General features: G+C 70.5%; 55 protein-coding genes and 4 pseudogenes (1 of these 59 only partly in view). 30 read left to right on the top strand and 29 right to left on the bottom strand.

Annotated elements, in window-relative coordinates; genetic code table 11:
• From ACWPOB_RS21290 to ACWPOB_RS21265, 6 genes are all read right to left on the bottom strand, one after another.
• A protein-coding gene (locus ACWPOB_RS21290; protein ID WP_455402046.1) for a hypothetical protein crosses the window boundary here: on the bottom strand, positions 1 to 57 show its beginning. It extends 249 nt beyond the left edge of the window; the window shows 57 of its 306 coding nt (coding positions 1–57); the start codon lies at positions 55 to 57; its stop codon lies off the left edge, out of view.
• Between the two features lie 110 nt (positions 58 to 167).
• Complete coding sequence (locus tag ACWPOB_RS21285; RefSeq protein WP_100058697.1) at positions 168 to 956, bottom strand: LytR/AlgR family response regulator transcription factor; 789 nt, start codon at positions 954 to 956, stop codon at positions 168 to 170.
• An 88-nt stretch (positions 957 to 1044) separates the two neighbouring features.
• Positions 1045 to 2262, bottom strand: a complete 1218-nt coding sequence (locus ACWPOB_RS21280; protein ID WP_455402013.1) for a sensor histidine kinase — start codon at positions 2260 to 2262, stop codon at positions 1045 to 1047.
• Entirely contained in the window at positions 2259 to 2651 is a 393-nt protein-coding gene (locus ACWPOB_RS21275) for an MmcQ/YjbR family DNA-binding protein (RefSeq protein ID WP_006946363.1), read from the bottom strand. Before ACWPOB_RS21275 ends, ACWPOB_RS21280 begins: the two co-directional genes overlap by 4 nt.
• Before the next feature lie 133 nt (positions 2652 to 2784).
• Positions 2785 to 4422 (bottom strand): Na+/H+ antiporter, encoded by a 1638-nt coding sequence (locus ACWPOB_RS21270; protein WP_455402012.1) that lies wholly within the window; start codon positions 4420 to 4422, stop codon positions 2785 to 2787.
• An 81-nt stretch (positions 4423 to 4503) separates the two neighbouring features.
• Positions 4504 to 5178 carry a universal stress protein gene (locus ACWPOB_RS21265; protein WP_455402011.1) on the bottom strand — a complete coding sequence of 225 codons (675 nt, stop codon included), beginning with the start codon at positions 5176 to 5178 and terminating at the stop codon, positions 4504 to 4506.
• A 119-nt stretch (positions 5179 to 5297) separates the two neighbouring features.
• On the opposite strand from ACWPOB_RS21265, the gene ACWPOB_RS21260 reads away from it, so the two are divergent.
• The 3 genes from ACWPOB_RS21260 to ACWPOB_RS21250 all read left to right on the top strand — a co-directional run bounded on the left by ACWPOB_RS21260 (position 5298) and on the right by ACWPOB_RS21250 (position 10560).
• A complete protein-coding gene (locus ACWPOB_RS21260) occupies positions 5298 to 7496 on the top strand; it encodes an acyltransferase family protein (RefSeq protein ID WP_455402010.1) in 2199 nt (732 codons plus the stop codon).
• 190 nt (positions 7497 to 7686) lie between these two features.
• The gene (locus ACWPOB_RS21255) at positions 7687 to 8838 is read left to right on the top strand and encodes an acyl-CoA dehydrogenase family protein (RefSeq protein WP_100057773.1); all 1152 of its coding nucleotides are present in this window, start codon (positions 7687 to 7689) and stop codon (positions 8836 to 8838) included.
• 357 nt (positions 8839 to 9195) lie between these two features.
• Positions 9196 to 10560 (top strand): MFS transporter, encoded by a 1365-nt coding sequence (locus ACWPOB_RS21250; protein ID WP_100057774.1) that lies wholly within the window; start codon positions 9196 to 9198, stop codon positions 10558 to 10560.
• 76 nt (positions 10561 to 10636) lie between these two features.
• On the opposite strand, the gene ACWPOB_RS21245 is transcribed toward ACWPOB_RS21250, so the two are convergent.
• Together ACWPOB_RS21245 and ACWPOB_RS21240 are read right to left on the bottom strand one after the other, a co-directional pair.
• Positions 10637 to 11485, bottom strand: a complete 849-nt coding sequence (locus tag ACWPOB_RS21245; protein WP_455402009.1) for a 3-hydroxyacyl-CoA dehydrogenase family protein — start codon at positions 11483 to 11485, stop codon at positions 10637 to 10639.
• Positions 11486 to 11584: 99 nt separating this feature from the next.
• Positions 11585 to 12763 carry a thiolase family protein gene (locus ACWPOB_RS21240; protein WP_455402008.1) on the bottom strand — a complete coding sequence of 393 codons (1179 nt, stop codon included), beginning with the start codon at positions 12761 to 12763 and terminating at the stop codon, positions 11585 to 11587.
• 147 nt (positions 12764 to 12910) lie between these two features.
• Between ACWPOB_RS21240 and ACWPOB_RS21235 the strand changes: the two genes are divergently transcribed.
• The 8 genes from ACWPOB_RS21235 to ACWPOB_RS21200 all read left to right on the top strand — a co-directional run bounded on the left by ACWPOB_RS21235 (position 12911) and on the right by ACWPOB_RS21200 (position 20745).
• Positions 12911 to 13705: an enoyl-CoA hydratase-related protein gene (locus tag ACWPOB_RS21235; RefSeq protein ID WP_006941059.1), complete on the top strand. Its 795-nt coding sequence runs from the start codon at positions 12911 to 12913 to the stop codon at positions 13703 to 13705.
• A gap of 36 nt (positions 13706 to 13741) precedes the next feature.
• Positions 13742 to 14473, top strand: a complete 732-nt coding sequence (locus tag ACWPOB_RS21230; RefSeq protein ID WP_006941061.1) for an SDR family NAD(P)-dependent oxidoreductase — start codon at positions 13742 to 13744, stop codon at positions 14471 to 14473.
• 29 nt (positions 14474 to 14502) lie between these two features.
• Entirely contained in the window at positions 14503 to 16173 is a 1671-nt protein-coding gene (locus tag ACWPOB_RS21225) for a class I adenylate-forming enzyme family protein (protein WP_455402007.1), read from the top strand.
• A complete protein-coding gene (locus ACWPOB_RS21220) occupies positions 16170 to 17360 on the top strand; it encodes an acyl-CoA dehydrogenase family protein (protein WP_043797761.1) in 1191 nt (396 codons plus the stop codon). Before ACWPOB_RS21225 ends, ACWPOB_RS21220 begins: the two co-directional genes overlap by 4 nt.
• A 13-nt stretch (positions 17361 to 17373) precedes the next feature.
• Positions 17374 to 18522, top strand: coding sequence for an acyl-CoA dehydrogenase family protein (locus tag ACWPOB_RS21215; protein WP_100056961.1), 1149 nt, complete (start codon positions 17374 to 17376; stop codon positions 18520 to 18522).
• Positions 18523 to 18553: 31 nt separating this feature from the next.
• Positions 18554 to 19216, top strand: a complete 663-nt coding sequence (locus tag ACWPOB_RS21210) for a TetR/AcrR family transcriptional regulator (RefSeq protein WP_100056962.1) — start codon at positions 18554 to 18556, stop codon at positions 19214 to 19216.
• Between the two features lie 3 nt (positions 19217 to 19219).
• Positions 19220 to 19972, top strand: a complete 753-nt coding sequence (locus ACWPOB_RS21205) for an enoyl-CoA hydratase/isomerase family protein (RefSeq protein ID WP_455402006.1) — start codon at positions 19220 to 19222, stop codon at positions 19970 to 19972.
• A gap of 110 nt (positions 19973 to 20082) precedes the next feature.
• Positions 20083 to 20745, top strand: a complete 663-nt coding sequence (locus ACWPOB_RS21200) for a TetR/AcrR family transcriptional regulator (RefSeq protein WP_455402005.1) — start codon at positions 20083 to 20085, stop codon at positions 20743 to 20745.
• On the opposite strand, the gene ACWPOB_RS21195 is transcribed toward ACWPOB_RS21200, so the two are convergent.
• The 6 genes from ACWPOB_RS21195 to ACWPOB_RS21170 form a co-directional block, all read right to left on the bottom strand.
• The gene (locus ACWPOB_RS21195; protein WP_455402004.1) at positions 20738 to 21406 is read right to left on the bottom strand and encodes a ScbR family autoregulator-binding transcription factor; all 669 of its coding nucleotides are present in this window, start codon (positions 21404 to 21406) and stop codon (positions 20738 to 20740) included. The genes ACWPOB_RS21200 and ACWPOB_RS21195 overlap by 8 nt on opposite strands.
• Positions 21407 to 21693: 287 nt before the next feature.
• Positions 21694 to 21882, bottom strand: coding sequence for an antitoxin (locus ACWPOB_RS21190; protein ID WP_006941081.1), 189 nt, complete (start codon positions 21880 to 21882; stop codon positions 21694 to 21696).
• An 86-nt stretch (positions 21883 to 21968) separates the two neighbouring features.
• Entirely contained in the window at positions 21969 to 22214 is a 246-nt protein-coding gene (locus ACWPOB_RS21185) for an antitoxin (protein ID WP_100056966.1), read from the bottom strand.
• A gap of 106 nt (positions 22215 to 22320) precedes the next feature.
• A complete protein-coding gene (locus ACWPOB_RS21180; protein ID WP_100056965.1) occupies positions 22321 to 22605 on the bottom strand; it encodes an antitoxin in 285 nt (94 codons plus the stop codon).
• Between the two features lie 95 nt (positions 22606 to 22700).
• Positions 22701 to 25178: an HAD-IC family P-type ATPase gene (locus tag ACWPOB_RS21175; protein WP_455402003.1), complete on the bottom strand. Its 2478-nt coding sequence runs from the start codon at positions 25176 to 25178 to the stop codon at positions 22701 to 22703.
• Between the two features lie 62 nt (positions 25179 to 25240).
• Positions 25241 to 25606, bottom strand: a complete 366-nt coding sequence (locus tag ACWPOB_RS21170; protein ID WP_455402002.1) for a YybH family protein — start codon at positions 25604 to 25606, stop codon at positions 25241 to 25243.
• Positions 25607 to 25706: 100 nt separating this feature from the next.
• Here ACWPOB_RS21170 and ACWPOB_RS21165 point away from each other — a divergent pair, with 100 nt between their 5' ends.
• Both ACWPOB_RS21165 and ACWPOB_RS21160 read left to right on the top strand, forming a co-directional pair.
• Entirely contained in the window at positions 25707 to 26594 is an 888-nt protein-coding gene (locus ACWPOB_RS21165; protein ID WP_100058260.1) for a LysR family transcriptional regulator, read from the top strand.
• Positions 26595 to 26680: 86 nt separating this feature from the next.
• On the top strand, positions 26681 to 27025 hold the full coding sequence (locus ACWPOB_RS21160) for a sporulation protein (protein ID WP_100058261.1): 345 nt from the start codon (positions 26681 to 26683) through the stop codon (positions 27023 to 27025).
• A 6-nt stretch (positions 27026 to 27031) separates the two neighbouring features.
• Here the strand turns inward: ACWPOB_RS21160 and ACWPOB_RS21155 are convergent, their stop codons facing one another.
• The 5 genes from ACWPOB_RS21155 to ACWPOB_RS21135 all read right to left on the bottom strand — a co-directional run bounded on the left by ACWPOB_RS21155 (position 27032) and on the right by ACWPOB_RS21135 (position 30940).
• Complete coding sequence (locus ACWPOB_RS21155) at positions 27032 to 27796, bottom strand: ZIP family transporter (protein WP_100058262.1); 765 nt, start codon at positions 27794 to 27796, stop codon at positions 27032 to 27034.
• Between the two features lie 93 nt (positions 27797 to 27889).
• Positions 27890 to 29005: an MBL fold metallo-hydrolase gene (locus tag ACWPOB_RS21150; RefSeq protein WP_455402001.1), complete on the bottom strand. Its 1116-nt coding sequence runs from the start codon at positions 29003 to 29005 to the stop codon at positions 27890 to 27892.
• A 29-nt stretch (positions 29006 to 29034) separates the two neighbouring features.
• Complete coding sequence (locus ACWPOB_RS21145) at positions 29035 to 29766, bottom strand: enoyl-CoA hydratase (RefSeq protein WP_100056920.1); 732 nt, start codon at positions 29764 to 29766, stop codon at positions 29035 to 29037.
• Between the two features lie 70 nt (positions 29767 to 29836).
• Entirely contained in the window at positions 29837 to 30037 is a 201-nt protein-coding gene (locus tag ACWPOB_RS21140) for a hypothetical protein (protein ID WP_029541885.1), read from the bottom strand.
• Between the two features lie 15 nt (positions 30038 to 30052).
• The gene (locus tag ACWPOB_RS21135; protein ID WP_455402045.1) at positions 30053 to 30940 is read right to left on the bottom strand and encodes an SPFH domain-containing protein; all 888 of its coding nucleotides are present in this window, start codon (positions 30938 to 30940) and stop codon (positions 30053 to 30055) included.
• Between the two features lie 241 nt (positions 30941 to 31181).
• On the opposite strand from ACWPOB_RS21135, the gene ACWPOB_RS21130 reads away from it, so the two are divergent.
• Together ACWPOB_RS21130 and ACWPOB_RS21125 are read left to right on the top strand one after the other, a co-directional pair.
• The gene (locus tag ACWPOB_RS21130) at positions 31182 to 32282 is read left to right on the top strand and encodes an NAD(P)-binding domain-containing protein (protein ID WP_100056919.1); all 1101 of its coding nucleotides are present in this window, start codon (positions 31182 to 31184) and stop codon (positions 32280 to 32282) included.
• Complete coding sequence (locus tag ACWPOB_RS21125; RefSeq protein WP_100056918.1) at positions 32279 to 33343, top strand: S1C family serine protease; 1065 nt, start codon at positions 32279 to 32281, stop codon at positions 33341 to 33343. Before ACWPOB_RS21130 ends, ACWPOB_RS21125 begins: the two co-directional genes overlap by 4 nt.
• A gap of 96 nt (positions 33344 to 33439) precedes the next feature.
• On the opposite strand, the gene ACWPOB_RS21120 is transcribed toward ACWPOB_RS21125, so the two are convergent.
• Both ACWPOB_RS21120 and ACWPOB_RS21115 read right to left on the bottom strand, forming a co-directional pair.
• Positions 33440 to 33946, bottom strand: a complete 507-nt coding sequence (locus ACWPOB_RS21120) for a pyridoxamine 5'-phosphate oxidase family protein (protein WP_455402000.1) — start codon at positions 33944 to 33946, stop codon at positions 33440 to 33442.
• A gap of 145 nt (positions 33947 to 34091) precedes the next feature.
• Positions 34092 to 34916 (bottom strand): aldo/keto reductase, encoded by an 825-nt coding sequence (locus ACWPOB_RS21115; protein WP_455401999.1) that lies wholly within the window; start codon positions 34914 to 34916, stop codon positions 34092 to 34094.
• An 86-nt stretch (positions 34917 to 35002) separates the two neighbouring features.
• Here ACWPOB_RS21115 and ACWPOB_RS21110 point away from each other — a divergent pair, with 86 nt between their 5' ends.
• From ACWPOB_RS21110 to ACWPOB_RS21075, 8 genes are all read left to right on the top strand, one after another.
• Positions 35003 to 36640 carry an ABC-F family ATP-binding cassette domain-containing protein gene (locus ACWPOB_RS21110; protein ID WP_455401998.1) on the top strand — a complete coding sequence of 546 codons (1638 nt, stop codon included), beginning with the start codon at positions 35003 to 35005 and terminating at the stop codon, positions 36638 to 36640.
• A complete protein-coding gene (locus ACWPOB_RS21105; RefSeq protein WP_100056915.1) occupies positions 36637 to 37011 on the top strand; it encodes an RNA-binding S4 domain-containing protein in 375 nt (124 codons plus the stop codon). Before ACWPOB_RS21110 ends, ACWPOB_RS21105 begins: the two co-directional genes overlap by 4 nt.
• 100 nt (positions 37012 to 37111) lie before the next feature.
• On the top strand, positions 37112 to 37402 hold the full coding sequence (locus ACWPOB_RS21100) for a helix-turn-helix transcriptional regulator (protein ID WP_100056914.1): 291 nt from the start codon (positions 37112 to 37114) through the stop codon (positions 37400 to 37402).
• Positions 37399 to 37944, top strand: coding sequence for a hypothetical protein (locus ACWPOB_RS21095; RefSeq protein ID WP_100056913.1), 546 nt, complete (start codon positions 37399 to 37401; stop codon positions 37942 to 37944). Before ACWPOB_RS21100 ends, ACWPOB_RS21095 begins: the two co-directional genes overlap by 4 nt.
• 33 nt (positions 37945 to 37977) lie before the next feature.
• Entirely contained in the window at positions 37978 to 38868 is an 891-nt protein-coding gene (locus ACWPOB_RS21090) for an ABC transporter ATP-binding protein (RefSeq protein WP_455401997.1), read from the top strand.
• Complete coding sequence (locus ACWPOB_RS21085) at positions 38865 to 40055, top strand: ABC transporter permease (protein ID WP_455401996.1); 1191 nt, start codon at positions 38865 to 38867, stop codon at positions 40053 to 40055. Before ACWPOB_RS21090 ends, ACWPOB_RS21085 begins: the two co-directional genes overlap by 4 nt.
• 61 nt (positions 40056 to 40116) lie before the next feature.
• On the top strand, positions 40117 to 41619 hold the full coding sequence (locus tag ACWPOB_RS21080; protein WP_455401995.1) for a carboxyl transferase domain-containing protein: 1503 nt from the start codon (positions 40117 to 40119) through the stop codon (positions 41617 to 41619).
• Between the two features lie 127 nt (positions 41620 to 41746).
• Entirely contained in the window at positions 41747 to 43639 is a 1893-nt protein-coding gene (locus ACWPOB_RS21075) for a propionyl-CoA synthetase (protein WP_455401994.1), read from the top strand.
• Positions 43640 to 43730: 91 nt separating this feature from the next.
• Here ACWPOB_RS21075 and ACWPOB_RS21070 read toward each other — a convergent pair whose 3' ends face one another.
• Complete coding sequence (locus ACWPOB_RS21070; protein ID WP_100058038.1) at positions 43731 to 44036, bottom strand: DUF3618 domain-containing protein; 306 nt, start codon at positions 44034 to 44036, stop codon at positions 43731 to 43733.
• Positions 44033 to 45586 (bottom strand): YhjD/YihY/BrkB family envelope integrity protein, encoded by a 1554-nt coding sequence (locus tag ACWPOB_RS21065; protein WP_455401993.1) that lies wholly within the window; start codon positions 45584 to 45586, stop codon positions 44033 to 44035. The genes ACWPOB_RS21070 and ACWPOB_RS21065 overlap by 4 nt, the downstream gene beginning before the upstream one ends.
• Before the next feature lie 92 nt (positions 45587 to 45678).
• Between ACWPOB_RS21065 and ACWPOB_RS21060 the strand changes: the two genes are divergently transcribed.
• Both ACWPOB_RS21060 and ACWPOB_RS21055 read left to right on the top strand, forming a co-directional pair.
• The gene (locus ACWPOB_RS21060; protein WP_455401992.1) at positions 45679 to 46173 is read left to right on the top strand and encodes a flavin reductase family protein; all 495 of its coding nucleotides are present in this window, start codon (positions 45679 to 45681) and stop codon (positions 46171 to 46173) included.
• Between the two features lie 37 nt (positions 46174 to 46210).
• The gene (locus ACWPOB_RS21055; RefSeq protein WP_455401991.1) at positions 46211 to 46966 is read left to right on the top strand and encodes a pyrimidine reductase family protein; all 756 of its coding nucleotides are present in this window, start codon (positions 46211 to 46213) and stop codon (positions 46964 to 46966) included.
• Here the strand turns inward: ACWPOB_RS21055 and ACWPOB_RS21050 are convergent.
• On the bottom strand, positions 46938 to 47993 hold the full coding sequence (locus ACWPOB_RS21050) for a carboxylate-amine ligase (protein ID WP_455401990.1): 1056 nt from the start codon (positions 47991 to 47993) through the stop codon (positions 46938 to 46940). The genes ACWPOB_RS21055 and ACWPOB_RS21050 overlap by 29 nt on opposite strands.
• Before the next feature lie 80 nt (positions 47994 to 48073).
• Here ACWPOB_RS21050 and ACWPOB_RS21045 point away from each other — a divergent pair, with 80 nt between their 5' ends.
• Positions 48074 to 48562: a CinA family protein gene (locus ACWPOB_RS21045; RefSeq protein ID WP_455401989.1), complete on the top strand. Its 489-nt coding sequence runs from the start codon at positions 48074 to 48076 to the stop codon at positions 48560 to 48562.
• On the opposite strand, the gene ACWPOB_RS21040 is transcribed toward ACWPOB_RS21045, so the two are convergent.
• On the bottom strand, positions 48531 to 49145 hold the full coding sequence (locus ACWPOB_RS21040; RefSeq protein ID WP_100056529.1) for a TetR/AcrR family transcriptional regulator: 615 nt from the start codon (positions 49143 to 49145) through the stop codon (positions 48531 to 48533). The two genes, ACWPOB_RS21045 and ACWPOB_RS21040, sit on opposite strands and share 32 nt — an antisense overlap.
• 82 nt (positions 49146 to 49227) lie before the next feature.
• Here ACWPOB_RS21040 and ACWPOB_RS21035 point away from each other — a divergent pair, with 82 nt between their 5' ends.
• The gene (locus ACWPOB_RS21035; protein ID WP_455401988.1) at positions 49228 to 49815 is read left to right on the top strand and encodes a dihydrofolate reductase family protein; all 588 of its coding nucleotides are present in this window, start codon (positions 49228 to 49230) and stop codon (positions 49813 to 49815) included.
• Positions 49816 to 49825: 10 nt separating this feature from the next.
• On the opposite strand, the pseudogene ACWPOB_RS21030 reads toward ACWPOB_RS21035, so the two are convergent.
• A pseudogene (locus ACWPOB_RS21030) lies at positions 49826 to 50272 on the bottom strand (IS30 family transposase); the annotation flags it as partial.
• A 115-nt stretch (positions 50273 to 50387) separates the two neighbouring features.
• Positions 50388 to 50972 carry a group II intron maturase-specific domain-containing protein gene (locus tag ACWPOB_RS21025; RefSeq protein ID WP_455401987.1) on the bottom strand — a complete coding sequence of 195 codons (585 nt, stop codon included), beginning with the start codon at positions 50970 to 50972 and terminating at the stop codon, positions 50388 to 50390.
• Positions 50973 to 51246: 274 nt separating this feature from the next.
• Here ACWPOB_RS21025 and ACWPOB_RS21020 point away from each other — a divergent pair, with 274 nt between their 5' ends.
• Both ACWPOB_RS21020 and ACWPOB_RS21015 read left to right on the top strand, forming a co-directional pair.
• Positions 51247 to 51594: a ribbon-helix-helix protein, CopG family gene (locus ACWPOB_RS21020; RefSeq protein WP_455401986.1), complete on the top strand. Its 348-nt coding sequence runs from the start codon at positions 51247 to 51249 to the stop codon at positions 51592 to 51594.
• A gap of 132 nt (positions 51595 to 51726) precedes the next feature.
• A pseudogene (locus ACWPOB_RS21015) lies at positions 51727 to 52845 on the top strand (recombinase family protein); the annotation flags it as partial.
• Between the two features lie 237 nt (positions 52846 to 53082).
• Here the strand turns inward: ACWPOB_RS21015 and ACWPOB_RS21010 are convergent.
• Together ACWPOB_RS21010 and ACWPOB_RS21005 are read right to left on the bottom strand one after the other, a co-directional pair.
• Positions 53083 to 53886, bottom strand: a pseudogene (locus ACWPOB_RS21010) (reverse transcriptase domain-containing protein); the annotation flags it as partial.
• 805 nt (positions 53887 to 54691) lie between these two features.
• Positions 54692 to 55207, bottom strand: a pseudogene (locus tag ACWPOB_RS21005) (IS30 family transposase); the annotation flags it as partial.
• A 274-nt stretch (positions 55208 to 55481) separates the two neighbouring features.
• Between ACWPOB_RS21005 and ACWPOB_RS21000 the strand changes: the two are divergent.
• Positions 55482 to 55931, top strand: coding sequence for a transposase (locus ACWPOB_RS21000; protein WP_455402044.1), 450 nt, complete (start codon positions 55482 to 55484; stop codon positions 55929 to 55931).
• Positions 55932 to 56070 lie beyond the last annotated feature (139 nt).

Raw genomic sequence — 56070 nt, 5'->3', positions numbered from 1 at the left:
CACCATGGCCTCCCCGACCTCGGTCTGTTCCTGGACCTCCACGCGGGTGCGCACCATGCGGGCGCCGCGGCGCTGGGCGAGCACCACCCGTTCACGCGGCGGCGGGCCGCCCGAACTGCGCGGCGGCGGGCCGCCCGAACTGCGCGGCGGCGGGTTGCCGGACGGACTCATCTGGTCGTCCAGGTCTGCATCGGTCCGCGGATCAGGCGGTCCTTGAGCTCGCGGGTGTGGCGACGGCTCACCGGCAGTTCGACGGGCGGCTTGCCCTCCTCGGCCCGCAGGCACACGACGAGGCCGGAGCCGACGCTGCGAATGCCGGTCACCAGGGGCAGCGACACGAGGTAGGAGCGGTGCACCCGCAGGAACCCGGCGTCGGCCCAGCGGCTCTCGAGGGTGGAGATGGGGATGCGCACCAGGTGGGAGCCGGTACCGGTGTGCAGGCGTGCGTAGTCGCCGTCGGCCTCGACCCACTGCACCGACGACCGCGGCACCAGCGTGGTCACGCCGCCGAGTTCGACGGGGATCACCTCGTCCGACGCGGCCGCGCCCGCGGCGGCGGATTCGGTTTCGCGGGTGCGGCGGCGCTCGGCGATACGGCGCACCGCCTCGGCGAGACGCTCCTCGCGCAGGGGTTTGAGCAGGTAGTCGACCGCGCCGAGGTCGAACGCCGCGACCGCACGGTCGTCGTGCGCGGTCACGAACACGACGGCGGGCGGGTTCGCGAAGTTGCGCAGGATGCCGGCGAGCTCGAGGCCGTCGAGGCCGGGCATGTTGATGTCGAGGAACACCGCGTCGATCCCGCCGTCGCGCAGCAGCCGCAGGGCGGTGGTCGCCTCGCCCGCGGTGTGGACGTGGCCGATCTCCTCGCGTCGCCGCAGCAGGTACGCGAGCTCGTCGAGGGCCGGCGGTTCGTCGTCGACGGCCAGCACGGTGAGGGTGTCGGTGGTGTCGTTCACAGCCGGTCCATCGTGCCATGCCGGACCGTCCGAGCGGAGCGGACCGGTCCACTCGCGCGGAGCGGGGTCGGGTGGTGGAAGGGTCGCGTCATGCCCGGATCCCGGGCCGGAACTTCGGCACCCGCATGCTGACCTTCGTTCCGGCCCCCGGCGCCGTCTCGACGACGAGGCCGTAGTCGTTGCCGAACGCTGCGCGCAGGCGGTCGTCGACGTTGGCCAGTCCCACGTGCGCCGCCTCCTTGGCGCTGGTGCGCCCCTGTCCCTCGGCGACGGCGTCGAGGTCGCCGGAGCGCAGGAGTTCGGGGTCCATGCCAACGCCGTCGTCCTCGACGCTGATGACGCAGTCCGTGCCCTCGTCCGCGGCGACGATGCTGATGGTGCCGGTGCGGGTGCTCTTGCCGGCGATGCCGTGCCGCACGGCGTTCTCGACAAGGGGCTGCAGGGCGAGGAACGGCAGCACCACGTTGAGCACCTCCGGCGCGACCTGCAGCCGCACCTCGAGGGCGTTGCCGAAGCGGGCCCGCTCGAGCGTGAGATACCGGTCGATGTTGCGCAGTTCGTCGGCGAGCAGCGTGTACTCCCCGGCCGCGCGGAACGAGTACCGGGTGAAGTCGGCGAATTCGAGGAGCAGTTCGCGGGCGCGTTCGGGGTCGGTGCGCACGAAGGACGCGACAGTGCCCAGGGCGTTGTAGATGAAGTGCGGGCTGATCTGAGCGCGCAGCGCCAGCACCTCGGCGCGGTCGAGGCGGGCGCGGGAGGCGTCGAGTTCGGCGAGTTCGATCTGGCTGCAGGCGTAGCGGGCGACCTCGGTGAGCACGCCGAGCAGGGCTGGGCCGGGTTCGGTGGTGGTCACGACGCCGAGCGCGCCGACGACCCCGACGTTGTCGATGACGAGCGGCTGCACGATCACGGCGCGCGCGGCCTGCTCGTCCGGACCGCGCTGGAGGTCGCCGTGCCCGACGAGGACGCGCCGGTCGTCGGCGATCGCGCGCTTCGCGGCGGCGAGCAACTGGGCGGACAGCCCTTCGAAGGGGCCGCTCCACGCCAGGCGGGTGCCGTCCGCGTCGACGAGCGCGACGGACGACGTGCCGGTGAGCGAGCGCAGGTGCGGGGCGGCCTCCTGCGCGGACGTCGCGTCGAGGCCCCGGCGCAGCGGCCGCGCGGCCAGCGACGCGGTGTGCAGGGTGGCGTGCACGGCGCGTTCGGCCGGTGTGGTCAGGCCGCGCCGGGTGCGCAGCCACAGCACGGTGACGCCGGCGACGACGAGCAACGCGACGGCCAGGAGCGCGGCGAGGGTTCCGCTCACCGCGGGTCCGGTCCCGGCTCGGCGTCGAGCCGCGCGACGAGGGTCTTCGGCGCGACGGTGCGGTACGCGTCTTCGACGATGTCCGCGACGTCGTCCCAGAAGGCGTCGCCGGTCGCGCCGGGGCCGTCGAGGCGGACCCCGATCCAGCCACGGGTGCCGACGTACGGCGGCCGGAAGAAGCGATCCGGGTCCCGCTCGATCCAATCCTGTTGTGCACCAGCGGGTGCGGCCGCCCAGAACGCGACACGGTCGTCGTGGTGGTGGTCGGCGAAGGTGGCGAACTGCGGGGAGCGGCGGACGAACCAGGCCGGCTCGCCGTGGCTGACGCGTTCGGTGACGTCCGGAAGCGCGGTGCACAGCGCACGCAGGCGGTCGAGCGGACTCATCATGGGTTCACGCTAGGCCACCGCGGCGACGCTGTTGCGGGGTACACGGTGGCCGGGTCGACGGCCATAAGGAATCCTAAAATCGTCCTTTCCCGCCCCGGCGGGAAAACGCGGATGTCGGCAGTTCGGCGCCCGGTCAGTACCGGGTGCGCCGGTTGAGCCGTTCCTCCGCGGCCGCCTCCTCGACGTCGAGTCCCTCGAGCACCGTGCGGAGCGTCTCGTCGTCGAGGTCGCCGTTGTCGCGTGCCGCGATCAGGGCCTGCCGCTGGGCGCGCAGCACGGAGCGCCGGAGCTTCTCGAACAGGGTGCCCGAGTCGGGCACGGCCGGTTCGTGCTCGCCAGCCTCCTCGGCCTGCTGCGCTTCGAGGCGGGCCTTCATGGACCGGTTCACCCGGGCGAGGATGCGTTGCAGCGCCTCGGCGTCGACGCCGTCGGGCGGGTTCCTCGCGAGCAGCGCGAGGTGCTGTTCGGCGGCGGTGCCGGAGATGGTCCGCGCACGTTCCATCTGCTCCTGGGCATACAGCTGTTCGTAGGGATCGGCGACGTTCAGCACCCGGATGAGGGCCGGCATCGTCGCCCCCTGGATCAGCAGGGTGCCGACCGCGACCACGAAGGCGATCACCTGGATGGTCTCGCGACCGGGGAACGGCTCGCCGGAGGCGAGGACGAGCGGCACGCCCCCGGCGGCCGCGAGGGTCACCACACCGCGCATCCCGGCCCAGGAGATCACCAGGTACTCACGGCCGGTGAACTGGTCGCGCCCCAGCCGGTCGAGCCCGACCTCCCGCGTGAGGCGGCGACGCGCCCAGTGCAGCAGCACCCACAGCGGCCGCACCGCGATCACCACGCCGAGCACCGCGAACGCGTAGAGGAGCGCGCGGTGCACGTCGAGACCGCTCTCGCGGACCTCGTCGATCACGAACTTCAGCTGCAGCCCCATGTAGGCGAAGACGAACATCTCGAGCAGCACGTCGAGGCTCTCCCACACCGCCCGTTCCTGGATGCGCGTCGCCACGGACGCGTCGGTGGCCCGGTGCCCCATGTACAGGCCGGCCGCAACCACGGCCAGCACACCGGACGCCTCGATCTCCTCGGCGGCCAGGTAGGCGGTGAACGGGAGCACCAGTCCCAGCACCGTTTCCAGCGGCGAGTCGTACATGCGGCCGCGCACCCGGTGCACCACGACGGCGAGCAGCAATCCGATCGCCACGCCGCCGGCCACCTCGTACCCGAAGAACACCACAGGCGAGTCCACCAGCACCCGGGTGCCGGCGACGGCGGAGACCGCGACGGTGAACAGGGTCAGCGCGGTCGCGTCGTTGACCAGACCCTCACCGGTGAGGACCGCGATGACGCGTTTGGGCAGTCCGAGTCTCTGTCCGACGGCGACGGCGCTGACCGCGTCGGTCGGCGCGACCACGGCCCCGAGCACGAGTGCGGCGCCGAGGGTCAGATCCGGTACCAGCGCAGAGGCGGAGAACGCGACGGCGAAGGCCGTGACCAGGACGGTGAAGATGCCCAGCCGCAGGATCGGGGCGAGGTGCCGGCGGAAGGTCGCCACGGAGAAGCGCAGCGCCGCCGAGTACAGCAGCGGCGGCAGCACCACCCCGAGGATGATGTCCGGATGCAGCTCGAGCCGCGGCATGCCGGGCAGGAACGAGGCGATCGAGCCGATGGTGACGAGGACCAGCGGGGCCTGGAGGTTTCCGCGGTTCGCGAGTCCGGTGACGGCGACGGCCGCGATGACGACGAGGAGGATCCAGGTCCCGTTCACCCGTCGATTGTGACCCGGGCGCGCTGCCGACGCCGCCGTACGATCCGGGTGCCGGGCGTGGGCGTCGTCCGCGGATGCTCGTCAGGAGTGCGACGGAGCCTCTCGGCCGGGCCACACGGACGGCGACTCGGCTGCGTCCCGGCCCGGTTCGACGACCAGCACCGGCACCCGGGCATGCTCCACCAGATGGGCGGAGACGCTGCCCAGCAGTCGCCGAGACATCCCACGTCCGCGTCTGCCGACGACGATCACGTCCGCGTTCCCGTCGGCGGCGTACCAGCACAGTGTCTCCCCCGGCGGACCCGCCAGCACTTCGTGGCGAACCTCCACGCCGGTGATGTCCGCGGTCGCCGCCGCGAGCCGGCCGGACACCTGGTCCGTCGCCTCGGCGGAGTCCTCCTCCGCCGTGTCGAACGAGACCACCTCCGCCAGTATCAGCGTGCCGAGCCGGGAACCGAAGATCGCGCGGGCCTCCCGCAACGCCTGTTCCGCATGGGGAGATCCGTCGAAACCGATCAGCACCCGGAGGCCGTCTTCCCCCGGCCCCGGGGTCACCGGAGCCACCCGGGCCCCGGGACGGGCCGAGCGTGGCTGCCGCTCGACACGTTCGTATGCGATCGGCACGAACAGCGGACCCAGAGCGACTGCGATCAGGGTCCATCTCGGGTCGTGCCCGCGTCTGGCCATCCACAGACCGGTCGCCAGGCCGATCAGTAGCCAGACGACCAGGAAGGCTACGAGAACTGCCGGGTTCATCACCCCATGATCACATATCTCCCTGCCGAAATCCGACTTGGCGGACAAAACGGGCGGTACGCACGAGAACAGGCTTCGTTGATAGGTTGGTGAGGGCCGACGAGGCCACGGAACCCGATATGAATCCAGAGTCCCCCACGCCCCCACCCCTGTCCCGCTCCGCGGGTGGCCCCGCCGAACGCGGGCACCGCACCGCGCTGCGGGAAGAATCCACCCGGCGTCGCGGCGGAACCGCGCGCGCAGCGCAACACGAGAATCCCCCGGCCCGGGGATACCGGCACGATCTCGACGGTCTCCGCGGCCTGGCGATCGGACTCGTCGTCGTCTACCACCTCTGGTTCGGCCGTGTCTCGGGCGGCGTCGACATCTTCCTCGTGCTGTCGGGGTTCTTCTTCACGGGCGTGCTCCTGCGCCGGACCGGTGACACCGGCGGACCCCCGGTGGTGCAGACCGTCGCCCGCACCGCACGACGGCTGCTGCCGGCGCTGGTCGTCGTCCTGGCCGCGATCGCAGTGACGACCGCGATCCGGCGGCCCTTCACGCAATGGAGCGGTACCGTCGAGGAACTGCTCGCCTCACTGCTCTACGTCCAGAACTGGCATCTCGCCCTGACGGCCGCCGACTACCAGGCGGCGGACGCGTCGGTCAGCGCGATGCAGCACCTGTGGTCCATGTCGGTACAGGGCCAGTTCTACGTGCTCGCGCTGGCGGTGGTGGCGGCCGTCGCCTGGACGTGCCGCCGAAGCGGCCGCCCTCACGCCACGCGGCCGGTGCTCGCCGTCGTCCTCACCGCCGGCTTCGTGGGTTCGTTCCTCTACGCGACGATCACCTCCCGCACCGAACAGGCCTGGGCGTACTACGACACGGGTGCGCGGTTGTGGGAGCTGCTGGCGGGCTCGCTGCTGTACCTCGCGGTCGGGCGGGTGTCGCTGCCGCGTCCCTGGCGATCTCTTCTCGCGGCCGCCGGGCTGGCGCTGGTGCTGACGTGCGGGGTGTTCCTCGACGGCGCGAACGTGTTCCCGGGCCCGGCGGCCCTGGTGCCCGTGGGGGCGACCGCCGCGCTCGTTCTCGCCGGTGCGCACACCACTCGCGAGAACGACCCGACCGGTGCGAGCCGCGTCCTCGCCTCGCGGCCCCTTCTCGAGCTCGGACGGATCGCGTACGCGCTGTACCTGTGGCACTGGCCCGTGCTGATCTTCTACCTCTCGTGGCGGGAACGGCCGGCCGTGGGCCCCATCGGAGGACTGGCGGTCCTCAGCGTCTCGCTCGTCCTGGCGCGGCTCACGCACACCCGGATCGAGACGCCCCTGCGGAGGTCGCCACGCACCGCTGCCGCGGCGGCGGGGAGTTCACGTCCCACCGCGTCCCGAGTGGCAACGACCCTGGTTCTCACGGCCGGACTCACCGTCGTGACCTGCGCGGCGGCCTGGCAGTGGTATGTGACGCACAATCCGGAGACTGCAGCCCGGGTCGGCGACCTCGATCCCGCCCGCTATCCCGGTGCCGCGAGCCTGACCGACGGGGCGTTCACACCCCGGGCGGAGATGCGTCCCACGTTGCTCGAGGCGCCGAACGACCTTCCCTCCTCCACGTACGACGGCTGCATCTCCGACCTGAGCACGCGGGACGTGATCGTGTGCACCTACGGAGACCCGGCCGCGGACCGCACCGTCGCCCTGGTGGGTAGCTCCCATGCGGAGCACTGGCTCACGGCGCTGGACGAGATCGGGCAATCCCGCGGCGTGCGCATCGTCACCTATCTGAAGATGGGGTGCCCGCTCACCCTCTCCGACGAACCGATGCTCGGCGACCAGCCGTACCCCGACTGCCGGGACTGGTCCCGGGAGGTGCTCGACCGGCTCCGCGAGGACCCTCCGGACTGGGTGTTCTCCACCGCCACCCGCCCGCGACCGGACGGACCGGGCGACTACACCCCCGGCGACTACGTCGCGGTGTGGGAGCGGCTCGCCGACTACGGACTGCCGTTCCTGGGCATCCGTGACACGCCGTGGCTGCACCACGACGGGGTGCCCTACCGCGCCGTCGACTGCCTCGCCGAGGGCGGCAACGCGACGTCGTGCGGCATGCCACGCGACGCCGTGCTCGCCGCGGAGAACCCGGCGCTCGAGGCCGCCGAGGGGCTGCTCACGGTCCGTGCGCTCGATCTGTCCGACGCCGTTTGCGACACGACGATCTGCCGGGTGGCTGAGGGCAACATCCTCGTCTACCACGACTCCCACCACCTGGCCGCGACGTATGTGCGCAGCCTCACCCCGGAACTCGACCGGCAACTCGGTACTGCCACCGGCTGGTGGTGAACTGCGCCGGGCGCGCCATCCGAACCGGCACCGATACTCGCGTGCCCTGCACCGCACCCTTGACACCCCCCGAGAAACGAACGTATATTCATCTCAAGTGAATGAGCATTCATTTTGCTCGTGTGCTTTTCGAAATCCGACGCACCCCGCCCCGAAGGCCCCGGTGGTGCCCCCCCAGCAAGGAGTCGACATGGATCTGGCGTTGACGGAGGAGCAGCAGAGTTTCCGGCAACTCGCACGCGAGTTCCTCGACAAGGAGGTGGTCCCGCACCGGGCCGCATGGGACCGCGCCGAATCGGTCGATATCTCGATCGTGCCCAAGCTCGCCGAGATCGGGTTCTTCGGGCTGACCATCCCCGAGGAGTACGGCGGCCTCGGCGGCGACTACATCACCTACTGCCTCGGCATGGAGGAACTCGGCCGCGCCGACTCCGCCGTGCGCGGCATCGTGTCCGTCTCGATGGGCTTGGTAGGCAAGGTGATTCTGTCCCACGGCACCGAGGAGCAGAAGCACGAGTGGCTGCCACGCATCGCTTCGGGTGAGGCGCTCGCGTGCTTCGGCCTCACCGAACCCGACAACGGCTCCGACCCCGGACACCTGAAGACCCGCGCGGTGCGCGACGGCGACCACTACATCATCAACGGGTCGAAGATCTTCATCACCAACGGAACCTGGGCGAACCTGTGCCTGGTCTTCGCCCGCACCGGCGGTCCCGGCCCGAAGGGCGTGTCCGCCTTCCTCGTTCCCACCGACACCCCGGGCTTCGAAGCCCGGGAGATCCACGGCAAGCTCGGCCTGCGCGGCCAGGCCACCGCCGAGCTGTACTTCACCGACATGAAGGTGCCCGCGAGCGCGCTGCTCGGCGAGGAGGGCCAAGGCTTCTCGATCGCCATGCACTCGCTGGACAAGGGCCGGGTCTCGGTCGGCGCCGGCTGCGTCGGCATCATCCAGGGCTGCCTCGAGGCCGCCGTCGACTACGCGACGAACCGCAAGCAGTTCGACCGGCCCATCGCCTCGTACCAGCTGATCCAGGACATGATCGCGGACATGTCCGTCGACGCCGACGCCGGCCGCCTGCTGACCTGGCGGGCAGCCGACCTCATCGAGCGCGGAGAACCGTTCGGCACCGCCGCATCCAAGGCGAAGTACTTCTGCAGCGAGGCCGCGGTGCGAGCCGCCAACAACGCGATCCAGCTCTTCGGCGGCTACGGCTACGTCGACGAGTATCCCGTCGCCAAGTACATGCGCGACGCCCGCGTGATGACCCTGTACGAGGGCACCAGCCAGATCCAGAAGCTGCTCATCGGCCGCGCCGAGACCGGCATCAGCGCGTTCCTGTAGACCGTCCACGACACCGGGCCCGGGATCGACGGCGGAGCCGAGGGGTATCGACGGCGGAGCCGGGGGTCGTCGCAACACCGGCGGGTAGTCAGGCGGTAGTAGATCACGCACAACGCTCGGCTGGGGTCTCCCAGTCGAGCGTTGTGCGTGACCGGCCGTAGAGGCCCCGGGCCAGGAGCCCCGGGCACGGCCTCGCCGCGCACCCTTGACAGAGTGACGTGCACCACACTACCGTTCTGATCGAACGCGATGAATGAGCATTCATCCACTTCGAACTTTTGTTCACTCACTGTTGTCGCTTCGACGGGGCCGACCCGCCCCGGCGAAAACTCGCCCCCTGACACACACGGAGTTCTCATGCCCCCTGCCTCGGCCGACTGGACCAGTACGCAGCATCGACGCTCGGTGACGTGGATCGTCGCCCTCGCGACGGCAGCGCTCGTCTTCGACGGATACGACCTGGTCGTGTACGGAACCATCCTCCCGATCCTCATGAAGGATCCGACCCAGCTCGGTGCCGTCTCTGCCGAACAGGCCGGGGTGCTCGGCTCGTACGCCCTGATCGGGGTCCTGATCGGCGCCCTGCTCGCCGGCGCCTTCGGCGACCGGGTCGGCCGCCGAAAGCTGACACTGATCAGCATCACGTGGTTCTCCGTGGGCATGGCTGCCGCGGCGATGACCCACTCCGTCACGATGTTCGGCGCCATGCGACTGCTCACCGGTATCGGCGTGGGTGGACTCATCGCCACCACCGGCGCGGTGGTCGCCGAGTTCGCGCCGCCCAGCAAGAAGAACATGTACAACGCGATCGTCTACTGCGGCGTCCCCCTCGGCGGTGTCATGGCGTCGCTGCTCGCACTGCTGCTGCGTGACGCCATCGGCTGGCGCGGCCTGTTCTGGATCGGAGCGCTGCCCCTCGTGGTCCTGCTGCCGCTCGTGCTGCTGAGGCTTCCCGAGTCGCCCCGCTGGCTCGTCGCCCGTGGCCGGATCGACGAGGCCCACGCGATCACCGCACGCACCGGCATCCCGTCTCCGACAGCCGAAGAACTCACCGTCGAGCGGGCGGGCGCCCAGAAGGTCGGATTCGCCGCGCTGGCGACCCGCCGGTACGCGCTCGGCACCGCACTGCTCGGCCTGATGAGCTTCGGCGGCATCATGCTCACGTACGGGCTCAACACCTGGTTGCCGAAGATCATGGAGAACGCCGGGTTCGACGCGAAGAACTCGCTGGCGTTCCTGCTGGTGCTCAACGGCGGCGCGATCGCCGGCGTTGTGCTCGCCTCCCGGACGGCGGATCGCACCGGCCCGCAGCGGGTCATCGTCGCCACGTTCCTGCTCGCGGTGCTGTCGCTCATCGTGCTCACCCTCGACCTGCCGCTGGCGGTGCTGCTCGGCGCGGTCGCGGCGGCCGGTATCGGCGGGATCGGCACCCAGATCCTCATCTACGGCTTCGTCGCCAACTACTACTCGACCACGGCACGCGCCGCCGGCGTCGCGTGGTGCGCCGGATTCGGCCGTCTCGGCGGGATCTTCGGGCCGCTCGTCGGTGGGCTGATCCTCGGCGCCGGACTGAGCAGCAACATCGCCTTCTACATCTTCGCGGGCATTGCGTTGCTCGGCGCGGGCCTCACCGTGCTGGTGCCCACCCGTCACGAGACCCTCGCGACAAGCCCGAGCGGGACGCACCGGGCGGCCGAGCCCGCCATGGTGACCGTCGACTGACCGCACCCGAAACGGGGGCGGGTCCGTGGTTACGGACCCGCCCCCGTTCGTGCGTGGACGTCGGATCCTTGCTCGCTCAGCTCCAGTCGTAGAAGCCGCGGCCGGACTTGCGGCCGAGCTCGCCGCGGGCCACCTTGTCGCGCAGCAACTGCGGCGGCGCGAACCGCTCCCCCAGGGTGCCGTGCAGGTACTCCGCGACGGCCAGCCGGATGTCCAGGCCCACGAGATCCGTCGAGCGCAGTGGGCCCATCGGATGCTTGTACCCCAATTCCATTGCCCGGTCGATCGACTCGGCGTCGGCCACGCCCTCCTCGAGCATCCGGATCGCTTCCAGCCCGAGCAGCACGCCGAGGCGGCTGGTGGCGAAGCCCGGCGAATCGCGCACCACCACGGGCGTCTTGCCGAGCAGCTCCACCCAGCCCGCGACGTCGCGCACCAGCGCATCGGAGGTCGTCTCGGCGCGCACGATCTCCACCAGCTCCGACGCGGGCACCGGGTTGAAGAAGTGCATGCCCAGGAACCGGGACGGGTTCCTCAGGGCGGCACCCAGCTCCGTCGGCGACAGCGAGCTGGTGTTGGTGGCGATCACCGCGTCGTCGGGCACGACGCGCTCGGCGTCGGCGAGCACGCGCCTCTTCAGGCCGGGATCCTCGGGCACCGCCTCGACGAGCAGCCGGGTGTCGCCGGGCAGCTCGGCCACCGACGCGACGAACGCGACCCGGCCGGCCACCACGTCGAGCGGATCGACGAGCTTGCCTCGCTCGGCCGCGCGGGAGAGGCTGTCCGTCAGCCGCTTTCGCGCGGCATCCAGGTCGCCGGTCTCGGACACGGTCACGGTCGCGCCGAGCGTGGCGAAGGCATGGGCGATGCCGACGCCCATGCGGCCTCCGCCGATCACGGCAACACGGTCGGGAAGTCCTGTCATCTGCTGGTCCTCTTCTCCAGGAATCGGGTCATGCGTTTCTACCTGTCCGCGGCCTCGTACAGCACCGCTCGGGTCGGATCGTCGACGTGATGTGGTCGCTCACAGCGCCTCCACCGCCAGCGACACGCCCTGACCGACGCCGACGCACAGGGTGGCCAGGCCCCGCGCCGCACCCTCGCGTTCCATGCGGCCGAGCAGGGTGACCAGGATGCGCGCCCCGGAGGAGCCGAGCGGGTGACCGAGCGCGATGGCGCCGCCGTCCGCGTTGACGAGGTCCTCGTCCAGGCCGAGTTCGCGGATGACGCCGAGCGACTGGGCGGCGAAGGCCTCGTTGAGCTCGATCGCGCCGATGCCGTCGAGGGTCCAACCGGTGCGGTCGAGCAGCTTGCGGGTGGCGGGGACCGGGCCGAGGCCCATGATGTGCGGGGCGAGCGCCGCCGAGGCGCTGCCGACGATCCGGGCGCGCGGCGTCAGCCCGTGCCGGCGCACCGCGTCGGCGCCGGCGAGCACCAGCGCGGACGCGCCGTCGGACAGCGACGACGACGAGCCGGCGGTGACGATGCCGCCGGCCCGGAACACCGGCTTCAGGCGGGCGAGTTTCTCCTCGTCGGTCCCGCGCCGCGGGCCCTCGTCCACGTCGACGACGCCGTCGCGCACCGGCACCGGGACGATCTCCTTCTCGAACCGGCCGGCGTCGATGGCGGCGAGGGCGCGCCGGTGGCTGCGGACCGCGAACGCGTCGCTCTCCTCCCGGGTGATGCCGTGCAGGGCCGCGACCTCCTCGGCCGTCTCGCCCATCGACAGGGTGGTCGTGTCGTCGAAGCGCGGGTTGGTGAACCGCCAGCCGATGGCGGTATCGAAGACGGCGCCGGGCTTGGCCCAGGGCGTGCCGGGCTTGCTCATCACCCACGGCGCCCGGGTCATCGACTCGACCCCGCCGGCGACGACGACGTCGGCCTCCCCGGACCGGATGGCCTGGGCGCCGGAGGCGACAGCGGTGAGCCCGCTCGCACACAGGCGGTTGACGGTGTACCCGGGGACGGTCTGCGGCAGGCCGGCGAGCAGCACCGCCATGCGGGCGACGTTGCGGTTGTCCTCGCCGGCCTGGTTGGTGGCGCCGAGGATCACCTCGTCGATCGCGTCGGCCGGGACGCCGCTGCGCGCGACGGCCTCGCCGACGACGAGCGCGGCCAGGTCGTCGGGCCGCACCGGGGCGAGCGCGCCGCCGTAGCGGCCCTGCGGTGTGCGGACTCCGTCGACGACGTAGACGTCGATCATCCGTAGATCTCCCTTCCGAAACCGGGGGCCGTGTGACCCTTGACACCCTCCGGTAGTGAATGTACGTTCATGGTTAGTGAAGCACAATTCATCACTCATGAACAGAACTTCAATTCCTGACCCGACCTGCGCTGACGAGGAGTCATCATGACCGTGTTCGAGGACATCACCTACGAGATCGACGGCCCCGCGGCGATCATCACGATCGACCGGCCGCACCGCTACAACGCGTTCCGCGGCAAGACCGTCGAGGAGCTCATCAAGGCGTTCCGCGCCGCGTGGGCCGACAGCCGGGTCTCGGCGATCATCCTCACCGGCGCCGGCGAGAAGGCGTTCTGCACCGGCGGCGACGTCAAACAGCGCGCCGAGACCGGCGACTACGGCCCCACCGAGAGCGGCATGTTCGAGATCGGCTACCTGCACAAGCTGATTCGCGACATCCCGAAGCCGGTCATCGCCGCGGTCAACGGTGTCGCCGTCGGCGGGGGGCACGTGCTGCACGTGCTGTGCGACCTCACGATCGCCTCGGAGAACGCCAAGTTCGGCCAGGCCGGCCCGAAGGTCGGATCGTTCGACGCCGGTTTCGGCTCGGCCTTCCTCGCCCGCGTGGTCGGCGAGAAGCGCGCCCGCGAGATCTGGTACCTGTGCCGCCAGTACGACGCCGCCACCGCCGAGCGCTGGGGCCTGGTCAACTGGGTCGTGCCGCAGGACAAGCTGCTCGACGAGGCCAAGGCGATCGCCGCCGAGATCGCCGAGAAGAGCCCCACCGCCATCAAGTTCCTCAAGCAGTCGTTCAACGCGGACACCGACCACCAGGCCGGCCTGAGCAACCTCGCGATGTCGGCGCTCGACCTGTTCGGCAAGTCCGACGAGGGCCTCGAGGGCGCCAACGCGTTCGCCGAGAAGCGGCCCGCCGACTTCGCCAAGTTCGTCAAGGCCTGATCCCTCCCCATTTCGGATTCCCCGAGAGGACCCCTCATGAGCAACATCGCACTGGTCACCGGCGCCGGCTCCGGCATCGGCAAGGCCATCGCACTGGCCTTCGCCGCACAGGGCGACCGCGTGGTCGCCGCCGACCTCGACCTCGCCGCCGCCGAGGCCACCGCCAAGGAGTACCCCGAGCTGATCACCGCCCTGCCGGTGGACATCGCCGACCGCGCCCAGGTCGACGAGCTGCGCGAGCGCACCCACGCCGAGGTCGGCGTGCCGAACGTGCTCGTCAACGCCGCCGGCTGGGACCGCACCGACCAGTTCCTCAACGCCACACCCGAATTCGCGCAGAAGGTCGTGGCGATCAACTACCTCGGCCCGGTGCACGTGTGCAGCGCCTTCCTGCCCGGCATCATCGAAGCCGGCAACGGCGGCCGCGTGATCAACCTCGCCTCCGACGCCGGCCGCGTCGGCAGTTCCGGCGAGTCGATCTACGCCGGGGCGAAGGGCGGCGTCATCGCGCTGACCAAGTCCCTCGCCCGCGAGATGGCGCGGCACGGCATCAACGTCAACTGCGTGTGCCCCGGCCCCACCGACACCCCGCTGTTCCAGGCGCAGGACGAGAAGCTCAAGGCCGCACTGATCAAGGCCATCCCGTTCCGCAGGCTCGCCCGGCCCGACGAAGTCGCCGCCCCGGTGCTGTTCTTCGCGTCGGAGGCCGCGTCGTTCGTCACCGGTCAGGTGATCAGCGTCAGCGGCGGCCTCACGATGGCCGGCTGACCGCGGACACGCGAGGGAGGACGGACACCATGACCGCGTCGTACAACGCCCGGGCCTACCGGGAGTACTTCGAGAACGACTTCACGTACCTCAACGGATTCCGGCGCAACACCAAGCGTTACGCAAACCAGGTCGCCCTGAGCGACCCCGAGACCGGGCGGCAGTGGACCTACACGCAGCTCGGGGAGCGCGTCGACCGGATCGCGACGGGCCTGGCGGACGCGGGTGTGCAGGCCGGAGAGGTCGTCGCCTACCAGCTGTTCAACGGCGTCGAATTCGCCGAGCTCTACCTCGCCACGCAGGCCGTCGGGGCGGTCGGCTCGCCGGTGAACTTCCGCCTGGCGGCCGGCGAGACGGCGTTCGTCCTCGACAAGTGCACCCCTGCGGTATTCGTCTACGACACCGAACTCACCGACATGGTGCAGGAGGCGTTGCGGCTCGCCGCGCACACCCCGAGAGTGATCGTGGCCGTCGGCGACGGCGCCACCGTCGAAGTCGCCGGCGTCACGGTGATGCGGTACCGGCACCTGGCCGCCGACCGCATCGCGCTACCGCCGCTGCATCGCACGGTGTGGGACGAGACCACCCGTCTCTACACCTCCGGCACGACGGGCATGCCGAAGGGCGTGCCGCTCAACAGCATGATCGAAATCTTCAGCGCCCATGACGTGATCATGCACTTCCCGCTCGGCCCCGACGACAAGACGCTCAACATGACCCCGTGGTTCCACCGCGGCGGCCTGCACGCGGGCGGGCCCAACCCGACGTTCTACGTCGGTGGTGAAGTGGTGCCGCTGCGGTCGTTCGACGCCGACCGGGTCCTCGACCTCGTCGCCGAGTACGGACTGACCTTCCTCATCGGCGCACCGACCAATCTCGCCATGCTCGCCGCCGCCCAGGAGGCGCGCCCGCGCGACCTGTCCAGCCTGCGCGGCATCGTCACGATGGGCGCGCCGCTCGAGAAGGAGGCGGCGCTGCGCTACCAGAAGGTGCTCAACCCCCGGATCTTCAACGGCTACGGCACCACCGAGGCCTTCTGGAACACCTTCCTGCGGCCGGCCGACCTGCCCGACCGCGCCGGCAGCGCCGGCCGCGCCTGCACCGACGACGAGGTCCGCGTCGTCCACGTCTACCCCGACCGGCTCGCCGACCCCGACGACGTCGTCGCCCACGACGGCAACGACGTCGGTGAGGTCATCGTCCGCTCCCCCAAGTGCGCCAACGCCTACTTCGACACCCCCGACCAGGAGAAAGCCAAGTTCCACCAGGGTTGGCTGCACATCGGCGACCTCGCCACCTGGGACGCCGACGAGTTCGTCACCATCGTCGGACGCAAGGACGACATGCTCATCTCCGGCGGCGAGAACGTCCACCCGGTGCAGGTGGAAGAGGCACTCAACGCCCATGCGCAGGTGCAGGACTCGCTCGTCGTCGGCGTCCCGGACGAGAAATGGGGACGCATCGTCGTCGCCTACATCGTCGCCGAGGATCCCTCGCTGACGGCCGATCACCTCGACGCCCACTGCCGCTCCCACCCGATGCTCTCGTCGTTCAAGCGGCCGCGCGCCTACCGGTTCGTCGAGACGCTGCCCGTCTCCCCCACCGGCAAGAAGCTGCATTACAAGGCCACCGAAGCCGCCGCGGCCGAGTTCGCCGCCGGCCTCTTCTCCGCTCCCTCCGACTCGAGGATGACCCGATGAGCACCGCCACCACCCTCCCCAAGTTCGACGCCCTCGACCCGCTCGCCATCGACTCGCTCTACTCCGACGACGAGCTCGCCGTCCGCGACACCGTCCGCAAGTTCTGCGCCGAGCACGTCACTCCGCACATCGCGGAGTGGTTCGAGGCCGGCGACCTGCCCGGCGTGCGCGATCTCGCCCGCGAGTTCGGCAAGCTCGGCCTCCTCGGTATGCACCTCGAGGGCTACGGGTGCGGTGGCTCGTCGGCCGTGCACTACGGCCTCGCCTGCCTCGAGCTGGAAGCCGCCGACTCCGGCATCCGCTCCCTGGTCTCGGTGCAGGGCTCGCTCGCGATGTTCTCGATCTGGAACAACGGTTCCGAGGAGCAGAAGCAGCGCTGGCTCCCGGGCATGGCGGCGGGCGAGATCATCGGCTGCTTCGGCCTGACCGAACCCGACGTCGGCTCCGACCCGGGGGCGATGAAGACCCGCGCCCGCCGGGACGGGTCCGACTGGGTTCTCGACGGTCGCAAGATGTGGATCACCAACGGCTCCATCGCCGACGTCGCCGTGGTCTGGGCGAACACCGACGAGGGCGTCCGTGGTTTCGTCGTGCCCACCGACACCCCCGGTTTCAGCGCCCACACCATCAAGCACAAGCTGTCGCTGCGCGCCTCGGTCACCGGCGAACTCGTCCTGGACAACGTGCGCCTGCCCGCCGACGCGCTGCTGCCCGAGGCCAAGGGCGTCAAGGCGCCGCTGCAGAGCCTGTCCGAGGCGCGGTACGGCATCATCTGGGGCGCGATGGGCGCGGCGCGCTCGGCGTGGGAGGCCGCCCGCGACTACTCGATGCAGCGCACCCAGTTCGGCCGCCCCATCGGCGGATTCCAGCTCACCCAGGCCAAGCTCGCCGACATGGCCGTCGAACTGCACAAGGGCCAGTTGCTGTCGCTGCACCTCGGCCGGCTCAAGGACAGCGTCGGGCTGCGGCCCGAGCAGGTGAGCTTCGGCAAGCTCAACAACACCCGCGAGGCCATCGAGATCTGCCGCACCGCGCGAACCATTCTCGGCGGCAACGGCATCTCCCTCGAGTACCCCGTCATCCGGCACATGGTCAACCTCGAGTCCGTGCTCACCTACGAGGGCACCCCCGAGATGCACCAGCTGGTGCTCGGCCAGGCCTTCACCGGCGAAAACGCCTTCCGCTGACAGGAATCCCACCATGAACGCACGATTGATCCACGACTCCGAGCACCTGCAGTTCCGCGAGGTCGTCCGTGACTTCGTCCGGGACAAGATCACCCCGGTGCACGAGGACTGGGAACGGGCGAGCTGCCTCGACCGGTCCCTGTTCACCGAGGCCGGCAAGCTGGGCCTGCTCGGCTTCCCGGTCCCGGAGGAGTACGGCGGTCCCGGCGTCGACGACTTCCGCTACAACGCCATCCTGATCGAGGAGGTCAACCGGGCGGGCAACGCGGCCGCCGGCATCGCGTTCTCGCTGCAGAACGACGTCGTGCTGCCGTACCTGACCGACATGACCACCGACGAGCAGAAGGCCCGCTGGCTGCCCGGCGCCGTCACCGGCGAGACCGTCCTCGGCATCGCGATGACCGAACCAGGCACCGGCAGCGACCTGACCGGCATCCGCACCTCGGCGGTGCGCGACGGCGACCACTACGTGGTCAACGGCGCCAAGACGTTCATCTCCAACGGGCAGAACGGCGACCTGTTCGTCGTCGCCGCCCGCACCTCCGACGACCCGCACAAGGGCCTGACCCTGCTCGTCGTCGAGGCCGACACCACCGGCTTCTCCCGCGGGCGCAATCTGGAGAAGATCGGCCTGCACGCGCAGGACACCAGCGAGCTGGCCTTCACGGACATGCGGGTCCCGGTCGCGAATCGGCTCGGCGAGGAGGGACAGGGCTTCTACCAGCTCGTGCACAACCTGCCGCAGGAACGGTTGTCGCTCGCGATCGGCGCGGTCGCCGCGGCGGAGGGCGTGTTCGCCGAGACCCTCACCTACGTCAGGGAGCGCAAGGCATTCGGCAAGCCGGTCTCGAGCTTCCAGAACACCCAGTTCGTGCTGGCCGAACTGGCCACCGAGCTGGATCTGGCCCGCACGTTCCTCGACGACTGCATAGCCGAGCACGTTGCCGGCGAGCTCACTGCCGCCCGCGCGGCGCGGCTGAAGTGGTGGGCCACCGAACTGCAGGTGCGGGTCGCGGACCGGTGCCTGCAGTTGCACGGCGGCTACGGGTACATGCGCGAGTACGCGGTGGCACGCGCGTTCGTCGACGCCCGCATCCAGACCATCTACGGCGGCACCACCGAGATCATGAAGACGATCGTCGCCAAAGATCTCGGGATCTGAGCGACTGTCCCGAACGACGAGGAGGACGCCCATGTCGGCCGATCCGAGCGAGCTGCCGATCGACGAGGCCGTGCGCGCGGTCCGTGCGAACTCCCGGCGTAGGCAGATCCTGATCGCTGCTGCGAAGGTGATGCAGCGCACGGGGTTCCATCAGATGTCCATGCAGGCGCTGGCCGACGAGGCGAACGTCAGCGTGGGCCTGCTCTACAAGTACTTCGGCAACAAGGAGGAGATCCTTCTCGCCACCATCACCGCCATCCTGGACGCGTTCCGGGATCAGCTCGAGCCGGCGATGGCGGCGGCCGGCACGGACCCCGTGGAGCGCCTGGCCGCGGGGATCGGCCGGTTCGTCGAGATCGTCGACGAGAACCTCGACGGGGTGGCCCTGACCTACCGCGAGAGCCGCACGCTCGACCCGGCCGGGCGGGAGATGCTCAAGCGGCTCGAGATCGCCACCTCCGCCCCGCTGCGTGCGGTGCTGACCGAGGGCATCGACGCCGGCATCATGAACCCGGTCGACGTCGACCTGATGGTCTTCGACCTGGTGCTGCTCGCCCACGGCTGGGCGCTCAAGTACTGGCATTTCGGCCGGCTCTACAGCCTCGACGACTACATCCGGCTGCAGACCCGGTTCGTGCTCAACACCGTTCTGCCACAAGAACACCGAACCCGCTACCGACACCTGCTGGAGTAACCCATGAGCGTCGTCACCGTCCGCGTAGACCGCGTCGGGATCATCACCCTCGACCGTCCCCCCGCCAACGCCTTCGACGAGGCGCAGACGGAGGCCCTGGCCGAGGCCGTCACGGCGCTGGGTGACGACCCTGCGGTACGGGCCGTCCTGATCCGCAGTGCCCGGCGGATCTTCTGCGGGGGCGCGGACATCGCGATGATGGAGTCCTGGAGCACGAAGCCCGATCGGGGTGCACGCCTGCGCCGCTTCACCGCACGGCTCCAGGACGTGTTCGCCCGCATCGAGGCGCTGCCGAAGCCCTCGGTGGCCGCCCTCGCCGGTGCTGCCACGGGAGGCGGCCTCGAGCTGGCCCTCGCGTGCGACTTCCGCGTCGCGGGCGCCTCGGTGAAGCTCGGGCTTCCCGAGGTGGGAATCGGGCTCCTCCCCGGCGCGGGGGGCACGCAACGGCTCACCCGGCTGGCCGGTCCGTCGGTGGCGCACCGGCTCGTTCTCGGCGCCGAACTGGTCACCGGCCGTGAGGCCGAGCGGCTCGGAATCGTGCAGTGGGCCACCGACGCCGACGTCGAGACCGAGGCCCGAGCCTTGGCCGATCGACTCGCGCAGCTGCCGCCGGCCGCCTACGCGGCCGCCAAACGCTGCATCGTCGCAGCTCGGGGCGATGAGGGGTTCGCCCGAGAGCTCGACGAGATCAGCCGGTTGATCGAGACGCCGGACACCGTCCGTTTGCTGGAAGGATTCGTCGCGCGCGCCCGGTAGCCCGACGTGCGGACCGTCGCGGGATGTCCGCCGCCCGGGGCTGCGCCGGACGACCCGCCCGGATCACTCGGTACTGTGGATCCGACCCAGCGGCGACGAGGAGCACCACCATGACCACCGACCACGACGCGCTACCCGTGGACGAGGCCGTGCGAGCCGTGCGCACCAGCTCCCGCCGCAAACAGGTGCTCGACGCCGCGGTGACGGTCATGCAGCGGACCGGGTTCCACCAGATGTCCATGCAGGCGCTGGCCGACGAGGCCGGGGTGAGCGTGGGGCTGATCTACAAGTACTTCGGTGGCAAGGAGGACGTCCTCCTCGCGACCATCCTCGCGATCCTCGACGCCTTCCGCGACCAGCTCGAACCGGCCATGGACGCCGTCGGCGACGACCCCGTCGAGCGGCTCGTCGCCGGGATGCGGCGCTACATCGAGATCGTGGACGAGAACCTTCACGCCACGGTGCTCACCTACCGGGAGAGCCGCACCCTCGACGCCGCCGGCCGCGCCCGGATCAAGGAGCTCGAGGTGGAGTCGTCGGCGCCGCTGCGTGCCGCGCTCGACGCGGGGATCGAGGCGGGTGTGATGAACCCGGTCGACGTCGACCTGATGGTCTTCGACATCATGCTGCTGGCGCACGGTTGGGCGCTCAAGCACTGGCACTTCGGGGCGATCTACACGCTCGACGAGTACATCCGGCTCCAGACCCGCTTCGTGCTGAACACGCTCCTCCCGGCCGAGCGCCGCGACGACTACGCGCAGTTGCTCACGTAGCCGACACGGGAAGCAGGTCACCGCCGAGAGGTAGCGACCAGCGCGCCCCGCGGACCGTCTCGATCGCGTGGTGGCGGGAGGTCGGCATGATGCCGGGCAGCAGCAGCGTCCACATCTGGTCGATCCGCTCCTCGAGGTCGACGCGCCCGGCGAGGACGTCGGACAGGAGCTGCACGCCCGTGAACGCGGAGATCACGAAGTGCGCCAGCATCGACGGATCGAGGTGGGCATCTAGGTCGCCTTCCTCGACGGCACGACGGCCGAACGCCTCGCAGGCCGTGATCCAGTCCAGGTACGGCCCGGCGGGCTTGTCGAGACTGCCGAGTTCGAGGGTGAGCCGGATCCCGGCGCGCACGACGGGATCCTCGATCATCTGCCGGCCGATGCCGTGGCACAGCATCACGATCTGTTCGAGGGTCGACACCTCGGTGCCGGCGATCGCGTCGACGAGCGCGATCGAGCGGCGGTGCTGCTCGGCGACGATGGCGCCGGCGAGGTCGATCTTCGACGCGAAATGGAAGTACACCGCCCCCTTGGACAGTCCCGTGTCGCGGAGAATGTCGGCGAAGCTGGCGCCGTGGAACCCTCGTTCGTCGAACATCGCGGCGGCGGCGCGCACGATCTGCTGCCGGGTCACTGCGGCGCGGGCTTGCTTGGCCACTCACTCACCTTTCTCGCGAGGCGGATTCCGACGAGACACCTCGGCCCGAGGCATCCGACATACATCCCCTCGACAACCCCCGACCGACATACCGCCGACTCCCCTGGGCGGTCCGCCGGGATCCGCGTCGATCCCGGCGGAAGGCACCAGCCACCTTAACAAGACCGATCGACCGTTCAAGGAAGGGTGGACGGCACCGGCGTGCCCGCCGCGGTCCGCCTCGGCAGCGCGGTCCGCCTCGGCAGCGCGGTCCGCCTCGGCAGCGCGGTCCGATCGGCGGACCCGGTCTATCCGGCGCCGAGGGCCTTCTTCGCCGCGTCCTGCGCCTTGTCGACCTGCTCGGCGTACTTCCCGCCGGTCTTGCGGTCCGCGAGATCACCGGCCTTCTCGATCGCCTCGTCGACCTTGTCGGGGTTCTGCGCCGCGAACTCCTTGCCCTTGTCGACCAGCCCCTTGACCGAATCCATGAAACCCACGTCGCGTCCTTTCGTCCGAATGATCGAGCGGGCCCAGCCTGCCACAGCAGGTCACGACCGGACGTGGAGCCGTGTCCGACGCCGCGCTATCGGGCGTCGGGTCCGGGAGCCGGGCCGGGTCCGGCAGCCGGGCCCGGTCCGCGACCTTCGGTGCCGAGGGTCTTCTTCACCGCTTCCTGCGCCTTGCCGACGTGCCGGGAGTACTTTCGGGGCCCCTTCGTCCGGGCGAGATCGCCGGCCTTGTCGATGGCGTTATTCACCGTGTCCGGGTTCTTCCGGGCATAGTCCTTGCCCTTGTCGACCAGGCCCTTGACCGAATCCATGAATCGCATCGGGTCCATCCCTTCTCTGTGCAATGGTCGGATCGTCACCAGCGTGCCACCGGTGGACGCAGAGCGGGAGATCCCTGTCGGGACCTCCCGCCGAAGACCTGCACTGCTACGGGCTGCGCGGGCCCGGCGGCGCCTGCGGACCGGGATCTGCATCCGGACCGGGCTGTCCCGGGGGACCCGGAGGCGTACCGGGGACGGGATTACCCGCGGTACCGAGATGCTTCTTCGCGGCGTCCTGCACCTTGTCCACGTGCTGGGCGTACTTGCCGCCCGTCCGGGCATCGGCGGCGTCGCCCGCCTTGTCGACGAACCGGCCGGCCTTGTCGGGGTTCTTCTCCGCGTACGCCCTGCCCTTGTCGACGAGGCCCTTGATCGAATCCTTCAAACCCATTTGCCGCTCCTTCCGTTCGAGGGATCGATGCCTCAGCGTGCCACCGCGGGCCGGTTCCCAAACCTGCCGCGGCCGGGGCAGTGGCATCGTCCCCGTCAGTGCACGCCCGGCAACAGGTCCTCACTGGCGGCGAACAGCCGGCGGTGCTCACCGTGGACCCGCCCGGTCACCCACCACGAGACCTCCACGAGGACCACGCCGATCGCCCCGCACGTGAACGCCGTGACCATTGCGCCGACGTTGGAGATGTCGAGGGCGAAGAACTCGCGGGCGAAGGGGAAGGCGAACAGGACCACGTATCCGAGCACCGAACCGGCCAGCAGCACCAGTTTCCACATCACGTACGGCCGCGCCACCACGGCGAGCACCCACAGCGCGATCATGATCAAGGTGATCAGCGCCGCGGTGCCGGCCTGCATCTTCTGCGCCTCGGTCTGCTCGGGCCCGGCGTACACCAGGACGTAGCAGACGAACGTGCTGATCCCGATGATCACCCCCGACGGGATCGCCAGGCGCATCACCCGCGACACGAAACCGGAGCGGGCCCGCTCGTTGTTGGGGGCGAGCGACAGGATGAACGCGGGGACTCCGATGGTGAACCACGCCGCGATCGTCACGTGCCGCGGCAGGAACGGATACGGCATCGGCTCGTAGCCGAACACCTGGGACAACGCGCCCGACAGCCCCACGAGGAACGCCAGCAGCACGGAGTACACGGTCTTGGTGAGGAACAGGTTCGAGACCCGCTCGATGTTGCCGATCACCCGCCGGCCCTCGGCGACGACGTAGGGCAGGGTGGCGAACCTGTTGTCCAGCAACACGATCTGCGCGACCGCACGGGTAGCCGGGCTGCCGGAGCCCATCGCGACTCCGATGTCGGCGTCCTTGAGCGCCAGCACGTCGTTGACCCCGTCGCCGGTCATGGCGACGGTGTGCCCGCGCGACTGCAGTGCTCCGACCATCGCCCGCTTCTGGTCGGGCCGCACGCGACCGAAGGTGGTGGCCGAGTCGAGGGTGTCGGCGAGCCGGTCGCGGTCCTCCGGCAGGGTGCGCGCATCGACGGGGTGATCGGCGTGCGGCAGGCCGAGCGACGTCGCGACCGCGCCGACCGACACGGCGTTGTCGCCGGAGATGACCTTGACCTCGACCTGCTGGCTCGCGAAGTACTCGAGGGTCGGCTTGGCGTCGGGCCGGACCCGCTGCTCGAGCACCACGAGGGCCTGGGCGGTGACCGTGCCGGGGGCCTGCGGGTCGTCGACGGGGCGGTCGCACCGGCCGAGCAGCAGCACCCGCAGCCCCTGCGCCCCGAGCGCCTCGGCCCGCCGGGCCGCCGCCGAGCCGGGATCGAGCAGCACGTCCGGGGCGCCGAGCACCCAGTCGCCGTGGTCGCCGTACGACTGGCCGCTCCACTTCTTCGCCGACGAGAACGGGGCGACGGCGGTGGCCTCTCCCCAGCCGGGATCGTCCGGCATCGCCTCGCGGACGGCGAGGACGCTGGCGTTGGGACGCGGGTCGTCCGCGGCCATCGCCGCGAGCGCGGCATGGGCGGCCGTCTCGTCGCTGCCGTCGACGCACACGACGTCCGCCAGGCGCATGCCGTTCTCGGTGAGCGTGCCGGTCTTGTCGGCACAGACCACGTCGACGCGGGCGAGGCCCTCGATGGCCGGCAGTTCCTGCACGAGGCACTGCCGGCGACCGAGACGGATCACGCCCACCGCGAACGCGATCGACGTCATCAGCACCAGGCCCTCGGGGACCATCGGAACGAGCGCGGCGACCATGCCGCTGAGCGCCGGGCCGAGCGCCTGGCCGCTCGAGAACAGCTGGTTGTAGATGATGAGCAGGCCCGCCGGGATCATCAGGTAGGTGATGAATTTCAGGATCTTGTCGATACCGGCGCGCAGTTCCGAGTGCACGAGCGTGAACTTGCTGGCTTCCTCGGCGAGCCGGGCCGCGTACGCGTCGCGGCCGACCTTCGTGGCCCGGTAGGCGCCGCTGCCCGCCGCGACGAAGCTGCCCGAGAGGACGTGTGCGCCGAGCTCCTTGTGCACAGGATCGGCCTCGCCGGTGAGCAGCGACTCGTCGAGTTCGAGCCCCTCGGCCTCGACGACGAACCCGTCGACCACCGCCTGGTCGCCGGGGCCGAGTTCGATGATGTCGTCGAGCACCACCTCGCGCGGCGGGAGCTCGGCCACCACCCCGTCACGGCGGACGAGAGGCTTGGCCTGGCTGACGATCGCGAGCCTGTCGAGGGTCCACTTGGCGCGGACCTCCTGCACGATGCCGACGGCGCTGTTGAGGATGATCAGCAGGCCGAACATGCCGTCGATGATCGAGCCGGTGGCCAGGACGATGGCCAGCAGGACGGCGAGGATCGCGTTGATGCGGGTGAAGACGTTGGCGCGGACGATCTCGCCGACCGACCGCGACGCCCGGTCCGGCACGTCGTTGGTGGCGCCCCGGGCCACGCGTTCGGCGACCTGCTCGGTGGTCAGGCCCAGCTCGATGTGCCGCGCGTCGGTCGGGGGTGCGGCCGCCTGGTCGGCGACGGCGGTGGGCTCCTCTGCTGCCATGGGAATCAGGCTAAGCCACCCGCTGCGGTCCGCCGCCGGGCCGTGACGCGCCTCGCGCCGGCTCAGCTGTCCGGGCGGACGAACTCGGGCTGGTCGAGCACGCGCAGCCAGCTGCCGTCGGGCTGGCGGCGGGCCACCTGGGCCCGGGCGCCGGCGCCGTCCTTCGGCGGGGTGGCGGTCAGCGCGAGGTCGCCGCTGATCAGTGTCGGCAGCGGCGGCTCGGGTTCGAAGCGGGCGGCGTGTTCCAGCACCTGCTCCCACAAGCGGCGGATGGCCTCGCGGCCCACCGTGCGACCGCCCGGCGGGTAGGCCATCACGGCGTCCTCCTCGTACAGTGCGGCGACGCCCGCCGCGTCGCCGGCGTTGGAGCGCTCGACGAACAGGCGGGTGAGATCCTCGGGCTGCCAAGCCTTCTCAGCGTCGGACACGGTGATCCTCTCTAGGAACGGAAGCGGGACACCTCCAGCCTCCGGCCCGCAGAGCCAGAAGTCCAACAGATTGTTCTGATCGAAACTAGAATCCGAAGTTATGGAACTGCGGCAGCTCGAGTACTTCGTCGCGGTGGCCGAGGAGGCGAACTTCACCCGGGCCGCCCACCGCGTCCACATCAGCCAGTCCGGGATCAGCGCCCAGGTCCGCCGGCTCGAGCACGACCTCGGCGCCGCCCTGTTCGACCGCTCCACCCGCACCGCCACCCTGACCACGGCCGGGGAGGCGGCACTGCCGCACGCCCGGGCCGCACTGGCGTCCGCCGCGGCCGCCCGGCAGGCGGTCGAGGAGGTGACGGCACTGATCCGCGGACGGCTGGTGGTCGGCATGGTCACCGCCTGCACCGTCACCGGGCTGTTCGATGCCCTCGCCGCGTTCCACCGCGCGCACCCGGGGGTCGAGATCACCCTCGTCGAGGATGCCTCCGACCGGCTCGTCGAGCGGGTCCGCTGCGCCACCGTGGACCTCGCCCTCGTCGGCTCCGCCGGCACCCCGCCTCCGGGACTCGAGGCGCTCACCCTCGTCAGCGAACCGATCGTCGCGGCCGTGCCGCCCGGCCACCCGCTGACCGGACGCGCCCGCCTCACGCTCGCGGACGTGTGCGCGCACCCCGTCGTGTCCATGCCCGCGGGCACCGGGATCCGGACCGTGTTCGACCGGGCGTGTGCCGCTGCCGGCCTGCGCCCCGACATCGCCCTGCAGGCCAGTTCCCCGGACACCGTCGCCGACCTCGCCCTCCGCGGGCTGGGCGTGGCGATCCTCAGCCGCTCGATGACCGCGCAGTTCGAGGGCCGGTTGTGCGGGCTCACCGTGGACGACGCCCCCGCGCCCGCGGTGCTGTCGCTGATCTGGTCCGATACGGACGCTCCGGCTCTGCGCGAACTCGTCCGGCACAGCCGTCGCGCCTTCGCCGTCGCAGGGACCTAGGACACTTCCCGGGCGGGCGGGCCGCGGCCGAGAATGGGGGACGCGGCCGGTCGACCGGCCGGAGCCACGACGAACAGGGGGCGGACATGAATCTCGAGGACCTGATGGCCAAGGCGCGCGACACGGTCACGGTCAAGCGCGTGTACTCGGAGCCCGTCGAAAGGGACGGCCTGACGGTCATCACCGCGGCCGTGGTCTCCGGCGGTGCCGGCGGAGGCGGGGGGTACTCGCCCGACGGGGAGAACGGCGAGGGCGGCGGCTTCGGCGTCGGGGCTCGCCCGGTGGGCGCGTACGTCATCAGCGGCGGCAAGCTGTCGTGGCAGCCGGCGGTGGACGTCAACCGCATGGTGCGCACCGTCGCGAGTGTGGCGATCGCCTTCCTCGTCACACGGGCACTCGTCGAACGCAAGCGTGCCGCCGCGACGCGCTGACACCGCTCACAGCGTCGCGAGGACGAACGACAGCACGAATCCCGCGGCGGTGCTCAGCGCGACCGTGGGACCGCCCTTCTCGTAGGCCTCCGGCATGAGCGTGTCGGCCAGCGACGCCAGCACCGCGCCCGCCGCGAACGCCAACGGCAGGGAGATCGTCTCCGGCGGGGTCACCGCGAGCGGCCCGGCCCCGACGACGACGGCGACGGTCAGCAGCGCGGCGCACGCGACCCACACCCCGAGGATGTACCTCCGGGACCGGCCCTGAGCGCGCATGGAGGCGCTGCCGACGAGCGACTCCGGGAAATTGGACACGAAGATCGCGACCAGCAGGGCGAGGCCGCCGGTGCCCTCCCCCAGGGACACACCGAGCGCCACGTTCTCGGGCACCCCGTCGAGCGTGACCGCCGCCAGCAACGCCAGCCCGGCCGCCCCGCTCACCGAGGACGACGACGGCGCGGTTTCCTCGGCGGCCGCGTCGACGTCGAGTTTCTCGCTGCCGTGGTCCTTCTCGCGCCGGCCCTCGGCCACCCGGTCCAGCCACGCGCTGAGCACGGTGAACACGAGCGCGCCGACCGCGAGCCCGATCGCCGCGCGCCAGATGCCGCCCTTCTCGTACGAATCCTCGAACAACTCGAACGACAGGGCGGTGATGAGCGCGCCGGCGGCGAACGCCAGCATCGCCGCGAGAACGCGTTTGGGGATCTCCACCCATCCGCCCACCAGGGCACCGAGCACCAGCGCGCTCGAGGCGATGATCCCGAAGAGCAACGATTCGACGATGACCCCGCCCTCCCTCCGACGCTCCCCGACGGACGGCGGGATACCCGCTGCGGCGGCCCGGAAACCCCTACCGGACCGTGGTCAGCCGAGCGGAACCCACCACGGATCCTGCGAGCCCGGCCGCAGTGCGTCGACCCGCTGCCCCGGCATCGGCACGGCCGTGGGCACCCCCTCCTCCCGAGCGGCCGGCAGGAGCCGCGCGATCGGCTCCGACCACGCGTGGAACGCCAGGTTGAAGGTGCCCCAGTGCACGGGGACGAGCAGGCCGGGGTGGTCGCCGCCCCCGAGATCGAGGTGGGTGCGCACCGCCTCCTCCGGGTTCATGTGCACGTCGGGCCACCGCGGGTCGTACGCCCCCACCGGCAGCAACGTCAGATCGAACGGGCCGTACCGGTCCCCGATGCCGGCGAACCGGGGCGTGTAGCCGCTGTCGCCGCCGAAGAACGCGGTTCGCGTCGGCCCCGCGATCACCCACGACGACCACAGCGTGATGTTGCGGATCAGGCCGCGGCCGGAGAAGTGCCGCGCCTCGGTGCACGTGACGGTGAGCGCACCCACCTCGGTGTGCTGGTCCCAGTCCAGCTCGACGATCCGGTCGTCCGGGATCCGCCACCGGCGCAGGTGCGCGCCCACGCCGAGCGGCACCAGGAACCGGGCCTCGCGCTGCGTGGCCGCGAGCGCCTCGACGGTCTCGCGGTCCAGATGGTCGTAGTGGTCGTGGGAGATCACCACGGCGTCGATCGGCGGCAGTTCCGCCAGTTCGACCGGCGACGGGTGCAGCCGGGCCGGGCCCACGGCCGGCGACGGCGAGACCCGCTCGCTCCACACCGGGTCGGCGAGGATCCGGTGGCCGTCGATCTCGAGGAGGACGCTCGAGTGCCCGTACCAGGTGACCGCCAGTTCCGCGGCCTGCACCGGCGCGAGCTGCGGCGCGAGCGGCACCGCGTCGCGCGGCGTGCCGGAAGACCGTCGGGTGAGCATGTCCTTGACGAGGCTGCCGCCGGCCTCGGGCAGCACCGTGCTGCTCGGCTCCGAGTTGTGGAACCGGCCGTTCCGATACCGGGGTGAGCCGGCGGCGTACGGGCGGATGTCCGCCGGGGTCGCGCCGATCGAGCCCGGGACGCCGCGGGCGGCGCGCGCCACCCACAGCAAGCCGACGCCGGCGAGGGCGGACGAGGCGGTCTGCTTGACGCTCACCCCACCACTGTAGAGGGGCGCGGGCGCGCTCAGCGGCCGCGGAAGACCGGATCCCGGCGTTCCGCGCGGGCGAGCCGGGCCTCCTGGACGTCCTCGCTGAGCCACGCCGCGGCCAGCGCGGCCGTCTGCTCGGGCGACGGCTCGTCGCGGGTGCCGTCGTCGTTGAGGAACAGCTTCATCGCGTGCAGCGACAACGGTGCGAGCTTGGCGATCTCGTGTGCCCAGGACTGCGCGGCGACGAGGTCGCCGATCCGGTTGGCCAGGCCGCGGTCCACGGCCTCGTGGGCGTCGACCGGCTCGGCGGCGAGCAGCACGGCCCGCGACGGGCCGCCGCCGAGCAGGGAGACCAGCCGTCGTACCGTCCACCGGTCCACCGAGATACCAAGGCGCGCCGCGGGAATCGCAAAGCGAGCACCCGGCGCGACGACCCGCAGGTCCGCGGCGAGAGCGAGCTGGGTGCCCGCGCCGATGGCGGGGCCGTTGATCGCGGCGATCACCGGCACGGGTGCCTCCTGGATGGCACGCAGCATCTCGCCCAGGCTGTCGAGGAATCCCTCCGCGTAGACGTCCCCCGACAGGTCGGCGCCGGCGCAGAAGCTCGAACCCCGGCCGGTGATCACGACCGCACGCGCACCCCCGTCGAGCGCCTCCTCGAGTCCCTCCCGCACCTGGACGCACAGCTCGGTGTTGAGCGCGTTGCGGCGCTCCTCGCGCCGCAGTTCGAGCGTGACCACGTCGCCGTCGCGGCTGATCCCCATCATGTGTGCTTCACCTTTCGTCGCCGGCACGCATCATCGCACCCGCCGCGCACGGGCGCGAGGTCGCTCCGCGTCAGTCCTCGTCGGCGCGCGGCCGGCCGGGCTTGCGGATGCGCCCGGCGTCGCGCGGCATGCGTCCGGCCTCGCTCAGCGCGCGCCGGAGCAGGAACTCGATCTGTGCGTTGGTGCTGCGCAACTCGTCGGCGGCCCACCGCGCGAGCGCGTCGTGGACCGCCGGGTCGAGCCGGAGCAGGAGCTTCTTGCGTTCCGCCATGGCGTCGACGAGCCCTCAGGCGTAGAGCGATCCGGTGTTGAGCACCGGTTGCGCGCTCTGGTCACCACACAGGACCACGAGCAGATTGCTCACCATCGCGGCCCTGCGCTCCTCGTCGAGTTCGATGGTGTGCTCCTTCTCGAGCTGTTCGAGGGCGGTTCCGACCATGCCGACCGCGCCCTTGACGATCTGCTCGCGCGCGGCGATGACGGCGCCCGCCTGCTGACGGCGCAGCATGGCCTGTGCGATCTCGGGCGCGTACGCGAGCCGGTTGATCCGGGACTCGACGACCCGCACGCCGGCGGATCCGACCCGCTCGTCGACTTCCGCGGAGAGCCTCGAGGTGATCTCGTCGGCGTTCTGCCGCAGCGACAACGTCTCCGGGCCCGCGTCGTACGGGTAGCTGCCGGCGATGTGGCGGACGGCCGCCTCGGTCTGCACGGCGACGAACTCCTCGAAGTCGTCGACGTCGAACACGGCCCGGGCGGTGTCCTCGACCTGCCACACGATGACGGCGGAGATCTCGATGGGGTTGCCGTCGGCGTCGTTGACCTTGGCGATCCCGGTCTCGTGGTTGCGGATGCGGGTGGAGATCTTGCGCCGGGTGTTGAGCGGGTTCATCCAGCGCAGCCCGTCCTGCCGGAGGGTCCCCGAGTACGAGCTGCCGAGCAACTGCAGCACGCGGGCCTCGTTGGGTTCGACGAGGACCAGGCCGGCGAGCGCCACGGTGGCGGGGACGAACAGCACCGCGCCGGCCACGACGAGTGCGACGTTGTGGTTCACCGCGCCGAACACGGCGAGCGCCGCTGCCACGACGTCCACGGCGAGCGCGATCGCGAGGACGGACCAGCCGCTCGCGGATCTTCCGGGCCGTTCGATGGTTGCGGAGGGGGTGGCGGACATGGCGGTGACTCCCTTCCCGGTCATTGCAATGCGATATTAAAGTGATATCACATTTTTGGTCGGGCGGGAAAGCCGTGAGCCCGCTCCGCCGGTGGTCGCGCGGCGGTCGCGCCGGCCCCGATCGTGCCGACGGCACCGCCCCCGATCGTGCCGACGGCACGGCCCCGATCGTGCCGACGGCACCGCGGCGACGGGGACGCCGGTGCATCATGGGTGCGGACCCACGGAAGGGAGGGCGGTGATGACGACGGACGCACCGGCGACCCCCGTCGACGTCGTGGTGATCGGCGCGGGCCAGGCCGGGCTGTCCACCGCCTACTTCCTGCAGCGGTTCGGCGTCGAACCGGAGTCCGGGTTCGTCGTGCTGGACCGGTCGTTCGGCCCCGGCGGCGCCTGGCAGGAGCGGTGGCCGTCGTTGACGCTGAGCACCGTCAACGGAGTACACGACCTGCCGGGGTGGCCGTTCTCCGAAGCGGTCGACACCACCGCCGGGCAGGTGCCGGCGGCCGCCGCGGTTCCCGAGTACTACCGCGCCTACGAGGCGCGCTTCCACCTGCCGGTGCACCGCCCCGTCCAGGTCGGCGTGGTGTGCGACCGCGGCGAGCGACTGCGGGTGGAAACCGACCGCGGCGTGTATTCCGCCCGCGGACTGGTCAACGCCACCGGCACGTGGGAACACCCCTTCGTGCCCTGGTACCCGGGCGCCACCCGCTTCCGCGGACGCCAGCTGCACACCCGGGACTACCGCAGCGCCGACGAGTTCACCGGCCGCCACGTCCTCGTCGTCGGCGGCGGCATCTCGGCGGTGCAGCTGCTCGACGAGATCTCCCGCGTCACCGAAACCACCTGGGTGACCCGCCGCGAACCCGCCTGGCGCGACGAGGATTTCACCCCGGAACTCGGCCGGGCCGCCGTCGCGCTGGTCGAGGACCGGGTACGGCGGGGCCTACCGCCCGGGTCGGTGGTGTCGGTGACCGGACTACCGGTCACGCCCGCGATCCGCGCGGCCCGCGAACGCGGCGCACTCGACCGCCTCCCGATGTTCGACGAGATCACCGAGACCGGCGTCCGGTGGTCCGACGGCACCACACTCGACGTCGATGTCATCCTGTGGTGCACCGGTTTCCGCAGTTCCCTCGACCATCTCGCGCCCCTCGGCCTGCGCAATCCCGGCGGCGGCATCACCATGACGGGGAAGCTGGCGACTCAGGTCGCCGCGGACCCGCGGATCCACCTCGTCGGGTACGGGCCGTCGGCATCGACCATCGGCGCGAACCGCGCCGGTCGCGCCGCCGCCCACGAACTCGTCGACCATCTCGCGGCCACCGCGCCGGGGCCGTGATCCGCCGCATCGGCGCCGTCCTGGCGATGGTGGCCGCCGGACTGGTGCTCACCGCGCCGGCGACGGTCGAGATCGCCGTGCTGCCGCCGCCACCCCCGGCACCCGCCCCGCCCATCGTGCCGCCCACCACCGAGGAGGTGTCGGCACGGATCACGCCGGCCGTCGTCACCCTCACCGCCAACCGCGGCTGGCGCGGCATCTCGGGCACCGGCATCGTCCTCACCGCCGACGGCACGGTGCTCACCAACCACCACGTCGTCACCGGCGCCACCGACATCAGCGCGATCAGCCCCCACACGGGTGCGAGCTACGACGTCGCGGTGCTCGGCTACGACACCACCCTCGACATCGCCGTACTGCAACTCGGCTCCGCCGCCGGCCTGCCGGTCGCGGCCGTCACCGAGAGCCCCCTTCCGCAACCGGGAGCGCCGGTGACCGCTTTCGGCAACGCGGACGGCGGCGGGGTCGTCGTGCCTGCGCCCGGCACGGTCGTCGCCGTCGACAAGACGGTGTCGGTGCGCGATTCGATGGACGGATCCCTGCGCCGGCTCAGCGGAATGCTGCAGGTCGACGCGGCGATCCGGCCCGGGGACTCCGGTGGTCCGCTCGTCGACGCGTTCGGCACCGTCGTGGGGGTGAACACCGCCGGTGCCCTCGAACCGGATCCGGCCGTCGTCCCCGACCCACCCGAGGCGTACGCGGTGCCCATCGGGATCGCCCTCGACGTGGTGGACCAGGTCCGTGCCGGCACGAGCGCCGGGACGGTGCACGTCGGCCCGACCCCGCTGCTCGGCGTGAGCGTCACCACCGACCGGACCGGCGGCCAGGAGACCGGCGCCGAAGTGCTGTGGGTCGGCTACGGCACCCCGGCCGCCGGCACCGACCTCGAGATCGGCGACGTCATCGTCGCGTTCGACCGGCGCCCGGTCTCGTCCACGGCGGACCTCGAGGAAATGCTGATGGCGCGGCGGCCGGGCGACAGCGTGGAGATCGGCTGGCTCGACGCCGCCGGGCAGCGACGCACCGACACGCTCACGCTGGACTCCGGCCCGCCCCGCTGACCGGCGGCCGGCGCGGTGCTCGCGCGGGTGTGTGGCCGAATGTGACATGCGTTCGATCAGATCGAAGCAATGTGACATCCGGCCGGGAACGGGCGGTCAGGCGAACCGGTGTGTGGTCTGCCCGAACGGCCCCTTGGCGAAGACGAGCACCTTGCTCGGCTCGACGCGGAAGACCCAGCCCGGGTCGTCCACCGGCCCGACGGCGTCGCCGTGGACCTCGAACCGCCACTGCTGGCCGTACTTGACGTAGTACGCCTCGGCGACGTCGTGCAGCGCGTCGCCGCCGGTGACACGCCGGGCCCGCCCCTCGACCACGACGTCCGTGCCGGCGGCCCACGTCGCGACGCCCGTGGTGACAGCCACCGCATCGTTGTGCCGGAGGTTGTGGGTCTTCTGCTCGCCCGGGCCCGTGCAGAAGACGAATCCGCCCGCGTGCCACAGTCCGATCAGCGGCGTCACATGCGGTACGCCGTCGCGCCGGACCGTGCTGAGCCAGTACAGCTGCGCGGACTCGAGAAGCTCCTCCGTGTCGGTCCACGGCAGGGGCGGCTCCCCTTCGTCCCCGAAGCGGGCATCGACGGTGGTGGTGACAGGTGTGCTCACGACGACTCCTCTCCCGGCTCCGGCCGGAGCCCGTATCGATACGGACCGGTCGGACCGGGAGAACTCATCGCCCGCACGGGCCGAATGTCACACTGCGTCGATCAGATCGAAGGCGTGTCACATTCGGCCGCCCCGCCCCCGCGGATCACGAGAACGTGGCGGGATCGCCGCCGATGCGGCCGCCGTCGTCGTGCAGCCCGCGGATCCGGTCGAGGTCGTCCGCGGTCAGCTCGAAACCGAAGACGTCGAAGTTGCTCGCGATGCGCTCGGGCGTGACGGACTTCGGGATGACGATGGTGCCGAGCTGGATGTGCCAGCGCAGGATCACCTGCGCGACGGTGCGGCCGTGCGCCTGCGCGATCGACGTCAGCGTCGGGTCCTCGAGCACGGTGCCCTGGCCGAGGGGGCTCCAGGCCTCGGTGGCGATGCCCTTGCCGGTGTGATACGCCCGCAGCTCGGCCTGGTTGAACCGCGGATGCAGCTCGATCTGGTTGACGGCCGGGACCTCGCCGACGGCGTCGATCAGCCGGTCGAGATCCTCGATCCGGAAGTTGGAGACGCCGATCGAGCGGGCCCGGCCCTCCGCCTTGATCTTCTGGAAGGCGCGGAAGGTGTCGATGTAGCGGTCCTGGCCCGGCGCCGGCCAGTGGATCAGATACAGGTCGACGTAGTCGAGGCCGAGCCTGCCCAGGCTCGTGTCGAAGGCGCGCAGCGCCGGGTCGTAGCCCTGGTCGCTGTTCCACAGCTTGGTGGTGACGAACAGCTCGTCGCGGGGGACGCCCGAGTCGCGCAGCGCGCGGCCGGTGCCAACCTCGTTGCCGTAGAGGGCCGCGGTGTCGATGCTGCGGTAGCCCACCCGCAGCGCCTCGGTCACCGCGTCGTAGCCCTGCTCGTCCTCGACCTGCCACAGGCCGAAGCCGAGCTGCGGAATGGTGTTGCCGTCGTTGAGGGTGATCGTGGGAACGGTCATGATCGGCCCAACCCGTTCCGGCCGCCCGGTGTTCCCCGCATCCCACCATCCGGAAACCCCGCGACGCGCGTGGGGATAATCGAGAGGTGACTGCAACACTGCGCATCAGCGGCCTGTCCGCCTCCCGGGGCGAACGCACCCTGTTCACCGACCTGAGCCTGACCGTGGCGCCCGGCGACGTGATCGGCCTGGTCGGCGCCAACGGCGCAGGCAAGTCCACCCTGCTCACGACGCTCGCCGGGGTCGGCACCGCCGACGTCACCGGCACGGTCGTCCTCAGCCCGCCCGACGCCACCGTCGGGTATCTCGCCCAGGAACCCGAGCGCGTCCCGGGCGAGACGATCCTCGGCTTCCTCGGCCGACGGACCGGTGTCACCGACGCCGAACACACGATGAACGCCGCGGCCGAGGCGCTGGGGACCACCGACGTCGACGACTACACCCCCGCCCTGGAACGGTGGCTCGCGCTCGGCGGCGCGGATCTCGCCGAACGCGCCGAGAAGGTCGTCGCCGACCTGGGCCTCGAGGTCGGGCTGGACGCACCCATGACGGCGCTCTCCGGGGGACAGGCGGCGCGGGCCGGGCTGGCGGCCCTGCTGCTGTCGCGGTACGACGTGCTGCTGCTCGACGAACCCACGAACGACCTCGATCTGGCCGGGCTCGATCAGCTCGAGAGATTCGTCGCCGAGACCCGCACCGCACTGATGGTGATCAGCCACGACCGCGAGTTCCTGGCCCGCACGGTCACCGGGATCGTCGAACTGGATCTGACGCAGCAACAGATCGCGGTGTACGACGGCGGCTACGAGGCGTACCTCGTCGAGCGCGAGGTGGCTCGTCGGCACGCCCGCGAAACGTTCGAGGAGTACGCGGACACCAAGCAGGAGCTCGAGGATCGCGCCCGGATGCAGCGCAACTGGCTCGAGCACGGGGTCCGCAACGCCCGGCGCAAGTCCAAGGACAACGACAAGCTCGGCAAGAAGTTCCGCGCCGAGGCCACCGAGAAGCAGGCGGCGAAGGCGCGGCAGACGCAGCGCCGCATCGAGCGGCTCGACGTCGTCGAGGAGCCGCGCAAGGAGTGGGAGCTGCGCATGTCGATCGCGGCGGCGCCGCGCAGCGGTGCGGTGGTGGCCACCCTGAACGGCGCACGCGTCGACCGCGGCGACTTCGTGCTCGGCCCCGTCACCACGCAGGTGCAGTGGGGCGACCGGATCGTCGTCACCGGCCCGAACGGCGCCGGGAAGACGACGCTGCTGCGCCTGCTGCTGGGCCGGATCCGGCCCGACACCGGCACCGCGGCCCTCGGGTCGGGCGTGAAGATCGGCGAGATCGACCAGGCACGTGCGCTGTTCGAGGGCGACGAGCCGCTCGTGGACGCGTTCGCCGCGCAGGTGCCGGACTGGCCGGACGCGGAGGTGCGGACGCTGCTCGCCAAGTTCGGGCTCAGGGGCCACCACGTGCTGCGGTCCGCGTCGTCGCTGTCACCGGGCGAACGCACCCGGGCCGGGCTGGCCCTGCTGCAGGCCCGCGGGGTGAACCTGCTGGTGCTCGACGAACCGACGAACCACCTGGACCTGCCCGCGATCGAGCAGCTCGAGCAGGCCGTCGACAGCTTCGAGGGCACGCTGCTGCTGGTCACCCACGATCGCCGGATGCTCGCCAACACCCGCTCGACCCGCCGGTGGCACCTCGACGGGGGGCGGCTGACGGAGGAGCCGGCATGACGGCCGGCAGCGTCCGGGTGGACAGCTGGACCTGGGCGGTGCGCCTGTTCAAGACGCGGTCCGCGGCCGCGTCCGCGTGCCGCGGCGGGCACGTGCGGGTCAACGACGTCCCCGCGAAGCCGTCGCAGCCCGTGAAGGTCGGCGACGAGGTGCGGGTGCGCGTCGCCGGGGCGGAACGGATCGTGCGGGTGACGCAGCTGCTGGCCAAGCGGGTGGGGGCGCCCATCGCCGCCCAGGCGTACGAGGACCACAGTCCCCCTCCCCCACCCAAGGAGATCCTCGCCTCGATCCCCCGCCGCGACCGCGGCACGGGCCGGCCCACCAAGCGGGACCGGCGCGAGCTCGACCGGCTGCGCGGGCTGCTCGAGTAGGACTCCCGCGGGTCTTTCGGCGGCGCGCCGGGGTGCGGCTTGCGCGCGGACGCGTCGACACGGCTTGACCATATGTTGGGTTTTTACAATACTTCGTTGTATGAGTCCGGTACGTCGGGGGGAAACCCGGCCGATCCACAACCGCATCCGCGTCCTGCGCGCGGAACGCGGAATGAGCCGCGCACAGCTCGCGCAGCTCGTCGAGGTCAATCCCCAGACCGTCGGCGCCCTCGAACGCGGCGACCACTACCCGAGCCTCGACCTCGCCTTCCGCATCTGCGACGTCTTCGGCCTCCCGGTCGAGGCCGTGTTCTCCCGCACCGAGTTCGGGCCGCTGTCCACCGAGGTGTACCGAATCCGCACCGCAACCGAAGGACGTGACGAACAGTGACCGAGATGCCCGTGCACGACGCCACTCTCCTCGAACGGTACGAGGCCTTCCGCACCCGACGCTTCCTGAAGAACGAGGAGAAGTTCCGGAATCTGTTGCCCCGGTGGCGCACTCGTCGCCGCCGTCGAATCCTCGTCGTGGCCCTCGCCGCGACGTTCGTTCTCATGTTCACCGTGGGCGTGCTGTGCCACTTCTTCGAACGGGGACCCCTGCTGTGGCTACCCGCGTGCCTGCTCTTCTTCCCCCTGTGGATCTCGCTGCAGATCGTCTCCGGCCGACAGGGCGACGCCCCGCGCGCGGCCCTCGACGAACGAGAGATCCAGGAACGCAACAGCGCTCGATCGATCGCCCTGTCGGTCACACAGGTGCTCGTGATGATCCCCGTCGCCTACCTGATCTTCGGTAGTGTCCAGACGGACGGCGAGCACCCGCGCATGGCCTACGCCGGCGGACTCATGGCGCTGACCACCCTGCTGGTCGGCGGTTGCCTGCCCGCGATGATCCTCGCCTGGAACAGTCCCGATCCCGACGAAACCGACTGACACAGAGAACGACCCGAGGAATACGGAGGAAACGTGACGCTCACGATCAACGGTGTCTCGAAACGATACGGTGACGTCGTCGCGCTCGACGACGTCACCTTCGACGTGCGGCCCGGTGAGCTGTTCGGCTTCGTCGGCAGCAACGGCGCCGGGAAGACCACCACCATGCGGATCGTCCTCGGGGTGCTCGCCGCCGACTCCGGCGAGGTCCGGCTCGACGGCCGGCCCGTCGACCTCCAGGTGCGCCGCACCATCGGGTACATGCCGGAGGAACGGGGGCTGTACCCCAAGATGCAGGTCGGCACGCAGCTGTCGTATCTCGCTCGGCTGCACGGACTTTCCCGTTCCGAGGCCGATGCCGCCGTCGCGCGCTGGACGAGCCGGCTGGGCATCGCCGAGCGCGTGGACGACGCCGTCGACGCGCTCTCCCTCGGTAACCAGCAGCGGGTCCAGCTCGCGGCCGCCCTGGTGCACGACCCGAGGGTGCTGGTCCTCGACGAGCCGTTCTCGGGCCTGGACCCCGTCGCCGTCGACGTCATGAGCGACGTGCTGATGGAGAAGGCCGAAACCGGTGTTCCGGTGATCTTCTCGAGCCACCAACTCGACCTCGTGCAGCGGCTCTGCCACCGTGTCGGGATCATCTCCAAGGGAACGATGCGCGCCGTCGGCACCGTCGACGAACTGCGCGGCCACGGTGAGGCCCGGCTCGAGGTGTACGCCCCACAGGCCCCCGAGGGCTGGGCCGCCGGGCTGCCCGGCGTCACCACCGTCGCGCACGGCGGCGGGCGCACCGTCCTCGTCCTCGGCAACGGCGCCGACGACCAGCAGATCCTCCGGGCCGCGCTCGCCACCGGCCCGGTGCACGAGTTCTCCGTTCGTCGGCCGACATTGACCGACCTGTTCCGAGAGGTGGTCGCCGCGTGAGTGCCCCGTTGAGTCCCGCCCGCGCCGTCGCGCTGGTGGCCCGCCGTGAGTTCCTCACCCAGATCCGCAAGAAGAGCTTCCTGATCAGCAACGCGATCATCCTGCTCGCGATCGTCGGCGGCATCGTCGCCGTGTCGCTGTTCTCCGGCGACGACGAACCCGCCACCGTCGGCGTCGTCGGCGACCCGGCCCTCGGCGCCGCCGTCACCGCCGTCGGAGAAGCCACGGGCAGCCCGGTCGACGTCACGGAGATCCCGGACGCCGGCACCGGCCGCGACCGGGTATGCGACGGCGAGCTCGACGTCGCGCTGGTCCCGGGCCCGGCAGGTTCCGTCACCGCCGTCGCCGAATCGGAGATCGATCCGGCCCTGCGCGCGACGATCGACACGGCCGTCGCGCAGCAGGCGCAGGTCGAGGCCCTCACCGCGCGCGGCGTCGACCCGTCCGCGCTGGCGGCGGACATCGCCCGCGCCACCGTGACCGTCGAGGCCCTCGACCCGCCGGACCCGGAGCAGGCGCAGCGCACCACCCTGTCGATCGCAGCGGTCGTGCTGCTCTACATGCAGATCATGATGTTCGGGATGTACGTGGCGATGGGCGTGGTCGAGGAGAAGTCGTCGCGCGTGGTGGAGCTGCTGCTGTCGACGCTGCGCCCGCTGCAGTTGCTGTGGGGCAAGATTCTCGGCATCGGTGCGGTGGGCCTGCTGCAGCTCACCGCGTACGGGGTGGCCGGGGTGGGGGCCGGTCTCGCCACCGGCACACTCACCGTCACCGGCACGGCCCTGGGCACGCTCGCCGGCACACTGGGCTGGTTCGTCCTCGGCTTCGCGTTCTTCGCGGTCCTCTACGCCGCGGCCGGCTCGATGGTGTCGCGCCAGGAGGATGTGAACGCCACCGCGTCCCCGCTGATGGTGCTCATCGTCGCGATGTTCTTCGCGGCCTTCTCGTCCGTGGACGACCCCGAGTCGACGTGGAGCACCGTGCTGAGCTGGATCCCCCCGTTCTCGGCGATCCTGATGCCGCTGCGCATCGCCTCCGGCGTGGCGACCCCGCTGCAGATCGTCGGCACGATCGTACTGATGCTGCTCGTGACCGGCGCCCTGAGCGTGGTCGGGGCGCGGATCTACCGCCGGTCCATCCTGCGCATCGGCCGCGTCGTCACCTGGAAGGAGGCGATCGGCCGGTAGGCGCCGGTGCGTCCTTTGGGAGTCTGGAGGCGCCCAAAGGACGCACGGCTAGGGTCGTGCCATGGCCCTCAGGATCTCGGCGCAGGAGTTCATCGACAGCGTGCTCGACGCGGGCAGCTTTCACTCCTGGGACACCGCCCCCGTCGACGTGCACCCCGACGAGCAGTACCGCGCCGAGCTCGAGGCCGCGGCGGCGAAGTCCGGCGTCGACGAGTCCGTGATCACCGGCGTCGGAACCGTGCACGGCCGGCACGTCGCGGTGATCGCCTGCGAGTTCGCCTTTCTCGCCGGGTCGATCGGGGTGGCGGCGGCCGAGCGCATCGTCCTCGCCGTGGAACGCGCCACTCGGGAGAAACTGCCGCTGCTGGCCTCCCCCACCTCCGGCGGCACCCGGATGCAGGAGGGCACCCTCGCGTTCGTGCAGATGGTCAAGATCGCCGCGGCCGTCACCGCCCACAAGGCCGCGCACCTCGGCTATCTGGTGTACCTGCGCAACCCCACCACCGGCGGGGTGTTCGCGTCGTGGGGTTCGCTCGGGCACGTCACCGCCGCCGAACCCGGCGCCCTCGTCGGCTTTCTCGGCCCCCGCGTCTACCAGGCGCTTTACCACGAGGCCTTCCCGGAGGGCGTGCAGACCGCCGAGAACCTGTCCCAGAAGGGCGTGATCGACGGGGTGGTGCCGCTCGCCGGGGTCCGCCAGCTCGTGCACCGGATGCTCCGCGTGCTCACCGAGCCGACGGTCATCGATGCGTCCGCAGGTCCCGCGGTCACCTCCGCCGACGACGTGCCCGACGTGCCGGCGTGGCAGTCGGTGATGCTCTCCCGCCGGACGGAGCGTCCCGGCATCCGGCAGTTGCTGCGGCATGCCGCGGCCGCGCAGGTCCCGCTGTCCGGCACCGGGCAGGGCGAGTCCGACCGCACCGTGCTGGTCTCGCTCGCCCGGTTCCGCGGCGCGTCGTGCGTGCTGTTCGGTCAGGACCGCAGCGGGCAGTCCGCCGCGCGGACGATGGGTCCGGGCGCGCTGCGCGAGGCGCGGCGCGCGATGCGGCTGGCCGACGAACTCCGCCTTCCCCTCGTGCTGGTGATCGACACGCTCGGCGCCTCGCTGTCCAAGGAGGCCGAGGAACGCGGACTCGCGCCGGAGATCGCCCGCTGCCTGGCCGACCTGGTGACCCTGCCGACGCCCACGGTGTCGGTGCTCCTCGGGCAGGGCACCGGTGGGGGCGCGCTGGCGCTGCTGCCCGCCGACCGGGTGCTGTGCGCGCAGAACGGCTGGCTCGCCCCGCTGCCGCCCGAGGGCGCCAGCGCGATCGTGCACCGCGACACCACGCACGCCCCGCAGATGGCGGCGGCTCAGGGCATCCGCTCCCGCGACCTGCTGCGCGACGGTGTCGTCGACGGTGTGATCCCCGAGTTCCCCGATGCCGCGGAGGAGTCCACCGAATTCGCCAAGCGTGTCGGGGCCGCCGTCGCCCGCGAACTCGGCGTGCTCGTCGGCCAGGACCCGACGCTGCGATACCGGCGGCGGCTCGAGCGCTACCGGAAGCTGGGGCTGCCCCGGTAGCCGCGTGCCCGCTCACCGACGCCGAGGCGCCGCCCGGCGCACCGGCCGAACGGGCAGTGCCTCACCTCGCGGGCTCTCGAATAGGGTGGTCAGCGTCACAGGCTGTGGTCAGAGAGGATGCGAATCGATGAGCTCGTACGCGGAGGCCTTCCGGCAGAGCGTGGAGGACCCAGAGGGGTTCTGGCTCGAGGCGGCCCGCGCCGTGGACTGGGTGAACGCGCCGACGCGCGCCCTCGACGGCTCGCAGGCCCCGTCGTTCCGCTGGTTCCCCGACGGCACGCTCAACACCAGCTTCAACGCCCTCGACCGGCACGTGCAGGCCGGGCACGGCGACCGGCCCGCCCTGATCTGGGATTCGGCGATGGTCCCCGCCAAGTGCACCTACACCTACGCCGAGCTGCTGGGCGAGGTCGCGGCCTTCGCCGGGGTGCTGCGCGATCAGGGCGTCGTCGCCGGCGACCGCGTCGTGATCTACATGCCGATGATCCCGGAGGCCGCGATCGCGATGCTCGCGTGCGCCCGCATCGGCGCCGTGCACTCGGTGGTGTTCGGCGGTTTCGCCGCCAAGGAACTCGCCACCCGCATCGACGACGCCCGGCCGGTGCTGCTCGTCACCGCCTCCGGCGGCCTCGAGCCGGGCCGCACCGTCGAGTACCTGCCCATGGTCGAGCAGGCGCTGTCGTTGTCGCAGACCCCGCCGCACACGGTGATCGTCAAGAACCGGGAGATGATCCCGGGCACGGCCGCCGACTACAAGGCCTCCGTCGCCACGTGGTTCGACTGGGACGAGCTCACCGCCGACGCGGAGCCGGCCGGGCCGGTCACCGTCGCGGCCACCGACCCGCTGTACATCCTCTACACGTCCGGCACCACGGGGAAGCCGAAGGGTGTGGTGCGCGACAACGGCGGGCACGCGGTGGCGCTGACCTGGTCGATGCGCAACATCTACGACATCTCCGCCGGCGACGTGTGGTGGACCGCGTCCGACGTGGGCTGGGTCGTCGGCCACTCCTACATCGTCTACGGCCCGCTGCTGATCGGCGCGACCACCGTCATGTACGAGGGCAAGCCGGTGGGCACGCCGGATGCCGGCGCGTTCTGGCGCATCATCAACGAGAACAACGTCGTCGCGTTGTTCACCGCGCCCACCGCGATCCGCGCCGTCCGCAAGGCCGACCCCGAGGCGAAGGAGCTGGAGAACTACGACATCTCCTCCCTCCGTACGCTCTTCGCCGCGGGCGAGCGGCTCGACCCGGACACCTACGAGTGGGCGACGAAGGTGCTCGACCGGCCCGTCGTCGACCACTGGTGGCAGACCGAGACCGGCTGGGCGATCGCCGCGAACCTGCGCGGCCTGGACCCCATGCCGATCAAGGCGGGCTCGCCCACCGTGCCGGTACCGGGCTACCGCGTCGACATCGTCGATGCCGAGGGCAAGCCCGTCGAACCCGGCACCGAGGGCAACATCGTGATCGCTCTGCCGCTGCCCCCGGGCACCCTGACCGGGCTGTGGCAGGACGAGGACCGCTACCGGCGGTCGTACCTGGAGACCTTCCCGGGCTACTACCTCACCGGTGATTCCGGCTACGTCGACGAGGACGGCTACGTGTTCGTCCTCGGCCGGTCGGACGACGTCATCAACGTTGCCGGCCATCGGCTTTCGACCGGAAGCATGGAGGCCGTGGTGGCGTCGCACCCGGCCGTCGCCGAGTGCGCGGTCGTCGGCATCCGCGACGAGCTCAAGGGCCAGCGGCCGTCCGGCTACGTCGTGCTCAAGTCCGGCGTCGAGATCGACCCGGAGACGCTGCGGCAGGAACTCGTGGCGATGGTGCGCGAGCAGATCGGCGCGGTCGCCACGTTCCGTGACGTGACCGTGGTGCAGGCGCTGCCGAAGACCCGCTCCGGCAAGATCCTCCGCAAGACGATGCGGCAGATCGCCGACCACGAGCAGTACACCGTGCCGTCGACGATCGAGGACCCGTCGGTGCTCGAGGCACTCGAGCAGCAACTCCGCGGATAGCTCGCCGCTCGGAACGTCGAGAGGGAGGTTGTTGCGGCGCCTTTTCGGGCGATGCCGCAACAACCTCCCTCCCGACGCGGAGACCTCCCGCTCAGTGCTTGCGGCGGCGGCGCACCACCTTGCGCTTGCCGTTGCGCCTGCCACGACGGCGCGCCACCCGGCCCACGACGAGGGCCGCGACGATGCCTCCGACGACAGCCGCGACGATCTGGGGACGTTCCTGCGCTTTCACCTGGACTTCGTGCACCTTCTCCTGGGCGGCCGACTTCGCGCGGGCCGGGACGTCGACCTTGTGGGCGAGGGCCTCCACCGTCTCGGCGAGTTCGGCGCGTTGCTGCTCGACGCTGGGCACCGCGTCGGCGGCCTCGGTGTTGCGTGCGGGGTCGGGACCGGTCATCGCACATGCTCCTTCACGGTGTTCACGTCCTTGCGGATACTTACCGCCGTCTCGCTGGGTACCGGTGGGGCCGAGTTCTTGGCCCGCGACCTGCCGACGGCGGCCAGGGTGCCGCCGACAGCCAGGACGATCAACGAGACGATCAGCGCGGCCAGCCACGGGGAGAGCACGGTGGCGAGCCCCAGGATCGCGGTCGCGATGAGGGCGCCGACGCCGAGGTAGATCAGCATCAGCCCGGCACCGGCGATGCCGACGCCGACGCCCATCCGGGTGCCCTTGGCCTTCACCTCGTCGAGGGCGTGGGTGACCTCGGTGCGCACGAGGGTCGGCACCTGGGTGGTGAGCCGCTCGATCAGTTGCGCGGTGGACAGTTCGCTCGGGTCCGTGGCACTGTGCGTGCCGCCGGGGGACGCGGTCATCGTCGAGTCCTTTCGGGGTCGTGCGACGTCTCGGTCTGGTCTGTCGCCCTCCGCATCGGCGTCGGCACCCTCGCGGGCCGACGCGGTGTGCGCGAGGCGGAGTTCGCGGCCGCGGTCGATGTCCTCTTGCCGCTTCTCCTCGTTCTTCTCGATGTTGCGGGTGTCCCGCGGCGGCAGCTGCAGCGTTTCCTCTGCCTCGATGCCGGCCTGCAGCTGACGTCCACGCTCGAGCTCGGCGTCGAACTCCGCGCCGAACAACAGCGCGAGGTTGGTGATCCACAACCACAGGAGGAACACGATCGCGCCGGCGAGGGAGCCGTAGGTCTTGTTGTAGCTACCGAAGTTGGAGACGTAGAAGGCGAACGCGACGGACGCCACGATCCACGTGACGATCGCGATGGTCGCGCCCAGGCTGATCCAGCGGAACTTGGGCTGCGACACGTTCGGCGTCGCGTAGTACAGCACCGCGATGACCATGATCACGAGCAGCAGGATCACCGGCCACTTCGCGATGTTCCAGACCGTCACCGCAGTCTCGCCGAGGCCGATCACGTCGCCCACGGCCCTGGCGATGGGACCGCTGACGACGAGCATGAGCGCCGTCGCGCCCATCGCGATCAGCGCGAGCGCGGTGATGAGGAGCATCCAGGGCCGCAGCTTCCAGATCGGCCGACCCTCCTCGATCTCGTAGATGCGGTTCATGGCCCGGCCGAACGCGCCGACGTAGCCGGAGGCCGACCACAGGGCGCCGGCGATACCGAGGATCAGGGCCAGGCCCGCGGTCGGTGCCTGCACCAGCTGTTCGACGGGGCCGCGCAGGGTGTTCACCGCGTCGGTCGGCCCGAGGTCCTCGACCAGCTGCAGCACCGTGTCCACCGTCGTCCCACCCTGGCCGAACACGCCGAGGAGCGACACGACCACGAGGAGGGCGGGGAACAGCGACAGGACGGCGTAGTAGGTCAGGCCGGCGGCGAGGTCGGTGCACTCGTCGTCACTGAACTCACGAGCCGTCTTGCGCAGAACGAACTTCCACGACGGTTTCGTCAGATCGGTCGGCGAGTCGGGTTTGCGAGAATCCTCCGGTCGCGGGAAGTCCTCCGCCACGTCGGGGTCGCCGTGTTTGGCCGTCATGTTGCCGCGATTACCCGTACCCGATGGGGACCAAACGCCGCAACCGGCCGGAACGGGCTGCCGAGCGCGCCGACCGGGCGTAGGAATGGGGCATGACGACTGCACACGAGGGGTTCCATTCGATCGTCGGCCGTCTGGACCAACCGGTGTTCGTCGTCACCACCCGGGTCCTCGAGGAGCGCACCGGGTGCCTGGTGGGGTTCGCCACCCAGGCGAGCATCGACCCACCCCGGTTCCTGGTGGGGCTGTCCACCTCGAACCGCACCTTCCGGGTGGCCACCGCTGCCGAGCATCTCGTCGTCCACGTGCTGGGACGGGACCAGCTCCCCCTGGCGCGCCTGTTCGGCGGCGAGACGGGCGACGAGGTGGACAAGTTCTCGCGATGCGTGTGGCACGACGGCCCGCTCGGCCTGCCCGTCCTCGACGGTGTCCCGGCGTGGTTCAGCGGACGCGTCGTCGGCCGGGCCGCGCTGGGCGACCACGTCGGATTCCTGCTCGACCCGGACGGCGGGGAGTGCCACGGCGAACTGAACGACGTGATCCGGCACGGCGACGTCCGTGACCTCGACGCCGGGCACGCGCCCTGACGCCCCACGACGCCGCGGCGCGTGGTGTGATCGAGCGATGCGGCGCCTCGACGATCCGACCTGCCCGGCCCGTCCGCTCGACGACGACGAACTGCGGGCCCTCTACGCGTATCCGGCCGATCTGCGGTCGCCGTGGATCCGGGTCAACTTCGTCTCATCCCTCGACGGGGCCGTGGCCGTGGAGGGACGCTCGGGTGGGCTCGGCACGCCGTCGGACAAGAAGGTGTTCGGGCTGCTGCGGGGCCTGGCCGACGTGATCGTCGTGGGCGCGGGCACGGCACGCGGGGAGAACTACGGCGGCGCCCGCACCAGCGCGTCGCTGCGGGAGCGGCGCATCGAGGCGGGCCTGAGCGAGGTGCCGCCCGTCGCGGTCGTCACCGCCACATGCCACCTGGACCCCGGGTGCCGGTTGTTCACCGACACCACCGTCGCGCCGGTCGTCCTCACGTGCGAGACCGCGCCCGGGACCCGTCGTCGCTCTCTCGCCGCCGCCGGCGCGGACGTGCGGGTGATCGCCGAGCAGTCGATCGACGGGCACGCGGTGCGCGACGCGCTGGCCGCGGCGGGCTGGACCCGCGCGCTGTGCGAGGGCGGGCCGCGGCTGTTCGGTCAGCTGATCGCCGACGGCGTGGTCGACGACCTATGCCTCACGCTGGCGCCGCTGCTTGCCGCAGGTCCGGAGGGACGCATAGCCACCGCCCCACAGACGGCGGTGACGTCGATGCGGCCCGCCCACGTCCTCGCCGACGACGACGGCACCGTCCTCACCCGGTGGATACGCGGGGAGCGGTGACGGGACGAGGCCCCGCCAGGAACTTCTGCACCACGTCGAGATCGCCGTGGGCCCGCAGCGCCGGCGCGACGCGGTCCAGCAGGCGGGCGAGCATGTCCCGGGCCGGCATCCGGGTGCCGGTGTGCACGTCCACCGCCGGGCCGTCGAGACCGTACCGGGCGGCGCTCCACACCGCGGCCGCACCGAGGACCGGCTCGACCGGCCGCACCTCGACGCCGCGGCGCAGATCGTCGAGAGCGGCGCCGACCAGGCCCCGGCCCAGGGCCGCCTGCAGGACCGTGCCGTCGACCGTTGCGGCGGTGTCGGCCGCGCGGATCTCCACCGTCGGCACGTGGACCGACGGCCGGGCGAGCCAGAACGTCATCCGGGAGTCGATCAGCACCCCGGCGTCGACCAGGCGGGCGACGAGATCGGCGGCGTGCTGCGCCGAACGCAGGTACGGGGGCAGACCGAAGCCGGGAAACCGGCTCTGCTGCACGATGCGCCAGCTCGCGTAACCCGTGTCGCGGCCGCTGTGCCGCCGGGAGTTGGCGCCGAGCGCGACGAGCGTGGGCAGCCACGGGGTCAGATGGTTCACCACGGCGGCCGCGGTGTCGCGGTCGGCGACGCCGAGGTGCACGTGGCAGCCGCAGGCGTGGTAGTCGTCGACCAGCGCGCGGTACCGCTCGGCGATGGCGGCCCGCCGACCCGCCGTGACGAGGGTGCCGTGTCCGGCGGCGGACTCGGGGACTCCGACGGCGGCGACCCGCAGCCCGCATCGGCGGGCGGCGGCGTCGAGGGCGGAGCGGGACGAGGTCAGCTGGGTCCGCAGCTCCGCGAGGGTCCGGCACACCCCGCCCACGGCCTCGATCTGGGTCGGGTGCAGTTCGCCGACGAACGTCACCCCGGGCACTCCCGGAAGCCGGCCGTTCACCGCGTCGAACCCGGGCGCGGGGTGACCCGTCACAGGGTCGACGAGGAGGAACTCCTCCTCCACTCCCATGGTGAGGCCGTCGCCCGGAGCCGCGCCGGAGGTTTCGGGGTTCATGGTTGCGGGCTACCCATTGCCGCCGGCGGCGACACGCCGGCCGGTAGAGTCCGGACAGCATCCGGCGGAAGGAGTTCCCCATGCCCGACGACGTTCCCGAAGGCTCGGCACGGTCCAGCGCGACGGCCGAGCGGATCGGCGAACTCGCCGCCGACCGCGGCCTGACCGTCGCGTGCGCCGAGTCGCTCACCTCCGGCGCCCTGGCCGCCCGGCTGGGCGCCGCGCCGGGCAGCGCAGGGTGGTTCCGCGGCGGCATCGTCGCCTATTCCCGGGCCGTGAAGCACTCGCTGCTGCGGGTGCCGGAGGGCCCGGTGGTCTGCGAGGCGGCGGCGCGCGCCATGGCCGAGTCGACGGTCGAACTGCTCGGCGCCGACCTCGCGGTGGCGGTGACCGGGGCGGGCGGCCCGGACAGCCAGGACGGGCAGGAGCCGGGCACGGTGTGGTTCGCCGTGGCCGGCCGCGGGCCGACCCACGCCGAGGAGAAGTTCTTCCCGGGCGAGCCCGAGGAAGTGCTGGCCGAGACGGTCTTTCACGCGCTCACTCTGCTCGCGGATCGCGCGGCGAGCTGAGCGGGCCGGTGCCCGCCCGGCCGAGCAGCCGGGTGACGAGTTCGGTGACGAGTTCGTCGGGTGTGGCGTCGGCGCCGATCGAGGTGGTGAGCAGGTCCAGCAGCAGCCCGTCGATCGCGTAGTGCAGCAGCGCGACCTCGAGCGCGGTGGCGGGTAACTGTGCGGCGTCGTTGAATTCGACGTCGAGCCGGTAGTTGCGGGAGAGCGTCGCGCCGAGCACCTCGGCGAGTCCCGGGCTTCTGCGGGATTCGAGGCGCAGTTCCATCAGGGCGACGGTCAGGTCCGGCTGGGCGGTGGTGCGCTCGACGAGGTATCGCATGTAGTCGATGTAGAGGTCGACGCTCGGGGTCCGTCCGGCGAGCGCCTCGAGCCGGTCCGGGTCGGGGGCGAGCCGCTCGAAGATGCGCGTACCGAGGGCGCCGAGCAGTTCGTCCCGCGTCGGAAAGTAGTTCGCGCAGGTACCCAGGGGCACTCCTGCCTCCCGGTCGACGGCGCGGTGGGTCAGCTTGCGGGCGCCGTCCGCGCCGAGCACGCGCAGGCCGGCATCCGCGAGCTGTGCGCGACGCTCCGGATTTGCTGCCATGAAAAAACTCTAGCACCGACCACAACATCTGTTGTAGTTTGACCACCACAGGTGTTGTAGTCGACGATCCGAGGAGCCCTTCGTGCGAAAACTGACCTACTACGTCGCGACCACGCTCGACGGCTTCATCGCCGACCCGGCCGGCGGGTTCGACTTCTTCCCGGTCGAGGGCGACCACATGGGGTACCTCCTGCGGGAGTTTCCGGAGACGTTTCCGATCCACGCCCGCGGGCCCCTCGGAATCGAGGGACCACCGAAGCACTTCGACGCCGTCGTGATGGGACGGCACACGTGGGAGCCCGCCCGCGACGCCGGGCTGACGAGCGCGTACCCGCACCTGCGGCAGTACGTGTTCACCACGACGATTCCCCAGGCGCCGGACGAGACGGTCACGCTCGTCGCCACCGATCCGCTCGAGTACGTCCGCGACCTCAAACGCCAGGAGGGACTGGGAATCTGGCTGTGCGGCGGGGGTTCGCTCGCCGGGGCGCTGCTGCCCGAGATCGACGAACTGGTGCTGAAGGTGAACCCGATCGTCGTCGGCGACGGAATCCCGTTGTTCCGCCGCCGGTTCGAGCCGCACCGCTTCACCCGGCTCGAGACGAAGACCTTCGACAGCGGCGTCACGGTGTGCCGCTTCGCGGCCGGTGTGTCCTTTGGGCGGTCCTGACCAGGCGGATTCATGCGGTCGTCGCAACGAGCATCTCCTCGAGGCGCTCGGCTGGAGTATGCCAGTCGAGCGTCTTGCGGGGGCGTTCGTTCATCTCGTCGGCAACGAACTCCAGGTCCTCGACGGTGTGGACGGACAGGTCGGTGCCCTTGGGGAAATACTGCCGGAGCAGACCGTTGGTGTTCTCGTTGGACCCGCGCTGCCACGGTGAGCGCGGGTCGCAGAAGTAGATCTGGACGCCGGTGTCCACGGTGAACTGGGCGTGTCGCTTCATCTCGGCGCCCTGGTCCCAGGTGATGGACCGGGCCAGGGTATCGGGCAGTTCCCGGATCTTGGCCGCCAGCGCGGTATTGACCTGCTCGGCCGAGTACCCGTCGGACAGGTGCAGCAACATCACGAACCGGGTGGTGCGTTCGACGAGGGTACCGATCGGCGACCGATTGCCCGCGCCCATGATGTAGGGGTCGGACCGGGGCGCGGTGCCGGGATTGCTCCCGGTCCGTTTCCCCGGCCCGCCCTCCGCACCGGACGTGCGACTCTCATCGCATCCGGCGCTCCATGGACTGCCACTGTCAGGCGGGAACCGACGTTCCCGTGCTGGTCCATGGTGTGGGGATGTTGCTCGCCCGCCACCGATACCGAGTGATCGGGACGGTGGTGGTGTCGACCATGACGATCCCGCTCTCCTGCGGGCGGTTACCTGGCCTGCCGGTCAGGAAACGCCGGTAGAGATCCGCCCACGTGATCCGTTTGTGCCGTTTGAGCAGCCACCGGGTGACCCGGTGCCAGGCGAAGGCATCGAGATAACCGAAGGTTGTTTTCGACACACCGTGACGGAAATACGCACACCATCCTCGGAGCACCGGATTCAGGCGCCCGAGGAGATCAGCCAAGCCGTGATGACGTGCCTTCTTCGTCAGCGCCCGCACCTTTGCCATGATCGAAAGCAGCGCTTTCTTCGACGGATAGGTGTAGACACTCTTCTTGTTCGTGCCCTTCCTGCGGCGCCGCTGGATGCGGAACCCGAGGAAGTCGAACCCCTCGTCCAGGTGGCATACCCGGGTCTTCTCGGCGGACAGCCGCAGCCCCAGCGGGGCCATCACGTCCGCCACTTCGTCCCAGAGTGCATCCGCATGCGCTTTGGTTCCGACCACCATGATCGAAGAAATCGTCCGCGTAACGCACGATCCGGTAGGTGGCTCCGCCGCGTTTGCGGTGCACCTCGCGCCGATAGGCACTCCCGTGGGAGTCCCATTTCGCACAGAAATGTGCGTCCAACACCGTCAGAGCGATGTTGGCGAGCAACGGTGAGAGTACGCCTCCAACGCAATGGGCATCTTCTGCTTCGATGTCACGCTGAGCTATCGGCGGGTGGAGCGTCCGCGGCGTGTCACGAAGGACGTCTGACATGTTCAGTAGTACGTTTATGTCATGCCTGATGGTCGCGTTCGCGCTGACGCTGCGGTGTACGCCCAGCGGATCAACGCGGCCGCGGAGCTGCTGGAGACGGGAGTACCGGTGGCCGAAGCCGCGGCCATCCTGGCGGACCGGTTCGACTGCTCGGCGCGGCAGGCGCGGCGGTACGCCGACCGCGCCGCTGAAGGCGGCCGGGCCGTCGTTCCGGAAGAGACGACGGTATTCACCGTCAAATTGCCTGCGGCACTGGCAGTTCGGGTGCGTGAACATGCCAAGGAGTCGGGGAGCACGATCTCCGCCCTGGTCGCGCGCGCATTGGCCGAATTCTTGGCGCGGAGCCGCAGAACGGCCCGGCGCAGGTGAACGACCGGGTGGTCGAGACGCAGTTCGTCTTCGACCGCCACGCGGCCACGGACGTGTCGGTGGCCTACGCCATTCTGGTGCCACAGCGACGAGCCCGCATCGAACGGGCCGGTCAGGAAGGACGACCGCCCCATGACGAGCGCGGTGATCTATGCACGGGTGTCCTCGGCCCGACAGAAGAAGGACGAGACGATTCGCTCGCAAACCGCAGCGCTGCGCGCACACGCCGAGCAACTGGGACTTGAGGTCCCCGACGAATGGATCTTCGAGGACGAAGGGCACTCCGGGGCGACCCTGATCCGCCCGGCCCTGGAACGGCTGCGGGACCTCGTCGCCGGGGTCGGGGTGGACGTGGTGCTGTGCTACTCCCCGGACCGGCTGGCCCGCAAGTTCGCCTACCAGGCCCTGCTGATCGAGGAGTTCACCCGCGCCGGAACCCGGGTGCAGTTCGTCCAGGGTCCGAGCGGCGACTCGCCGGAGGACCAACTGCTGGTGCAGTTCCAGGGCATGTTCGCCGAGTACGAGAAGGCGCAGATCCTCGAACGCTACCGACGCGGCAAGACCCACCGCGCCAAGATCGGGTCGATCAACGTGCTCTCCGGCGCCCCGTTCGGCTACCGCTATGTCCGCAAGAACGACCACGCCGGTGCCGCCTACGAGGTCGTCGAGCACGAAGCGGTGCTGGTGAGCGAGCTGTTCCGCCGCTACGCCGACGAGGGGGTGTCCATCGCCGAGCTGGCCCGGTGGCTCACCGAGCAGCAGGTGCCCACCCGCACCGGCAAGCAGCGCTGGGACCGCTCGGTGATTTGGGGCATGCTCCGCAATTCCGCCTATGCCGGCCGCGCGGTGTTCGGCAAGACCATGGTCGTGCACGAATCCCCCGCGCTGAACCGGGTCGCCCGGCTGCAGGGGCGATCCACGCCGCGGGCGTCCAAGACCGTCGACCGGCCCCGCGAGGAATGGACCGAGATCGCCGTGCCGGCGATCGTGACCGCCGAGACCTTCGAGCGGGTCGCCCTGCGCCTGGCCGACAACAAACGATTCGCCTCCCGGGGCAGCAAAAACCCCTCGCTGCTGCAGGGGCTGGCCGCGTGTTCGAACTGCGGATACGGCTACTACCGCACCTCGACGCGCACCACCAACAGGAAGATCTACTACTACCGGTGCCTGGGCTCGGACCACTACCGCCATGCGGGCGGACGGGTCTGCACCAACAAACCGGTCCGTGCCGACTACCTCGACACCGTGGTCTGGGACCACGTCACCGCCATGCTCGCCGACCCCCATCTGATCCGCACCGAGATCGACAAGCGACTCGCGACCGCGAAATCATCCGACCCCACGATCACGCAACGGAAACGGCTGGAAACGGCGCTGACCAAGGCCGGGTCCGGGATCGCCGCGATGATCGAGGCGTTCGGTGAGCAACTGATCACCATCGATGAACTGCGTGCCCGCATGCCCGACCTGCGTGCCCGAGAAGTCAACCTACGCAACCAAATCCATGCACTCGATAGCCAGCTCGCCGACCGTGACGCCTACCTCGCGCTCGCCGCCGACCTCGAAGGCTTCCTCACCCAACTCCACGGCAAAGCCGAGGTCTCCACCGTCGAAGAACGCCAACGCGTCCTGCGGCTGTTGGTCAAAGACGTCCTCGTCGGAGCCGACAAGATCACCATCCGCCACCGTATCCCCATCCGAGAACGCACCAGCAGCGACACCGACGACACCGACACGGAGGGCGAACATTGCCCACTGCGTTGGAGGCGTAAGTATGCCGCCCTGGGGCGTGCCGGCCTCGGAACACCTGACCGTTCCGTCGCCGGACATGATGCCCGCCTTCAGAAACGCATTGATCAGAGCCAGAACACGCTTGTCGACGATCCGCGTACGGACCTGTTCCATGATCGCGGAATGGTCCGGTTCGTCGAAACACGCCGCGATGTCCGCCTCGAAGACCCAGTGATGATTCCGGGTCCCGAGAGCATGAATCTCGGCGATCGCGTCCTGAGCACGACGCCTCGGGCGGAAACCGTAGCTGACCGGCTTGAAATCAGCCTCGAAGATCGGCTCCAACACCAGCACCAGCGACGCTTGCACCGTGCGGTCCATCACCGTGGGGCTCCCGAGTCGCCTGAGCTTGCTGCTCCCCGGCTTGGGAATCACTCTTTCCCGCACCGGCAAAGGAGCGAACGTCCGAGACTTCAGCTGGTCTCGGACCTGGCTCAGGAATGTCACCGTCTCGGCGTCACCTGTGATGGACGCAGGGGCCAGCCGGTCGACTCCGGCTGAGCGTGCGCCCTTGTTGCCCCGCACCCGCTCCCACGCGACGGTGAGAAAATCTTCGGTGGTGGACGAGGTTGAACACATCACCGAAGAGGCGGTCGGGATCATCGACCGCCCAGTGGTGCAGCTTGCGTTGCATCTGTCGTACCCGCCATGCCGCCCGATCGGGATCGGGCCATGACAGCTCACCGGTATTCACCAGCGCCTCCGTTCGTGTCGTGCTTGCTACATCAATTCCGCTGGGGCCCTTCGCGGTGTGCGAGGCTTTCCCTCGCCCGGACTACTACGGCCCCTCCGCCCCACCGCGTGGCCATCGACAGACGACGTGTCAACCCGAACCAGCCGACCTCTGGCTGAGGCCGACGGGCGGGAGCCTCGCGGTGGTTCCCACGTTCACTGCTGACCGCTCGAGGAGTGAGGTGCCCAGCTATGCCCCTGCGACATCGCCACGGTTACGCCGCAGGCCTTCACCGTGGCCTCCGGAGCCGACGACCTAAACCGACCCCGAAGTTCCCAACACCGAAACGCCAGTGGTGCTGGTGCGCGTCGCAGACCAGCCCGAATCCACCGGGTTAGAGCTGGCGGGAGACTTGAGAGGCGTTAGAACACTGGTTCCTCGCGTACACCTTCTCCTCATGCTTGCCGGACCCAGACCATCCGGTAGTGCTGGCCTGTCCCGTCGTTGTCGGGGCTGCTTGCCGCCCTCACCGGCGTCTCCCGGATCAGGCTGCCCCCAGCTTCGCTATGCTGCTGCGACAGCACAACGGCGCAGGTCTTTCACCTCCGCTCGGTTACACAGCGCCTCGTGGCGCACCAGATCGCCTTCCCAGTGCCCGGGCACGGCGCGATCGTCGGCCTCGGCGGGACGCTGCGAGATGTGCACCATCTCGGGGATCCGGCCGCGCCGCTCGTCGGGCCGGCGCCTGCTCGCGCGCAACGTCCGTTTCGTTCGAAGATGTTGTGTCAGTTCCCGTTTGAGTGCGCCGCGGGACTGAATGTAGAGCGAGAGGTAGATCGTTTCGTGCGACACTCGCATCTCCGCATCGTCGGGGAACTCGCGGATCAGGCAGTGGGAGATCTGCTCCGGCGAGTGGTTCTTCTCGAGCCGCTGCTGCACGAATCCGCGCAGCAGGTCGCAGACGGCCAGCTTCGCCGTTTTCGGGCGCGTGGCGCGCTGCCGGGCGGCCCGGTGTGCGGTCGAGGCGATGTAGTAGCCGCGCTTGTTCGTCCCGCGGGTGATCTCCCGGCTGATCGTGGACGCGGACCGGCCCAGTGCCCGGGCGATCTCGTATTGCTTCCTGCCGGCCTGGAGCAGCTCGGAGATCACCTCGGCTCCTCGAGCGTCAGATACCGCCCCGACGGGGGTGGCGTCCGGCGGGGACGAACCCCACCGGACGCCACGATCCACCGCTGCGCCGTCGAGGACGACACGGCCGCGGCGCACGCTGCCTCCGTCGTCGAGGCACCCTCGCTACGGCATTGCCAGAACCTCCGCCGTGCGTGCTCCGGGGCCGGGGGTCGACCGATCCACACCATCTGCAACACCCTCCATCATCAGGGATATTGCAACGACTGGTTGAACCCGCCCCACCAAGACGCATCTGGCGTGCGAGCAGGGCCGCAAACCCTTGTCGATCGTGGTCACCGCCGGTCAGTGCGGCGACAGCCCGCAGTTCACCGTCGTCCTCGACGGGATCAGCGTGCCCCGTCCCGGTCGCGGTCGGCCCCGGACCAGCCCGGAGCGGGTGCTGGCCGACAAGGCCTACAGCAGCGCTGCGAACCGCGCCTACCTGCGCAAACGCGGAATCCGCGCCACCATCCCGATCAAGGCCGACCAGGCTGTTCACCGGAAGAGGAAGGGCTCGTCCGGCGGCCGCCCACCGGCGTTCGACGCCGAGCACTACAAGCAGCGTCACGCCGTCGGGTGCGGCATCAACCTGCTCAAGCAAAACCGGGCGGTGGCAACCAGATACGACAAACTCGCAGTCCGCTACACGGCCACCATCCGGATCGCTGCCATCAATCAGTGGCTCCGAGCGGTCAACTTTTGAAACACGGCCTAGTAGGACTTTGTTAGGTTGGGAAGGTGTGGTGGCAGGTCGGGCAGGTACCGATCCAATAGGCCAGTGCGCGTTGGAGTTCGCGCACGATTCCGTAGAGGGTCAGCCCTGCCCAACCGCTTTTGGGTCG

It is taken from the genome of Rhodococcus sp. 2H158, assembly GCF_053764755.1.
This window is presented reverse-complemented; position numbering and strand designations above follow the sequence as displayed.

Coding starts and splice junctions, on each gene's coding strand:
- ACWPOB_RS21025 (WP_455401987.1), bottom strand. CDS start 50,972: ATGGTGGTCGGAACCAAAGCGCATGCGGATGCACTCTGGGACGAAGTG.
- ACWPOB_RS21225 (WP_455402007.1), top strand. CDS start 14,503: ATGACCGCGTCGTACAACGCCCGGGCCTACCGGGAGTACTTCGAGAAC.
- ACWPOB_RS21050 (WP_455401990.1), bottom strand. CDS start 47,993: ATGAACCCCGAAACCTCCGGCGCGGCTCCGGGCGACGGCCTCACCATG.
- ACWPOB_RS21065 (WP_455401993.1), bottom strand. CDS start 45,586: ATGACGGCCAAACACGGCGACCCCGACGTGGCGGAGGACTTCCCGCGA.
- ACWPOB_RS21140 (WP_029541885.1), bottom strand. CDS start 30,037: ATGGCGGAACGCAAGAAGCTCCTGCTCCGGCTCGACCCGGCGGTCCAC.
- ACWPOB_RS21115 (WP_455401999.1), bottom strand. CDS start 34,916: ATGACCGTTCCCACGATCACCCTCAACGACGGCAACACCATTCCGCAG.
- ACWPOB_RS21130 (WP_100056919.1), top strand. CDS start 31,182: ATGACGACGGACGCACCGGCGACCCCCGTCGACGTCGTGGTGATCGGC.
- ACWPOB_RS21235 (WP_006941059.1), top strand. CDS start 12,911: ATGACCGTGTTCGAGGACATCACCTACGAGATCGACGGCCCCGCGGCG.
- ACWPOB_RS21020 (WP_455401986.1), top strand. CDS start 51,247: ATGCCTGATGGTCGCGTTCGCGCTGACGCTGCGGTGTACGCCCAGCGG.
- ACWPOB_RS21260 (WP_455402010.1), top strand. CDS start 5,298: ATGAATCCAGAGTCCCCCACGCCCCCACCCCTGTCCCGCTCCGCGGGT.
- ACWPOB_RS21230 (WP_006941061.1), top strand. CDS start 13,742: ATGAGCAACATCGCACTGGTCACCGGCGCCGGCTCCGGCATCGGCAAG.
- ACWPOB_RS21200 (WP_455402005.1), top strand. CDS start 20,083: ATGACCACCGACCACGACGCGCTACCCGTGGACGAGGCCGTGCGAGCC.
- ACWPOB_RS21100 (WP_100056914.1), top strand. CDS start 37,112: ATGAGTCCGGTACGTCGGGGGGAAACCCGGCCGATCCACAACCGCATC.
- ACWPOB_RS21040 (WP_100056529.1), bottom strand. CDS start 49,145: ATGGCAGCAAATCCGGAGCGTCGCGCACAGCTCGCGGATGCCGGCCTG.
- ACWPOB_RS21105 (WP_100056915.1), top strand. CDS start 36,637: ATGACGGCCGGCAGCGTCCGGGTGGACAGCTGGACCTGGGCGGTGCGC.
- ACWPOB_RS21070 (WP_100058038.1), bottom strand. CDS start 44,036: ATGACCGGTCCCGACCCCGCACGCAACACCGAGGCCGCCGACGCGGTG.
- ACWPOB_RS21175 (WP_455402003.1), bottom strand. CDS start 25,178: ATGGCAGCAGAGGAGCCCACCGCCGTCGCCGACCAGGCGGCCGCACCC.
- ACWPOB_RS21205 (WP_455402006.1), top strand. CDS start 19,220: ATGAGCGTCGTCACCGTCCGCGTAGACCGCGTCGGGATCATCACCCTC.
- ACWPOB_RS21165 (WP_100058260.1), top strand. CDS start 25,707: ATGGAACTGCGGCAGCTCGAGTACTTCGTCGCGGTGGCCGAGGAGGCG.
- ACWPOB_RS21180 (WP_100056965.1), bottom strand. CDS start 22,605: ATGGGTTTGAAGGATTCGATCAAGGGCCTCGTCGACAAGGGCAGGGCG.
- ACWPOB_RS21255 (WP_100057773.1), top strand. CDS start 7,687: ATGGATCTGGCGTTGACGGAGGAGCAGCAGAGTTTCCGGCAACTCGCA.
- ACWPOB_RS21045 (WP_455401989.1), top strand. CDS start 48,074: ATGCCCGACGACGTTCCCGAAGGCTCGGCACGGTCCAGCGCGACGGCC.
- ACWPOB_RS21160 (WP_100058261.1), top strand. CDS start 26,681: ATGAATCTCGAGGACCTGATGGCCAAGGCGCGCGACACGGTCACGGTC.
- ACWPOB_RS21220 (WP_043797761.1), top strand. CDS start 16,170: ATGAGCACCGCCACCACCCTCCCCAAGTTCGACGCCCTCGACCCGCTC.
- ACWPOB_RS21215 (WP_100056961.1), top strand. CDS start 17,374: ATGAACGCACGATTGATCCACGACTCCGAGCACCTGCAGTTCCGCGAG.
- ACWPOB_RS21060 (WP_455401992.1), top strand. CDS start 45,679: ATGACGACTGCACACGAGGGGTTCCATTCGATCGTCGGCCGTCTGGAC.
- ACWPOB_RS21240 (WP_455402008.1), bottom strand. CDS start 12,763: ATGATCGACGTCTACGTCGTCGACGGAGTCCGCACACCGCAGGGCCGC.
- ACWPOB_RS21210 (WP_100056962.1), top strand. CDS start 18,554: ATGTCGGCCGATCCGAGCGAGCTGCCGATCGACGAGGCCGTGCGCGCG.
- ACWPOB_RS21080 (WP_455401995.1), top strand. CDS start 40,117: ATGGCCCTCAGGATCTCGGCGCAGGAGTTCATCGACAGCGTGCTCGAC.
- ACWPOB_RS21275 (WP_006946363.1), bottom strand. CDS start 2,651: ATGATGAGTCCGCTCGACCGCCTGCGTGCGCTGTGCACCGCGCTTCCG.
- ACWPOB_RS21145 (WP_100056920.1), bottom strand. CDS start 29,766: ATGATGGGGATCAGCCGCGACGGCGACGTGGTCACGCTCGAACTGCGG.
- ACWPOB_RS21245 (WP_455402009.1), bottom strand. CDS start 11,485: ATGACAGGACTTCCCGACCGTGTTGCCGTGATCGGCGGAGGCCGCATG.
- ACWPOB_RS21250 (WP_100057774.1), top strand. CDS start 9,196: ATGCCCCCTGCCTCGGCCGACTGGACCAGTACGCAGCATCGACGCTCG.
- ACWPOB_RS21265 (WP_455402011.1), bottom strand. CDS start 5,178: ATGAACCCGGCAGTTCTCGTAGCCTTCCTGGTCGTCTGGCTACTGATC.
- ACWPOB_RS21075 (WP_455401994.1), top strand. CDS start 41,747: ATGAGCTCGTACGCGGAGGCCTTCCGGCAGAGCGTGGAGGACCCAGAG.
- ACWPOB_RS21055 (WP_455401991.1), top strand. CDS start 46,211: ATGCGGCGCCTCGACGATCCGACCTGCCCGGCCCGTCCGCTCGACGAC.
- ACWPOB_RS21135 (WP_455402045.1), bottom strand. CDS start 30,940: ATGTCCGCCACCCCCTCCGCAACCATCGAACGGCCCGGAAGATCCGCG.
- ACWPOB_RS21185 (WP_100056966.1), bottom strand. CDS start 22,214: ATGCGATTCATGGATTCGGTCAAGGGCCTGGTCGACAAGGGCAAGGAC.